Genomic DNA, 56,476 nt, shown 5'->3' with positions numbered 1-56,476 from the left:
CGCCGCCAAGGCATCAGGGAGGGACGTTTTCCAGCCGGCCCAGCATCTGCGGCCGTCTAATTCAATCGCCTGCACCAAGGCATCGAGGTCCCCAGGTGGCTCCAATCCGGCGGCGAGGTCGCGATTGTCTACGCCGATACGGAATGCACGCTCCCCAATGCGCTCCTTCATCAAGGCGACTTCGCGACTGCGAATTTCGCCGGCAAGTACATGGCCCCAGAAAACCGCTCCAGCGAGATAACTGTGCTGTCCCACAGCTGACGGCGCCAGTGCCAGGAGCTTGAGGTCGTCTTCTTCCGGGGAGGGACAGGAGCCGACATCCGGAAGGTCGAATTTCTCCATTAGCAGCCGGCAAAGCGTCCTTTGCACCCGATCAGACTGCTGCAGCCGGACAGCTGCCTCGAAAGTGATCGCCTCACCAAAGGCGGTGACGATATGGCGCGGATGGATGAGGCGAGCCGGGGCGCCACGGAAGACCTCCCATATGTTCTTCGCTTCGGCGCCCGTTGCGCCGTTTACCGCTGAGCGCTCCGTCACTTTGCCGGCCCATATGGCTGCAGAGGATAGACTTTCCGCCGCCTGCTTTGCTTTTGCCACGCCAGATAACCGACGCTTACCATCGCGGCGAGCAGAGCACCTGCCAGGCAGCCAAAGATGAGTTTGGCCTTGGCGACGCTCGCGGGCAGCATCCACATGCCAAGGAAGGAGGTGAGTTCCGCGCCCATGGCGGGCTCGCTCGTCCGCTGGCTCGCTACCGGCACTACCGAGACCTTCTCGTAGCTCAGTCCCGATATGCTGTTGGCAACGAGAGTCTTGATCCGCGGGATAAGCGGATTCACGTCAAGATCGGCTTCGTGGCGGATGAAAACAGAGGCTGAGGCGGGAATCGCGTTGCGCTGCAATGGATCATTGTCCGGTAGTACAACGTGAACGCGCGCCGCTAGCACGCCATCGATCTCCGAGACGGTCCGGGAGAGCTCCTCGCTCAGCGCATAGATCATCTGCGCCCGCTCCTGCACGGGCGAGGCTACAAGCCCCTCCTGCTTGAAGACGGTGCCGAGCGTTGCGAATCTCTCCTTCGGCAAGCCTGCCGTATTGAGCAAGGCGACAGCCTGAGAGAATTGATCCTCGTCTACAGTGACCGTCAGCTTACCGTCCTTCTGGAGGACGCGGTTGGCGGCTATGCCTTTCGATAGAAGCGTGGCGACCATCTCGTTCGCCTCCCGCTCATCCAGATTGGTGTAAAGATCGACGCTGCAGGCCTGCAGCGTCAGAACCATGAGCGCGAGAGTCAGCGCGCGCGTGATCGTTGAGGGCCGCCAGAAAATTTTCATTGACCTTTGACGAGTGTCATCGTCGCGCTGGTGAATTGCGTCGGGCCGCGAACGACCATCTGCGTTTCGATTGCGTGATCGAATATTTTGCCCAGTGCTTCCACCAGCCGCCCCGCCTCGCTGTCCGATGTGCGCGCGAGATTGGCCTCGGCGGCTGTCAGCTTGGGTGCGAACGACTGTGAGGCCGCCTGTTGACCCGGATTTGCAAAAAGCTCCGTACTGCTGGCGAATTTCCCGGCACGCTCCACGAAACCCTTCAGGTTGTCGGCGATCGTTCGGCCGAGATCCACCGGGCTCGCCCCATGGGGCAAGGTCATGACGTTCATCGCCGCATGCTCGAACAGGTCCTGGGAAGTGACGGAGTTGGAGTCCTGAACGGCAGGCGCTGTTGCGAGCGTCGTATTCTCAACTGGTGGGACAACCGTCATGGTTGCGTCTCCTGTTGCTAGAGCGACTATTCCTCGTCAGACAAGGCTTCGTTGAGGATTTCCTGAGCGATCTTCATCATCTCCTGTCCGATCAGTTGACTACCGCCTGCTGCGACCGCCTGCTGCAGCGCCTCTTCAAATTGCGCCTGTGAGGGGTTCGCATTCTGTGTCTGAACGGATGCCTGAGCTGTCGCGGATATCGATCCGGTCATCTTTTGCCCTCCTGCTGAGTGTCGCTGGTCTGGGAATTGGTCGCTTGACGACCGTCCTCGACGAGGTCGGCCTCTACCTCCTTGTGCTGACCGCCGCGAAATATACGAACGCGTGGGTCGTCTACCTGGGCTCTCGGAGGCGGCTGTACCGATGAAACGACCTGCTTCACCATCGCAATGAATGCAGGTGGTCCGGAGACGCGAAGCGCTGGCGCATTGGCTGTCGCCCGAATTGAGAACCGGTCGTCCATGAGCTCCAGCCGCTCGATCTCGTGTATGACCGAAGGGCCATCTGCCCTGCCAATATCGATGATCTGTGTGGAGAACTCGTCACTGGCATTGATGTGCAATATCGACCCATCGAAATACCAGGTCAGTCCGTTCGCCTGCGTCAGCCTGTCGAGGAAGTCCTTGGCCGTTTCCGCACGAATCTCACCGCGAACCTGACCGCGGATCCTCTCGGACACAACGACTGGAATCGAAAGATTGCGACCGAACTCCTTGAGTGCGTCGCGAACGTCCTGGTTGATCAGGACATAGCTGTAGCCACTGTTGTACCACGGCGGAGCGCCCGCAAACGTCGGGGTCGAGATCGCTAATATAGAGACAGCAAACATACAGAAGCTCCTCGCAAGCATGACGTTCTTCATGTCAAACGTTCCGACTGTCCGCCTCAAGTCAGCGAAAGCTATAACAGTATGTTCGGTCGCGCAACTCGCAGTTGGGATAAAAACAAGCAGCTACGGCCGTTAAACAAGAAGAGGGTAAAAAACCGTGAATTTATACTGGTAGTTTGATTCCATGACAATTGCATGACATTTGCTGTGAGCGTCTAATCACTGAATTCACGAAGAATTACACACTGAAACATTATGTGATGCGCTTGCAAATTGTCATTTTCCGGCTTCAACTTTAACCATTGCGGGCCCCGATGCAGGGGTAGTCGACTCGATAAGACCTCTCAGCCGACTTCCGGGCATTGCTCCGGAGCCGGCCGATTTATCAAGGAGAAGACAATGGCAGTTTCCGGTGTAGGCGGTACGCAAACTTCGGACAATTCAATCAAGACAATGACGGAAGCCTTTGACAAGGCTATCGAAAAGTCTGCTGAGATCACCAAGATCACGACCGAAAAGAAGGTGGCCCTCGACGCAGCGAAGCAGCGTCCGAACGGCTAAGCGCTAAGCTTAAGGGGCGGCTCGCCGCCGCCCCTTTTCATCTCCGTTGCATAGACTTGGAATTGTCGGGACCACCCCCCGAGGGCGAGGTCGTTGTCTAGATTGGCGAGGTGAGCGTTCGATGACATCCAGTTTGGTCTTGAGGAATGCTGCTACCGATTTGACGCTGGATATTCTCAAAGGTGTCCACAGCGGCGTTTCTTTGCCCTTGGCACAGGGCTCTTATTTGATCGGCTCAGCCGCGGATTGTGATCTCATGTTGAGCGACCACGACGTCAGTGATCGCCATATGCGACTGCAGTTTGCCGGTTCCAAGGTGATGATCGAGGCAATCGGAGCCGATGTCGTCGTCGATGAAACGACTGTTCCCGTCGGCCATGGTCTCCAGGTCAAAACGCCTGTGATGGTTTCGCTTGGCAGCGCGCGCCTGAGCCTTTCGGAACCGGGGCGGACTCAATCGGGCAGTAGGACGCAGCGGCCCATGCGCGTAAAGTGGATTGCGGGTGGTACAGCGGCGGCCTTCTCGCTCCTCACCATCGCCGCCGTCCAGGCCGGAGTGGCTGACGTCGACAGATCCCCTTCCATCACGAGCTTCAGCGCAGAAACTGTGACGACCGGCGGCGTACCTCCCCACCCGCTCTCCCCGGAGGATGTATCGTCAGCCCTTTCGGTAAAGCTCCTGGAGGCTGGCCTGCGTGATCTTCGGGTGCAGACGGACGGAGCCCGGTTCTCCGTTTCCGGCGCGGTCGACGACGAAGGCCGCGAGTCGTGGAACGGCGTCCAGAGCTGGTTCGATCGAACCTATGGCGACCGCTACGTTCTCACGAGCGAGGTCGGCGAGGCCGTTCCGAAAACCTCCCCGAAATTCAATCTGCAAGCCGTTTGGTTCGGCGAAACACCCTATGCGATCAGCGCCGATGGTACACGCCTCTACAAGGGCGCCGCACTCGAGGATGGCTGGTACATCAAGGATATCCGCGACGGCAGCCTGACGGCAGGGCGGCAGGGGGAAGAATTCACGCTTCGCTTCTGACAACATGAGGACGAGGACGACGCAATGAGCTTGGAGGTTCGCCGACACGACAATCGCAACCGCGCTCAGCCGGGCGCGGTTTCAGTGCGGCCTGATGCGGCTGTCGAGGCGCAGTCGCAAGCGTTCGACGCCAGGCTCCTGCAATCAGTCCGCCAGGCGAGGCAGAAGACGGCGCAGGCAAGTGGCTCCCGTGCGAGCGCGGCAGGGGGACGGGCAAGGCTCTCGAGTGCCAGCCTTTTCGATCTATTACGCTCTCAGGAGATACTGAACTATGTCGTCGAGGAAGTCTTGCCGGGTCTGAACCTCGATGAGGATATCGCGAAGCTCACGGCCTCGATGCTGAACGAAGAAATCGAAAGCAGGCGCGATCTTCAGCGCCGGCTCATGCAGGCGCAAAGCAGTTGACGCAGCAACGCGCCGACAGTGTCGAATTTCTCCATGCGCTGGGTTCGCTCTATTGTCGCGGCGGACACCATGAGCGCGGCCTTGTCTTCCTGTTGCTTGCCGCAAGAATGGCTCCGGAAGATGCCTCGATACTGCATTCCCTGGCCGAAGCTTTCATCGCTACGGATGCGGCGACGCGCGCAATCGCCGCTATCAATCGCATCGATGAAATTTCCGGCAAGGCCGATCCGGATCTTTCACGCTTGAGAAGCAGGGCACATTGGCTGCGTGGGCGGGAAGACGAGGCGCGCGCTGCGTTCAAAGACTATCTTCAGGCCAGGGTGACGACATGAGCGCGATCGCCACCTTCAACCAATTCGCCAGAGCCGCCGCTCGACGGTCGGACATCGTTGTTGCGGCACTGGTGATGCTCGCGATCACGATGATGATCATCCCGATGCCGACCTATTTGGTAGATGCGCTGATCGGATTCAACTTCTTCTACAGCCTGCTGATCCTCATCGGCGCGTTCTATGTGTCTCGCCCCGTGCAGTTCTCGTCTCTGCCATCGATCATTCTGCTCGGGACGCTCTTTCGCCTCTCTCTTTCGATCACCACGACGCGTCTTATCCTGACCGAGGCCGATGCAGGGCAGATCGTCTCGGCCTTTGGAGACTTCGTTGTCGGCGGCGACGTGCTCGTCGGGCTCATCGTCTTCCTGATCATCACCGTCGCCCAGTTCGTGGTGATCACCAAGGGCGCCGAGCGCGTCGCCGAGGTCGGAGCGCGCTTTGCCCTCGACGCTATGCCGGGCAAGCAGATGAGCATCGACAATGAAGCGCGCAGCGGCGAGATCGACCAGCAGGAAGCCCGCCAGAAGCGCGATGAGCTCGAGCGGGAGAGCCAATTCTACGGCGCCATGGACGGGGCCATGAAATTCGTCAAGGGAGATGCGGTCGCAGGCCTCATCATCATCGCGATCAATCTCATCGGAGGCCTCACCATCGGATCTTTACAACGAGGCCTGACGGTCGGCGAAGCGGCACATACCTATTCACTGCTGACCGTCGGGGATGGCCTGATAGCACAGATCCCGGCGTTGATGATGGCGGTGGCCGCCGGCGCGGTGGTCACGCGCGTACCGTCCGGCCGCCGCCCACAGGACTTGAGCTCGGAAATCCTCGGCCAACTCGGCGCGAGCGATCGCGCACTGGCGCTCGCGGCGGCCATCCTCTTCGGATTTGGCCTTGTTCCGGGTTTCCCGTTGCTCGTCTTTTGGTTTCTCGCCGCCGCGGCCGGACTCCTCGCCTATGCCGCACATCGCCGAAGCGCTGATGAGGATGCATTAGGGCCAGCACCGATGCCGCGTGAGGCGCCCCGGCCGATGTCCTCCGGCGGGACCGTCGTCGACCATATTGCAGGGACCTTACCCACCAATTCCGGCGAGCTCGGTGGAGTCGCGCACAGGATTACCGTGTCGCTGGGGGAGGAACTTGCCCAGGCGATTCCGCCCGACTTGTTTGCCGAACGAACCGAAGCGTCCGCTGCAGCGATCCTCGAGGATCTCGGCATTCGTGTTCCGGCGATCGGCCTCGTTATGGATCCTCGGCAGGAACGGAGCGGGCTTCGTGTCGCTTTCGAAGGCGTCCCAGTCCTCGAGACCGGGCTGCCGCTCGATCATGTCATGATTTGGGACGAAACGGTCGACCTCGACATCATGTCGGTGCCCTATGTTACCCAACCGGACCTCCTGGGACTGAGGCTCGTCTGGGTCGAGAAAACGCGTGCGGCGGTTTTGGACGCTGCGGGGGTCGGCTACTGCGAGGCGGACGACGTCGTCATCACGCTTCTGGAACGCGTGCTGCGCCGCTATGCGCCGGAGTTCATCGACGCACAGGAGGTGCGTGCCATGCTCAGCCGCTTAAAGGAGGTCTATGGCGATCTGATCCGAGAGGTTCTGGAGGCTGTTTCAGCGCAGAAGCTTGCTGATGTGCTGCGCAGATTACTCGAGGAAGACGTTCCGATCACCAACATGCGTATCATTCTCCAGGCCGTTGCCGAGCGCGGCGCGCAGATACAGGGGGTACAGGCGCTGACCGACAGCGTGCGGGTGAGCCTCAGCCGACAAATCTCCTTCCGTCTCGCCGACAGCAACAGGATCATTTGCGCCTATCTTTTGACGCGGCCTCTCGAGGACGAGATAAGAACTGCGGTCGAGAAGAATAACGGGCCGAACGGTGGCATTCCGGAGCGGTTGGCGGCGCCGATCCTGGAAGAACTGAAAATGCGACAGGAAAAATCTGATTCTCATCTCCGCACCGCGATCCTTACATCGATCGATATCCGGCGCCACGTCAGAAATCTTCTGGCGCGCCACGATTTGAACGTGGCGGTTCTTTGCTACCAGGAGATCTCCGCGGAATTCAGCGTCCAATGCCTTGGATATATCGCGCTCCCGGTGACCGGGGTGGCGGAGCTCCCAGGCACGCGCCAATGAACTCGGTGGGGACAGTCACGAGACTTAGTTGAGTTTTGCCGGCGCGGGGCCGCCGGTGAGGGGAACAATAGGAAATGGAATGCTGAGCTTGCGATGTTTTCGCGCGATTGCCGCAGGTAAAATAATCTCGTTCATCCTGATGTTGATGCTTTCGTCCAGCCTTCTCGTAGGGCCGGCCAATGCGCAGGTAAAGGTCGACGCCATTAACGGTCAGGTGCTTGAGCTCACTGTTGGGGCAGGTCAGATCCTGCGTTTCGACGAACCGGTTGAGTCGGTTTTTCTCGCGGACACGGCAATCGCCGACGTGCGCGTCGTCTCGCCGGGCGTAGTCTATATCTATGCAACGAAAATCGGTGACACGAACCTGATTGCCCTGAGCGCCGACCAGAGCACACGCGGCACCGTGCAGGTGCGCGTCAGCGGCAATCCGCGCGCTGCGGAGCAATCGGCCCTGGCGCTGCAGCCGACAACAAAGGTCGACATAAGTCTGTTCGGCGGTCAGTATGTCGGCACCGGGCAGACCCGCAACGTCGGCGAAGCGATGGACATGGAAAACGTCCTGCAGAGCTACTCCACTCCGGACAAGCCGGCGCTCAACAACACGACGATGACCGGGACCAATCAGGTCAATATTCGCGTACGCTTTGCGGAAGTCGCCCGAAACGAACTGACGCGCTTCGGCATCGATTGGAGTGCCTTCGTCAACAGCGGGTCCTTTTCATTCGGCATCATCCGGACCGGCGGCGCCAGCAACGAGGACGACACCGGCATCGCGATCGGCGCCAGGGGCGATCATGTGAACGTCAACGTGCTGCTGGACGCGCTGCAGGCGAACGGCATATTGACGATCCTGGCGGAGCCGAACATCACCGCCGTCACGGGTCAGACCGCCAGCTTCCTCGCCGGCGGTGAAATTCCGGTACCTGTGCCAGTCGGCGATGACCAAATCGGTATAGAATACAAGCAGTTCGGCGTCTCGCTCCAGTTCACGCCGACGCTCCTGCCGAACAACCGAATCGCCCTGCAGGTGCGCCCGGAGGTCAGCAGCGTTTCCCAGGACAGTGTGGTTTCAATCGGCGGGCTTGTGGTGCCGTCCCTTAGGATCCGCCGGGCCGACACGACGGTCGAGGTCGGAACCGGCCAGACCTTTGCAATTGCGGGTCTATTCCAGCGGCAGGAATCGCAGACGCTGAACAAAACCCCTGTCGTCGGCGACGTCCCGATCCTCGGAGAGCTGTTCAAGTCCAAGCGGTTCCAGCGCAATGAGACCGAACTGGTCATCCTGATCACGCCGTATCTGGTCTCGCCCACCTCCGAGCGAACGATGAAAACGCCGCTGGACAGCCCCTCCGGGGCCATCACGTCCCCTCGCAGCAAGACCAAGCCCGTCGTCAACAAAGGATACGGCTTCTATGTGGAATGATCGTCCGGCAGAGGATGGTGTGGCGAAGGTCCGACTGGTGCTGGTGGTGGCCCTATCGCTGAGCACCGGCGCCTGCAGTGGTTCACACCCGCAGCCGTATTCTCCCAACTACAGCTATATTCCGATGCAGGGGGCAGCGGCAAAGGCGGGCATCGTGCACAAGGGCTATGACGTGGCGGAGCGCCAGGTTCTGGTACCCGACGCCTGCATCACCCCCGATACCGCCGATCAGCCGCTCTATCTGCCACCCGGCTGCGCCAACAATCTCAATCTGCAGTTCATGGCGCACAACCAGGGAGATCTCATCCACGGCCGCGAGATGGGTCCGGCGATGGCCGCTCCGGTAGCACGCGCCGCCAAGAACTATCTTGACGGACACGGCGAGGAGGGCCGCAGGCGGCGCGGCGAGACGAACATTACAGGTGAAGAATGACTGTAGATTCCTTCCTGCAATTCGGTCGGCATGGTGCCGGCAATAAGAGGAGCGTTGCCGCTCTCCTTGCGCTGCTCGCACTTTCGTCATGCACGACGACGTCTGCCGAGAACGAGAAGGACGAACCGTCGAGTGGGCAGAAGAAGCTGCTCAGCATTGCGGAGAGCATCGAGGCCAAAGGGGAAAGTGCGACAGCCTTGGCGCTTTACGAGCGCGCCGCTGAAAACGCGCCGGGTGACGTGTCGCTGCGCGTCCGCCTCGGCAATGCACGCCTGAAGGCTGGCGATGCGGAGGGCGCAGAAGAGGCTTTCCGCGCGGCCCTGCAGGTCAATCCCCAGGACGCGGAGGCGCTGCTCGGTCTCGGTACCGCACAGTTGCGCAAAGGTGAAGCCGAGTCGGCCGCGCGCACCCTAGTCCCGGCTGCGCAGGCTCTTAACTCCGTCGTCGCCTATAATCGGCTGGGTACCGCCCTCGTCTTCAGCGGTAATGGCGCGGCGGCGGAAGAGGCCTTTTCCAAGGCCCTGTCGCTGCAACCCGCCAATCTGGACACCACAACCAATCTCGCACTCGCCCAAGCACTCTCGAACGACCTGCCACGGGCCGTCATACATATGGGCAACGTGGTCGGATCGCCGCTCGCGCAAAGAAGGCACTTCGTCAATTATCTGATCGTGCTGGCGATGGCGGGAGAGACCGAGAAGGCGCGCGCCTTCGACGTGCCCGACATGTCAGCCAGGCAGAAGAATCAGATCCTGGCGAAGGCTGCGAAACTGCGGTCCATTTCGGATCCTGCGAGGCGCGCTCAGGAGGTGGGCCTCCTGACATCGGCCAAGGACGATGTCACATGAGCGAGACAAGCGAAGAAAAAGCCCTTCCGGCATCCGAAAAGAAGATCCGGGATGCTCGCAAGAAGGGCCAAGTGCTTCATAGCCCTGACATGGTCTCCGCCATCGTCATTCTTTTCTGCACCCTCTACCTCTTCTATGTCGCTCCGCGTCTGCAGGTGAAGATCGACGTTCTTCTGGATGAGGCGGCACATATCTACGGGCGTCCGTTCGCGGATGTCTGGTACCGACTGAGCACCATCGCCGTCTACGCCCTCTGGACAACAGTGCTGCCCATCCTTGGCATAACGATCGTCGCGATTCTGGTCACCAATGTCGCGATCACCAGGGGATTCGTGTTCTCGGTGAAACCGGTCGAACCGGATTTCAGTCGCCTCAATCCGGCAACCGGTTTGAAGCGCCTGACGTCGCTGAAAAGCATCGTCGAGTTCGGCAAGGCGCTGTTCAAAATCCTGGCGCTTTCGGTTGCATTTTCCGTCGTCTTCCATGCGGGCCTGAAGGCATTGTTCCAAGCGCCGACATGCGGTTTCATGTGCCTGCACGCGCTGTGCCTCTCCATGCTCAAGACCACGGCCTTCATCGCAATTGCCGCATTCGTCGTCATGGGCACTTTCGACGTTTTTCTCCAACGCTGGTTATTTATGCGCGAAATGCGCATGACGAAGTCCGAGAGCAAACGTGAGCACAAGGATACCGAAGGCGATCCGCTCATCAGGCAGGAGCGCCGCAAACTCGCCGGCCTGGTCGGCGCGACCAAAACCGGTCTGTCCAATGCCGTACTGTTGATCGGGGATGGCGGGTCGGGAGCGGTCGGAATCAGGTATGTACGCGGCGAAACGCCCGTTCCGCTCATCGTCTGCCGTGCCACGGACGCGGCCGGGTCCGCGATGCGGGATCAGGCGAGGAAGAAAGGAATTCCGTTGACGATCGATGCGGCACTCGCCGCCGATCTCGAAAGGACCCCTATCGGGGCGCCGGTTCCAGATCGGCTCTTTCAGCAGGTTGCGAATGCCCTGGTCGCCAACGGTTTGATTTGAGCGTCTCAACGTTCGATGGAGAGCATCACATGTCCAATTTGAGAACACTGGTGAAACGCGTCGTTGTGCCGCTGTTCTTGACGGCACTTTCATTGGCGGCAGCCAGCCAAGCATATGCGGAACAGCCTTCGCCTCCATTGATGGACAAGAAAAACAATCGGGTCTGGATAGAAGACGGTTACATCCAGTTCCTGATGTCGCCGTCCGCTTACCCGCCGCGGCAGTACCGCCACAATGGTCGCCACGAAGAGACAGGCGCCTTCGTGCCGAGGCATCGGGTGGCTTACAGCACCGGGGAAGCTCCCGGCACGGTGATCATCGACACGAGCGAATATGCTCTTTACTACGTCGAGCCTGGTGGAACAGCAACTCGCTACAGCGTGGGCGTCGGTCGAGAAGGCTATGGCTGGCGCGGAACCGAGATGGTGACCGCCAAACGCCCCTGGCCGGATTGGCGCCCGCCGGCGGACATGCGTGCCAGAAGACCGGACTTGCCGACGCACATGGTCGGCGGGCCTGACAATCCGCTCGGCGCGCGGGCCCTCTATCTCGGTAATTCTCTCTACCGCATTCATGGTTCGAACGAGCCGGAAAGTGTCGGGCGCTCCTCATCGTCAGGCTGCTTCCGCATGACGAACGAGGACGTCATCGACCTGTACGAAAGGGTGAAGATCGGGGCGAAAGTGGTCGTCCTCTAGCTACTTAGCGTAGCGATTCCAGATGGAGGCGGCCGTCAGACATACCACCCCGTTGTGCATTGAAGAGCCAACCACTCCTGAAGACGCTTGTTCAAGACCTCAGGCAAGGCGCGACATGGCGGCTTGAATGGCAGGGGCCCCCGGAACCTTAAATCTCAAGGCATTGGACTCGGATAAGCAGAAGGACAAATCAGTTATCAATCACTGTCTCGCGAAACCCTGAGGAGGACACATGGAGAAACATCGCATCTATTCGGTCAGCGTCGCGAGCGTCTATCCGCACTATGTCGCCAAGGCGGAGAAGAAAGGACGCACGAAGGCGGAGGTCGATGAAATCATCTGTTGGCTGACGGGATATGGCCCACAGGCCCTGGACGACCAGCTGGCGAAGAGCACCAGCCTCGAGAACTTCTTTGCGCAAGCACCTCGGATGAATCCCTCCCGAGCGTTGATTACAGGGGTGATCTGCGGCGTCCGCGTGGAAGAGATCCAGGATACGACTATGCGGGAGATCCGCTACCTGGACAAGCTGATCGATGAACTCGCGAAGGGGAAAGCGATGGAGAAAATCCTGCGAAAGTAATCAGCCGCGTTTCAGATTATGGATCACGCGTTCGACAGTCAGGAGCGACGTCCGGTCGAGCCACCGCTCCTGCTACAGCAGAGCGCACGTCACCCGATTGGCTTTGGCAGCAATCTCCCTCGGGCCGACCACCCGAGGGCACGCCGTCGTCGATCTCACCCTCAATCCATTACGTGTGGGTGATCTTCGTGCCGAGCACGTTCAGGCACTCGCGCATGAATGCGGCAAGGCCCGTCCACCCCTTCGCCGAGACCATGTTGCCGTCGACATAGGCCCCGGTGGGCTCCACGTCGATGTAGGTCCCACCAACAGCTGTCACCTCTGGCTCGCAGGCGCCAAGGCCGGCGACCTTGCGGCCCTTCAGCACGCCAGGCACAGCCATGAGGATCTGCACGCCATGGCAGATCGTAAAGATCGGCTTGCCCGTGTCGTGGAAATGCCGGACCATGTCCTGAACGCGCTTGTCGGTGCGGATATATTCCGGGCCGCGTCCGCCCGCCGCATAGACGGCGTCATACTCCTCAGGCCGCACCTCGGAAAAGGTCTTGTTGATGTCGGCATAATGGCCGAGCTTCTCCGTGTAGGTCTGGTCGCCCTCGAAGTCGTGCAAAGAGGTCTTGATACGGTCGCCCGCCTTTTTGTCTGGGCAGACGACGTGCACCGTGTGGCCGACGGCCTCCATGCCCTTCTGGAAAACGTAGATTTCGTACTCTTCGGTGAATTCGCCGGTCAGCATGAGGATCTTCTTGCCGGTCATGTCATATCTCCTGTTGCCTTAGATAAGTTGAGACGCGGAATGCGGGTGGAAACCTCACATATTTTTCCTCACCCCGCTCTCGTGTTTGATCGATGCTCGGCCATTGGGCCGGGTGAGACTCAGAATGGGGAATCGGGGAAGTAGAACTGGTCGGCGTTCTCCGGAGTGATAAGCGGTGCACCGAGCAGGAACGAACCGCGCATAGGCGCCTGACCAGCGAATTGTGCCGCTGTCATATAGATGGCCGACTTGATCATCGACGGCGGATAGGGTGTCGAGACCGGTGTGCGCTCGTTGCCTTCCTTCACCATTTCGATGACTTGCTTCATGCCGTTGCCCCCGAGCGCATATTTGATGTCCTTGCGGCCCGCACGGTCGACGGCCTCGATAACGCCGAGCAACATGTCGTCATCGTTGGCCCAGACGGCGTCGATCTTCGGGTACTTTGCAAGATAGTCCTGCATGAGCTTGAAGGCTTCGTCCTGGTTCCAGTTGGCGTATTGGATATCGAGGATCTTGATGTTCGTCTTGTCGATGACGTCCGAGAAGCCTTTGATGCGTTCGTCGTCGATCACGGTCGGGATGCCGCGCAAGACGACGATCTCGCCTTCCCCGCCAAGTTTGTCGGAAAGCCAGCGCGCGGTATTGGCACCCACGGCGATGTTGTCGCCAGCGACATAGAGGTCCTGGATGGTCGGGTCGGTGAGGCCACGGTCGACCACGGAAATGAAGGTGCCGTTTTTCTTGATCTGCTCGACCGGTCCTGTCAGTTCCTCCGACGTAAACGGCAGAATGACCAGCGCGTCGAGCTTCCGGGTCGCCGACAGGTCTTCAAGCGCGGAGACCTGAGCGGTCGCCGATGACGCGGTCGACAGCACGACGTCTACATTCGGAAACGCGGCCTCGACCTCTTTCTCAGCCTGTTCCGCATGGTAGACGACTCCTCCCGTCCATCCATGCGTTGCGGCCGGAATCGACACGGCGACAATCCTCTTCTCCTGGGCCTGAGCGGTGCCCAGTGGCTGAGCCAGGACCAGGGTAGCCGTCGATAACAAGAGTCCAGCCTTGCGGATAATAGACTTCATTTTCTCCTCCTTCGAAGTCGGTGCTGTTTTCAGCGGTTGGCAGTAAAGCGGTGCGCCAGCATGGCGATGATGATGATCGCTCCCTGAACGGCGGCGACGAGATATTCCGAGACCAAGTCCGACAGAACCATGACGTTGGCGATCACCTCGAGGATGAGGGCGCCGGCCACCGTGCCGCCAATGCGTCCGCGCCCGCCGCGGAGCAGCGTGCCCCCGATCACGACCGCGGTGATGACCTGCAGCTCCCAGAGCTGGCCGGTCGTTGGCGTCGCCGCGCCGAGGCGGGGCACATAGCAAATCGCAGCGACGGCGACGCAGAAGCCCTGGATCACGTAGGCGCCGGTGCGCACGCCGGCGACGTTGACGCCCGAAAAGCGCGCGACCTCCACATTGGATCCTGCCGACTTCAAGCGGCGGCCATACTTGGTCTTGTAGAGCAGGAAGGCGCCAGCCATGACCACCACGAACGTGATGAGCACCGGATATGGAATACCGAAGACGCTGCCGAAATAGACCGGTCTATAGGCTTCCCGGAGGCTGCGATCGATGGGCAGCGAGCCGCCGTCGGTCATGAAGGTGATGAAGGCGCGGAAAATGCCCATCGTGCCCAGCGTGACGATGAAGGGCTCTATTCGCCCGACGGTCACGATAAGCCCGTTGAAGAGGCCGCATAGCGCTCCGACCAGCAGCGCCACGCCCGCTCCCATCGGAATCGCCCAGGCTCCAAAGGCCGGGGCGAGATGGTTCATCGCCATGATCATGATACCGGTGACGAAGGCCATCATCGAACCCACCGACAGGTCGAGCCCGCCGGACGAGATCACGAAGGTCGCCCCGACGGCGATAATCGCAACGAAGGCGCTCCGCGTGATGACGTTGATCAGATTGGCCGACGACACGAAATTGGGGTTCACCAGCGCCCCGAACAGTACGATCACCGCAAGGGCGATGAAAGGCGCCAGATCGGCCCAACGGATGCGCGCGCCTTCGTTAGTTGGTGCGAGTGTTGCTGTCGCTACGGTCATGTTTCTCCTCCCCGACGTCCGCGCACCCACCGGTCGTGGCGGCGTAGACGACATTTTCCTCATTGATTTCATCGCCGCGTAGCTCAGCGACGATCCTCCCGGCACGCATCACCAGCACACGGTCGGCAAGACCTACGAGTTCCGGCATTTCCGACGAGATGACGATGCAGGCCTTGCCGGCGCGCACCATCCCGTCGATGAAGTCATAGATCTGGCTCTTGTTGCCGATATCGATCCCGCGCGTCGGCTCGTCGATGATGATCACCGACGGATCGGCCATCATGACCTTGGCAAGAAGTAGCTTCTGCTGGTTCCCGCCCGAAAGCTGGCTGGCTTCAAGGCGCATCGAGCGCACGCGAATGTCGTAATCAGCCACCGCCTTTCGAAGGCGGGAAAGCTCACCTTGCTTGTCCAGAAAAACACCCGGATTGATCGTATCCAGCGCCTGCAGGGTGAGGTTAGGACCGAGCTTCTCCTCCAGGAGCAGGCCTTTGCCCTTGCGGTCCTCGGTCAGGTAAACCAGTCCGGCGTCCATTAGGGTACGGACGGAGCGGCTCCCGATCTCCCGGCCGTTCAGGACGATGCTTTCAGCCTCTGACGGACGAAGGCCCATCAGGCCCTCGATCAGTTCGGTACGACCCGCCCCGACCATGCCGCCGATACCCAGCACTTCGCCGGGGCTGACGCTAAAGGAGACGGTCTGCGAGCCGTGGTCGACGGCAAGGTTGGTGACTGACAGGATCGGAGCAGCGGTCGTGGCTGACCGCTTATGCGGATAGAGCATGTCCAGCTCTCGCCCGACCATCAGTTCCGCCATTTCCCGCTGGCCGAGGCCTGCCGCGGGCCAGGTTCCGATCATGCGGCCGTCACGAAGCACGGTGATCCGGTCGGCAAGAGCCTGAACCTCATCGAGACGATGGGAGATGTAGAGCACCGCAACCCCGTGATCGCGCAAGCTGCGAACGATGTCGAGCAGCGCCGCCACTTCGTCGTTTGCGAGAACCGCAGTAGGCTCGTCGAAGATGATGACCTTTCGCTCATCGAGAAGGGCACGCGCGATCTGCACGAGCTGGCGCTGGGCGAGCGGCAGCTCACCCACACGGTCGCGCGGCCGCGCCGCTGAACCGACCCGTGCGAGGAGTTCGGCGGCACGACTGTTCATCGCCTTGTCATTGACCAGCAGACCGCGGCCGACCTCGCGACCCAAATACAGGTTTTCCGCAACGGTGAGGTCCGAAGCGAGCAGGATTTCCTGGTGCACGAGTACGATGCCGGCGTTCTCCGCCTCCACCGCATTTCGGAACTCGACCGACTTGCCCTCCAGGAGCAAGTGGCCGGCCGTTGGGACGACATGGCCGGAAAGGAGCTTCATCAGCGTCGATTTTCCGGCGCCGTTCTCACCGATAATGGCGTGAACCTCTCCAGCATGAACCTCAAGCGTGACGTCCGAAAGGACGGTAATCGGGCCGTAGGCTTTGCCAAGGCCCTCTGCCGCGAGTGCGGCAACAGCACGGTTTGGCGGCGGCGCGACCGCATTGGAAGGCAGAGCCGCGTTCATTCGAAAGCCGAAAGCAAGCGGTCGCGCGAGCGCTCGATGTGGACGCGCATGGCATCGTGTGCGGCCTGCGGATCGCGCGCCCGGAAGGCAGCCAGCAGGCTCTCATGCTCTTCGAGCGCCTCCTGAGTCACCCGGATATGGAACATCAGCCGGAAGATGTGCAGATGGACATGCTGGTTCGACAGAGTGCTGCGGATCACGTCGTTTCCGGCGATTTTCAGGATCTCGTCATGGAACTGCGCATCGGCGCGGGCAAAGCGGGAGTAGCGTGTGTTACGATCGACCGGCGCCTCGCCGTGGCCCATGTCGGCGGCGGAATTCTCGAGCTGCTGGAGCGCCTCCGGAGTCATATTGGCGGCGGCAAGCCGGGCAGCTTCGGGTTCGATCAGCAGGCGAAAGGCATAGAGGTCTTCGAACTGCTTGCGCGTCCATTGCGGGGCTGCACTATAGCCGATCAGGTGCTCTTTGCGAACGAGGCCCTCGCGTTCCAGCCGGCTCAGGGCCTCGCGGATCGGCGTCTGCGAAACGCCGAGTTCGCGAGCGAGGACATCGATCGGAATGCGTGCACCAGGCGCAATATCGAGCGACATCAGCCGGTGATAGATGCTGTCGTAGACGCCTTCGACCACACTCGTCGGGCGAATACCAGCCCCCCTGCTTGCCCGCTCCGCTGCAATTGCCACTACCATTCTCCGACTGCTTATTGACATACGACGTTTTGTTGCAAATAACATATCGCATGTCAAATACAATATCGTATATGATCTGATATAGGATTAGGAAATGAGGCTGCCGCCCGCCCGCCTGAGGAATTTGAGCGTCGCTCTGCTCGAAAAGCGGGGTGTTCCTGCCGACTCCGCTCGTCTTCAGGCAAATCTCCTCTTGGAGGCCGAGCTGCGCGGATTGCCCTCCCACGGCCTGCAACGCCTGCCGTTGCTTCTTTCCCGGCTGGATAAGGGGCTCGCGAACCCCACGACCCGTGGAAACGGAACCTGGCGAAGAGCCTCATTTCTGAGCGTCGACGGCGAACGCGGTCTTGGCCCAGTCGTCATGATGGACGCCATGCGCGTCACGCGAAGGATCCTTAAGGAGACAGGGCTCGCCATTGCCGCGATCCGCAACGCCAATCACATGGGAATGCTTGCCTATTATGCGGAAGCCGCCGCAAGAGACGGCCTGATCGGCATTGTCATGTCGACCAGCGAAGCGCTCGTGCACCCATTCGGCGGAACGCAGGCCCTGATCGGCACCAATCCGGTCGCGATCGGCATCCCTGCGGCTGGCCACCCTTTCGTGCTGGATCTCGCAACCAGCATCGTTTCCATGGGCAAGATCAACAACCATGCGATGCGTGGTCTGGCGATCCCGCCCGGCTGGGCAGTGGACCGAGACGGTCGCGCGACAACCGATCCGCACGCGGCACAGGCAGGGGCGATCGCGCCCTTCGGCGACGCCAAGGGATATGGTCTGGGCCTTGCGATCGAGCTTCTTGTCGCGGCGCTTGCCGGATCCAACCTTGCGCCTGATGTAAATGGAACGCTCGACGACATTCATCCCGCCAATAAAGGCGACCTTCTCATTCTGATCGATCCGTCGGCAGGCGCGGGTAGCATACCGGCACTTGCCGCCTATCTCGATCGCCTGCGCCTATCCCGTCCGCTCGACCCTACGCAACCAGTCGCCATTCCGGGAGATGGGGCACGAGCACGACGCGCTGCAGCAGCGAAGACGGGCATCGAGCTGCCGCAGCCGCTTTTCGACCACCTTACGGCTCTCGAGGCCGCCTGAACTCATCGGAGGACATACGGAATGAACCTATTCGGCACACTGAGGGCGCCGCGCGAACTGCTTTTCGGCGCCGGGCAGCGCCATGCCCTTGGGGGCATCGCCGCCAAGCTCGGCCATCGCGCGCTGATCGTCACGGATACGCGCCTTGCCGTGGATGCCGACTTGCTTGCACTGGTGCGGCGACTCGAAGAGGCAGGGCTTGAGGTGATGGTGGACAGCTCCACCCTGCCGGACGTCCCGGTGGAATCGGCTATCGTGAGCGCTGCAGCGGCCAGAGGCTTTGCGCCGGACCTCGTCATCGGCATCGGTGGCGGGTCCTGTCTCGACATGGCGAAATGCGTCACCCTCCTCCTTACCCACGGCGGGCGGCCACAGGACTATTACGGCGAATATGCCGTGCCGGGACCCGTGATGCCATTGATCGCCATTCCCACCACCGCCGGCACCGGCTCGGAGGTGACGCCCGTCGCCGTGCTTTCGGATGCCGAGCGTAGCCTGAAAGTTGGCATTTCAAGTCCGCACCTGATTCCGGCGGTATCGATCTGCGACCCCGAACTCACGCTCTCCTGCCCATCCGGCCTGACTGCGATCGCCGGCGCGGACGCCCTGACGCATGCGATCGAAGCCTTCACGGCGATCCGGCGCGAGCCCGTCCCCGGTATCGCGCAGCAGCGCGTCTTCGTCGGTAAGAACGAGCTTTCCGATCACTTTGCCCTTAGCGCCATTACCCTCCTGTGGCAGGGGCTGGAGAGGGCCTGCAAGGACGGCGCCGACGCCGGCGCGCGCGAAAAGGTGATGCTCGGCGCAACGCTCGCCGGTCTTGCTTTCGGGGTGGCGGGTACTGCCGCGGCCCACGCCATCCAGTACCCTGTCGGCGCGCTCACCCATACGGCGCATGGCCTCGGGGTCGCCTGTCTAATGCCCTATGTCATGACTTGGAATGCGCCGCTCATCCGCGACGAACTCGCGCAGATCGCGCATGCGGCCGGGCTCGGCGGACCGGATGAAGTGATCCCTGCCCTCGTTTTGCTCTTCGAACGCATCGGCATTCCCGCCACCCTGCGGGACCTCGGCCTCGAGGAAGACCGGATCGATTGGGTGGCGGAACAAAGCTCGGGTATCGCACGCCTAATCCAGAACAATCCCCGCCCCTTGAACCCGCACGAGATGCGCAACCTCGTCGCCGCCGCCCATTGCGGCGATCGCTCCCGCCTGAACTGAGTCGAAAGGACCCTCCATGACGTTTCATGCCAAGTTTTCCGGCTACGCCGATCCTGCCCTGCATGCCGCGGGCCTCTACATTGGCGGCAAATGGCAAAGCGGCAGCGGAATAACCGTTCTCGACCCTTCGACCGGTAATCTGCTGGCCGAGGTCGCCGACGCCTCCATCGAGGACGCACAGCGCGCAGTCGATGCCGCGGATGCCGCTGCGGCCGGGTGGCGCGCCACTCCAGCTCGCCAGCGCTCGGAAATCCTGCGACGCTGGTATCAGCTGATGACACAGCACGCCGAGGAGCTTGCAACGCTAATCGCACTGGAAAACGGCAAGGCCCTGGCCGACGCACGCGGCGAAGTCGCTTATGCCGCCGAATTCTTCCGCTGGTACGCTGAAGAGGCGACCCGCATTCCGGGCGAATTCCGGCACACTCCCTCCGGGTCGCACAATATCCTCGTTGACCATGAGCCGATCGGCATTGCCGTCCTGATCACGCCCTGGAATTTCCCGGCCGCTATGGCGACGCGCAAGATCGGGCCCGCCCTTGCCGCCGGCTGCACGGTGATCCTGAAACCTGCCTCGGAGACGCCGTTGACAGCCTATGCCATGGCCCGTCTCGGGGAAGAGGCGGGCGTCCCGCCTGGCGTCGTCAACGTGCTGACCACAAGCAATCCAGGCGGAATAACGAATGCGATGCTCGCCGATCCGCGCGTTCGAAAGCTTTCATTCACCGGCTCGACCGGCGTTGGCCGCGTTCTACTTGCCGAAGCCGCCAAGTCGGTCGTCAGCTGCTCGATGGAGCTCGGCGGCAACGCGCCCTTCATCGTGTTCGACGACGCGGACCTCGAGGCGGCACTCGACGGTGCGATGATCGCCAAGATGCGAAACGCTGGAGAAGCCTGCACTGCCGCCAATCGTTTCTATGTCCAGGCCGGCATCCATGATGCGTTTGTCGCCGGCCTCACGGCGCGGATGAAGTCACTGAAGATCGGCCCCGGCTACGATCCCGAGACGCAATGTGGACCCATGATCACGCAAAACGCCGTCCGCAAGATCGACCGGCTCGTCTCAGAGGCACTCGCCGCGGGTGCGCGGGCAACGACCGGCGGCAAACCGCTCACGGAAAACGGGTACTTCTATCCGCCGACGGTACTCGAAAACGTCCCCGTGAACGCGTCGATCGCACGTGAGGAAATCTTCGGACCGGTCGCGCCTGTCTACAAGTTCGAAAGCGACGACGAGGCGATCCGCCTCGCAAACAATACGGAGTATGGCCTCGCCGCGTACATCTACAGCCGCGATCTCAAACGTGCGATGAAGGTCGGCAAGCGCATCGAAACCGGCATGCTCGGCATCAACAGGGGCCTGATGTCAGACCCCGCCGCTCCCTTCGGCGGCGTCAAACAGAGCGGCCTTGGCCGCGAAGGCGGCGTGACGGGCATCCTGGAATTCATGGAGCCGAAATATTACGCAGTTGATTATTGATCGGCGGAGCAGACGATGACAGCACAGGACCTCTACCGCATTCGCGACTTCGTGCCCGATTTCGACACGATCGCCGCAGAGTTCGCCGAACGCAGCTGGGCCCTTTCGGCGCGCGCCGACGTTCGGGCAGACATACGGTACGGCTCGGGCGTGCGGGAGGTCATCGATCTCATCTTACCGGAGCGCGTGCAGGCCGGCGCGCCCCTGCATGTGTTCGTTCACGGCGGATATTGGCGCTCCGGCGAAAAGATCAACTATCGTTTCGTCGCTGCACCGGTTCTTGCGGCGGGCGGCATTGCGGCCTTGGTCGAATACGACCTGATGCCTGGCAAACGCCTGGACGTGCTGGTGGATCAGGTTCGGCGATCGGTGCTCTGGCTTCAAGCCCACGCGGGGGATTTCGGCGCGGATCCTGCGCGACTGACCGTCAGCGGTCATTCGGCAGGCGCGCATCTTGCTTCCTTTCTTGCCGCGACCGGGCCCGAGGAAGCCTACCCGCCCTCCCTGCCGACGCTTCAAGGCTTGCTGCTCCTGAGCGGAATCTACGACCTGTCGGGGATACCGGACAGCTTCCTTCGGCACGAAGCGGAGATGACACCGATGGAAGCGGCCGCATGGTCGCCTCTCACCAGCTCGCAGCTCCCCTGCCCGTTACGCATCATCGCTTATGGGGCGGACGAGACGGCGCCATTCCAGGATCAGGCGGCGGGGCTATGTGAGCTGCTGCGTGCCCAGGACGAAGGTGCCGAACTGCTCCCGGTTCCCGATCTCAACCACATGAGCGTCGTCCTGGACCTTGCCGACACCGACGGCGTACTCGGCCGGCAGCTTCACGATCTGGTGGCCCGACCAATCCGGTGAACCCTGAAGGCGCTTCAGGGCCAAGGCGCTCGCGGCGGCAAAGGCGGGCGCCGAAGAAGTTCGCCACTGGCTGTTGGGCCACGTCGGTCGCATTGAAGGGATGCGAACCGCGGACCGGATCAAAAACTTCGCCGCAGCATAATATTATACACTCGTATAACAAATCTCTTGCCTGACGGAAGGTTCCCGATATTTTGGCGGCCGCCCCAACCGCCGCGCTCCGGCGCGCGGACCACAGCTCCCTTCAGGATGGCAGGAAATGTCCCGAGACTCCCGCTTCGATATTCTTTTCGAACCCGTCAAGATCGGCCCGGTCACGGCGCGCAACCGTTTCTATCAGGTGCCCCACTGTTCCGGCATGGGCTACCGCTATCCCAATGCGGAAGCCCATCTGCGCGGCATGAAGGCTGAAGGCGGTTGGGCCGTCGTCTCCACCCAGGAGGCGGAAATCCACCCGACATCGGACCTGACGCCAGCCAACGAAGCCCGTCTTTGGGACGACGGCGATCTGCCGGCCCTTTCCGCCGTTACGGAACGTATCCACGCCCATGGCAGCCTCGCGGCCATCCAGCTCGTGCACAACGGCCTGCACGTCGCCAACCGTTTCAGCCGGATGATCCCGCTCGCTCCCTCGCACGCCGTCAGCGACAGCCTCGATCCTGTCCAGGCGCGCGCAATGGACAAGGCCGACATCACCGACATGCGCCGCTGGTATCGCAATGCCGCGCTGCGCGCCAAAAAGGCCGGCTTCGACATCGTCTATCTTTATGCCGGCCACGACATGAGCGTGCTGCAGCACTTCCTGTCCCGCCGCCATAACGACCGCAGCGACGAATATGGCGGCTCCTTCGAAAACCGGCTCCGCCTGTTCCGAGAGATTCTCGATGATGTGCGCGAGGCGATCGGTGACACTTGTGCGCTGGCGGTGCGCCTTGCCGTCGACGAACTGATGGGCCCCTCCGGGATCACTTGCGAGGGAGAAGGGAAAGACATCATTTCGGCGCTCGGCGAACTTCCGGACCTTTGGGACGTCAATCTCTCCGACTGGTCGAACGATAGCCAGACGGCTCGTTTCTCCGAGGAAGGCTACCAGGAGCCCTATATCCGCTTCGTCAAATCCGTCACGACCAAGCCGGTGGTCGGCGTCGGCCGCTACACGTCGCCGGACAGCATGGTGCGGGTTATAAAGCAGGGCATTTTGGACTTCATCGGCGCCGCGCGCCCGTCGATCGCCGATCCCTTCCTGCCGAAGAAGATCGAGGAAGGGCGCATCGATGACATCCGCGAGTGCATCGGCTGCAACATCTGCACCTCCGGCGACAATACAAACGTACCGATGCGCTGCACGCAGAACCCGACGATTGGCGAGGAATGGCGCAAGGGCTGGCATCCGGAGACCATCGCAAGGTCCGAAACTCCCGAACCCGCCCTCATCATCGGCGGCGGACCGGCGGGCCTGGAAGCGGCACGGGCGCTTGCCCAGCGCGGCGTCGATGTCATGCTGGCGGAAGGCGGCGGCGAATGGGGCGGTCGCGTTGCGCGCGAATGTCGCTTACCCGGTCTTGCGACCTGGGGCCGCGTGCGCGACTGGCGCATCGGCCAACTCAGCACCCGCGTCAATGCCGAGCTTTACCTGCACAGTCCGCTTTCGGCCGCCGACATATTGCAATACGGCATCCCCCATGTGGCGATCGCGACCGGAGCGAGCTGGCGGACCGACGGCGTTGGCCGCACCCACCGGATGCCGCTCGATTTTCTGTCGGAAGGCATCCTCGTCTCTCCCGACGCCATTCTTTCCGAGGGCGCCGAGGCAGTGCCGGCGGACGGTCCCGTCGTCGTCTTCGACGACGATTGCTTCTACATGGGCAGCGTGCTCGCCGAACTGCTCGCCAGGAGGGGGCGCACGGTCATCTTCGTAACGCCCGAATCCCAGGTCTCGCCCTGGAGCAGGAACACGCTGGAGCAGGCACGTATCCAGAAGCGCCTCATCGATCTCGGCGTCGAGATCGTCACGGCCGTGGCGCTCGCCGGTCGAACGAAAGACCAGCTGGAACTATCCTGCGTCTACAGCGGCAGGTCCCGCCCGGTCGATTGCGCCACTCTCGTCCCGGTCACCGCCCGCCTGCCGGACGAAACGCTGTGGCTGGAACTCAAGGCTCGCGAAGACGAGTGGGCCGACGCCGGCATCAAGACCGTGACCCGCCTCGGCGACTGCCTCGCGCCAGGCCTGATCGCCGCCGCCGTCTATTCCGGCCATCAATATGCCCGGACCTATCAGGAACAGGTAGACAAAGATCGGGCCCCATTCATGCGGGAAGATATCGCAAGGCTTTATGGTCTTCGCTCGGCGTAGAGCGGGATGAGGAAAAGTGGGTGCGGTTTCCCGTCCGGAGTTGCGGCAAAACAAAGGGGTAGAGCGTTTCCGCAATTCGGAGAAAAGCGGAAATGCTCTAGGATCGTTTTGCGCCGGGATCCTCCGCCCCACCGAATGGATTGGGCACGCTGGACCGCGATGGTGAACTATCTTCGCGCTCTGTATCTGTCGAAAGCTGTCAGCCGCTGCGTCGCAGGATCTGCCTCGTCCCAGCGATAGATCTCCTTCCGAAGGAAGCCGAGTTCAGCCTCGAGCTCCTCCTCGGCGACCTCTATCCACCAGGATTTTGGGCGGCCGTCGCTGCCATCGGACCAGCGGTACCCGCGAACCTTCAGCACGTCCTTCAGGTCGAACGGCGCATTCTCCGCGAAAATCCTCACCCGTGAACGCTGGCTCGTTTTGTAAAGTTCGGCAAACGGCGGCAGTGCGGCGCCATCACTCGACTGTTCCAGGACCTCGAGGAGAGCAAAACAGTCATCTACAGCCCGATGCCCGTCGTGGAAATATCCGCTCTGACCGATCAGATAGCCGAGCTTCGTGCCTTCAAAGCCTCGGCCACTCCAATCGATTTCGGAGACCGAGCATGCCCAGGCCTTGCGGACAAACACATCCGAAAACGCTTCGCAAAACGGCCGATCGAAGCCGGCATTGTGGGCGATGATGAGATCCGCAGGCCCAACGATTGCTTGGACTGCAGCATTATCGATCGACTGGCCGGCAACCATGGCATCGGTGATACCCGTCAGCCGGGTGATGTCGGGTGGAATGGCGATGGCCGGCTGCTGCAAACCGCCATAAACAGCGACCACATCGCCGATCTCACCCTCCTCGTTGTAGGTGAACGAGACAAGCCCGATCTCGATGATCTCGCATTTGCGGGCATCGAGCCCGGTCGTCTCAGTGTCCAGGATGACGCCCCTCAGGGGAAAACCGGGCCTCACCTCGGATGCGACGGTGCGAGCTTCAAGCTTTCGCAAGATCCTGTAGCGACCCGTCGCCTTCAACGCGGCAAGCATCTCGGTTTCGGAGAAGGATGTCGATGCCCGCCGCCGGGCACGGCTTGCCTCGGCTCTCGCGGCTGCTGGTCGCACATCTCGGGCAAACATGTCGAGCTGAGAGGTCATCCGATCCCCATCGTTAAGGTGCGCCAACTCTAAAGCGCCGGTTGCCCTATGAACACCTCCCCCGTGCTCATACCCACCGATAATGCGATAGAGTACCCCACATGCGCTATTTTCAGCGCGTCGGCAAAAATCAGGCCGGGACGGCCGTTTTTGCCTGCATATTCAGCTGCGGCCACCGCTGCAGTGCTTCCCGTCCAGCCTCCGTCAAGCCGTAGACGCCTCTGTCGAGCCGTTCAAACCAGCCATAGACATTCGCAAGCAGTATCTTCCCGGCATCCGGTATGCTGGATCTGATTTCACGCACGCGCAGCGGGCCTGATGTCAGCGCCAGCGCACAGCCGAGCGCCTGCTGGCGGTACGCGGTCATGACAGGCGCGCGTGTGCTCCCGCCTATTGCGGGATCGCCGCGTCGCCTCTGGTGTTCGCGCATGAGCTTCGAACGCCGTTTCGGATTGGTTCGCGGCATCGGCGATACGGAGCCGACGATCACGCTGACGTCGCCGGCATCGGAAATGCCGAGCATGCCGAACCCGAGCCTGCGACAGAGATCGCGGTAGCGTTTGTCGGTCTCGCGACCTTTTCCCTTGGCCGAGACTCGCGCCGCGATCCAGACCTCGTCCGCGACAGCGGCGCGATCGACGGCCTGCAGTATGAGCTCCAGATTGAAGCGCAGCTTCAGCTCGCAGATCACGACCACGGGCGGATCGTCGTCGCTCAGGCCGACGAGATCGCAGCCGTCAACCTCGCCCTTGACGACGTAACCTGCCTTTTCGAGAAAGCCTTTGACGGGGAGATAAAGCGACGTTTCCATATGCCTGCAGGTTTAAGCGAAGAATCGCTGTGTAAACTATCTCGATCCGCCCGTAGGAGACAATCGTCCTACGGAATCGATAAAAGCCCACGGCTGGTCCACCGTGGGCTTCCTGGAAGGCATAGAGCATGGCCACGTTCCGTGACGTAGCCTGTTCTTTTGTTTACTTGCGGATCTCTTCCAGCTTGGCGAGAATGGCGTCTACCACGTCGGCACCGATCTCAGCCTTGTGCTTTTCATAGACGACCATGGACTTCTCGCGGATGCGAGCCTGTTCTTCAGCAGACAGGGTGTTCACTTCGAGACCAGCTTCCTTGATCTTCTCCAGCGACTTCTTGTTGAGGTCCTGGATGACCTTGCGCTCCTCGTCGCGACCGACGACTGCGCATTCACGCAGTGCTGCCTGCTCTTCCGGCGTATAGCTGTCGAAGATCGGCTTCGAGAACAGGAAGAGGAAGGGCGTGTAAGCGTGGTTCGTCTCGGTCACGTACTTCTGCACTTCGAAGAACTTCGACGTGTCGATCGTCACATAGGGGTTTTCCTGAGCGTCGATCGCCTTGGTTTCGAGCGCCGAGAAGACTTCGCCGAAAGCCATCGGAGTGGCGTTGGCGCCGAGGTTCTGGAAGGTGTCGAGGAAGATGTTGTTCTGCATCACGCGAACCTTCATTCCTTCGAAGTCTTCCCACTTGGTGACCGGACGAACCGAGTTCGACAGGTTACGGAAGCCGTTTTCCCAATAGGCGAGATTGATCAGGCCGGCAGCTTCCAGCTTCTCGTTCATCATGTCGCCGAAATCGCCATCGAGCACCGTGTAGGCTTCCTGAGCGTTGGCGAAGAGGAACGGCAGGTCGAATACGCCGAGTGCCGGGATGATGCCTACGAGCGGCGAGGACGACGTGACGACGGCCTCCTGTACGCCGGAGCGCAGGGCCTGCGTCGCCTGAAGGTCGCCGCCGAGCGCGCCGCCCCAGAAAGCGGTGAGCTTCAGCTTGCCACCGGATTTCTGATCGAGACAGGCCTGCATCGCCTTGATGCCGTTACCGACCGGATGGTCTTCGTTGATGCCGTTCGACACGCGGATGTTGCGGTCGTTGAACTCGGCGAAAGCCGGCGCCGCGGCCGAAAGACCGAAAGCGATGGCAGTCGTGGCAAGAAGCAGTTTTCTCACGGGGGTATCCTCCCTTGGATTTGTTGGTGAGGGGTTGCGGGTTAAAGCCCTTCTAATGCAGCCAGCGTGCGGGCACGATGACGATGTCCGGGAACAGGACCAGAAGGAAAAGCACGAGTATCTGGGCGACCAGGAATGGCGTCACGCCGACAATTACCTTGCCGAGCGGAACCCGGCCGACGCCGCTGACGACGTTCAATACGACGCCGACGGGTGGGGTCAGCAGCCCTATGCAGGTATTCATGATGAACAGGACACCGAAATAGACAGGATCGATTCCGGCCTGCTTGATAATGGGCATGAGCACCGGCGTCAGGATCAGGATCGTGGGCGTAAGGTCGAGTGCTGTGCCCACCACCAATACGACCAGCATGATGACGAACATCAGAAGCGTCGGGCGGTCGATCAGCGGAGAGATGAAGCCGGTGATTTCCGCTGGTATATTCGCTGCAGTTATCAGCCACGAGGAAACAAGCGCAGCGCAAACGAGGAACATGATCACAGCGGTGGTCTTCGCCGCCTGGAGGATGACACCCGGCAGGTCACGCGGCTTGAGTTCTCGATAGATGACCATGCCGACGAAGAGTGCGTAGACTGCGGCGACCACAGCGGCTTCGGTCGGCGTCACGACGCCGGCCTTGATGCCGCCGAGGATGATGACCGGCATGCCAAGAGCCCAAAGCGCGCGCCCGGTGGCGCGGAGCCGCTCTTTCATCGGCGTGCGTGGAAGCGGCTGGATATCATCCTTGCGCACGACCAGCAGCCACGTGGCGACGAGGGCGATACCCATGATGAGACCGGGCACGATGCCTGCCATGAAGAGCTGCGTAATCGAGACGTTCGCCGCCACCCCGAATACGATGAAGGCCATGGATGGCGGGATGACCGGGGCAATGACACCACCTGCAGCGATCAGGCCCGCGGACCGGGGAACGTTGTAACCGGCCTTCGCCATCATCGGGATCAGGATCGCCGCAAGTGCCGCAGTGTCGGCTGCCGCCGAACCCGAGATACTTGCCATGATCACGGCCGCCATGATGGCAACGATGCCGAGACCGCCGCGTATATGACCGACACAGGCGATTGCGAAATCTATGATGCGCCGCGACAATCCGCCGGCGTTCATCAATTCACCGGCGAGAATAAAGAACGGGATGGCGAGGAGCGTGAAGGTATCGGCGCCCGCGATCATGTTTTGAGCGATGATCTGGGTATTGAACATGCCCATGTACCACATGAGCATGACGCCGCAGAACATCAGCGAGAAGGCGACCGGCACGCCGATTGCCATGGCGCCGAGCAGCGAAACGATGAAGACGACAAGGGTCATTAAGTGCGCTCCGCCAGCTGCTCGAGAGTCATGTTTTCACCGGCAAAGGCGGCGATTTCTTCTTCCGTGACGCGCCCCGTCAGCAGGCGGACAAGGCGCTCGAGCGCGATCAGGACGACGCCCGCTCCGGTGAAGTATCCGATCCCGTAGACCCACAGCATCGAGATGCCGGTGACGGGTGCGGCCATCGAGGCGTTGATCGGCGACTGCTTCCAGGTGCCCCAGAAGAAGATCGCCGACACGGCGATGACAACGATATTGGAAAGGATCATGCAGATGATGCGGCCCTTGCGGCCGAACAGCGAGACCAGGGTCTCGACCCCGACATGCGAATTTTCGCGGAAGGTGACCACCGCACCGATGAAGGTGAGCCACACGAAGAAATACCGCGACATCTCGTCTGACACGTTGATGCCGGAGTTGAAGCCGTAGCGCAGCACGACGTTCAGGAACACCATCACGGCCATGCCTGCGAGCAGCACGATCAAGAGCAGCTCGAGCAATTTGTAGAAAGTATCGATCGCCTTTTGCATCTATCCCTCCCGTTTCGCCTGCAAGAGCCCGCGTTCGGCAAGATTCTTCATCAGAGCGCCGAGGCCGAAGCTCCACTTCGGGCAGCGGTCGCTATGATCGACCCAGTTTACGAGGCGTCCGAGGCGCGGCGTCGAGATTTCGACCCGGTCTCCAATTTCATGCGTGAAGCCGAGCCCGGTGCCCCGACGGTCCTTGACCGGCGCAAACATCGTTCCGAGGAAGAAGACCACACCATCCGGATACTGGTGGTTGTCGTTGAGAAGCTGCGAAACGAGGTCTTCCGGACTGCGGCTGATCGCGGACATCGGGCTGATGCCGGTCATCTTGAAACCTTCTTTGCCGTCGACGACAAGCGAGACTTCCGCCTGCTTCACGTCCTCGATCGTGAAAGCACCGTCGAAGAGCCGGATGAACGGGCCGATCGAGCATGACGCATTATTGTCCTTCGCCTTGCTGAGAAGCAGTGCGGAGCGGCCTTCGAAGTCCCGAAGATTGACGTCGTTGCCGAGCGTCGCACCGACGATCTTGCCCTTCGACGTGACGGCCAGCACCACTTCCGGCTCCGGATTGTTCCAGTCAGATTTGGGATGGATGCCGATATAGGCACCACAACCGACCGAAGACATGGGCTGCGCCTTGGTGAAGATTTCAGCATCCGGACCGATGCCCACTTCGAGGTACTGCGACCAAAGACCGAGCTCCTGGAGCAGCTTCTTGACCTCGGCCGCCTTGTCGGAGCCGGCGACGAGGCCTTTGAGATTGTCGCCGAGGACGGGGGCCAGCCGGCCGCGAATTTCCTGCGCGCGCAGCGGATCGCCCTTGGCCTGCTCCTCGATCACGCGCTCCAGCATGCTGTCCGCAAAGGTGACGCCGGCCGCCTTGACGGCCTGCAGATCGGCAGGCGCCAGAAGATCGCCCGCCTCGCCACGGAGGAATGCATCGAGAGAGCCGAGACTTGCAAAGCGCGACGGGTCGCGCAAAGCGTCGACAAGGCCGTCGATCTCAAGAAGCGCGGAAATCGTTGCCGCGAGCGGGGTCAGGTCGAAGACCTCTCCTTCCGAGATCAGGACCGGGCAAGGTCCGCCGGCGGTTTTGGACCAGACGCGCCCGACGAGCATCGCGCTTGATGCATCCGCGGGTTGGATTGATTCGGCGCTCAGTGCCTGTTCGAAACTCACGAGAAATCCTCCGCTCATCTCGTACCTCGAAGGTACGGGTCCTCTATTGTCAGGATGTCTGACAACGAGATGACCTGCTTCTAGTATGACTTTTTGGCCATGTCTAGGCCATCGGTAAGTAAAGTCTGATACGCCACCAAGACCTCACAGGCTGCGCCGTCCGACCCGAAAATTCAGGACGAGAAGCTTTCGATCGTCAGGTCCAGGCGGGCCGCCGCCCCGTTCAGATGATGGCGCATCGCCTCCTCGGCCTTGACCGGATCTCGCGCCGCCACGCCATTTCGGATGGAGACATGTTCCGCAATCGTGACTTCGACGATCTCCTCCAGTATTGCAGCGGCGCGCGCCGCGTTGATCGCCAGGCTGATCCGCTCCGCGATGAATCCGATGAAAAGCAGGAAATATTCGTTATGGGTGGCCGCCGCAATCGCGCGATGAAAAGCGAGGTCGGCGACGATCCCCTGCTCCGTCCATTTTTCCGCGCCGGTCATCTGCTGCAACGCCTCGTCGATCTTGCCCAAATCCTGCGGTGTATGATGGATCGCCGCAAGTCGAGCCGCCTCCACCTCAAGCGGAATACGGAGTTGAAACAAATCACGGAAACTTCCGCGATTAGCGAGATCTCCCTGCTCTATCCGGAGCGATTGCCGGCGATCGATTTCCGTGGCGAAGGCGCCGACGCCCTGGCGGGTTTCCACCAGGCCTTCATTTCGCAATTGAGCTATAGCCTCCCGCACCACCGAGCGGCTGACCCCGAAGGTCGTGGCGAGCAGATGCTCCGTCGGCAGTTTCTCTCCGGGGGCGATACGTCCTTCGGTGATCTCCCTGCCGATCTTCGCCGCGATGCGCGCGGGCAAATGCTCGCTCCTGCTGATCTGGCCGAAATCCATTGCCGCCAAGATTGCTCTCCCTTTTAGAATCTCAGTTGACAACCGGGATTCATGATCATCTCCGGGTCAACGGCATGCTTGAGCGCCGTCAACAGTTTTCGGCGGCTCGCGGGCAGCCTGGCGTCGAAATCCGGTCGCTTCAAGCGCCCAATGCCGTGCTCGGCGCTGATGCTTCCGGTATAGCGATCGAGCACCTCGTTCACGACCGTCTTGGCCCTGTAGATCAATTGGATCCGCTCCTCGGGCGTACTGCCGGCCGGCGGCAGGACGTTAAGATGCACATTGCCGTCGCCGACATGGCCATAGGAAACGCTGACGGCGCCCGGAAGCGCCTCGGACACTGCCTTTTCCGCCTCCTCTACGAAGGAGGCCAGCTGTGAGAGCGGTACGGAGATATCGGTGCGCATATGAGTGCCGCGTTTCGCCTGACCTTCGTTCATGCCCTCGCGGATCAACCAAAGATTGCGTGCCTGCGTCTGCGAGGCGGCGATCGTTCCGTCGAGGACCAGCCCTTCCTCCATCACACCTTCCAGGAAGCGCTGCATTAGATCGTCGATATCGATGAGGCCGGAGCCGGAAATCTCCATCAGCACATAGGCCGGATACTCCGCCGAGATGGGGATCGGCAGATCGGGCATCGCCTCCTGCGCCAGGGTGAAGGCGAGCGGCGGCATGAATTCGAAAGCCGACATCAGGTCGCAGCAGTCCCGACGCGCCCGGCGATAGAGCTTGATGGCATCTTCCAGGGAGGCAAGACCGAGCAGCGCCGTGGCTACGTGGTCGGGATAGGGCGTCAGCTTGACGGAGACGGCGGTGATGATGCCGAGCGTGCCTTCTGCACCGATGAACAGCTGCTTCAGGTCGATGCCGCGATTGTCCTTTCTCAACGTCGACAGGCCTTCGAGGATGCTGCCGTCCGGGAGGACCACTTCAAGGCCCAGCACCAGTTCGCGGGTCATGCCGTAGCGGAGCACGTTGACGCCGCCGGCATTCGTCGAAACATTTCCCCCGATCTGGCAGCTTCCCTGCGCGCCGAGCGCAAGCGGAAAGAACATGCCCATCTTCGCAATCGCGTCCTTGAGCTCGGACAGGATGCAGCCGGACTCGACAACCGCCGAAAAATCGGCCGGATCGATCTTGCGGATGCGGTTCATGCGGGAGAGAGAAAGCACGACCTGCCTCTCCGGAGCATCGGGGATCGCGCCGAGCACGAGGCCGGTATTGCCGCCCTGCGGCACGATCGAAAGCCCAAGTTCCCGGCAGGCTTTCACGGCCGCCGCCACCTGCTGCGTCGAGCGCGGGCGAATCACCGCCACGGTGCCGCTGGTTACGTCGCCATGCCAGTCGCGGCAGAAACGGAGCATTTCCTCCGTTTCGCTCAGCACGATATCTTCACCAAGCATCTGACGTAGCGCCAGGCGCAGTTCCGCAGGGCCTTTCGCATCCTCTATCGTGCCTGCGCTCGTCATGCTGCTTGCCCCTCCTCGCGCGCCTCTCAGAAAGCGCCCGTCATGCCTGCACGCGACCGAGAATCTTTCGCTCGAACCGCCACTATCCTGTTTTCAATCCGACCATATAAGGTTATCAGACAACCGTACAAGACAAAATTTTGATCCGCATGAAGACCTGATCGCATGCGGCCTCACTCAAGGAGGAGACATTCATGCATATCCTGATCATCGGCGCTGCCGGCATGGTCGGCCGCAAGCTCACGCAGCGGCTCGTCAAGGACGGCACTCTCGGCGGAAACCGGGTGGAGAAGCTGACGCTCGTGGACGTAGTGGCGCCGGAAAGGCCGCAGGGTTTTGCCGGAACGGTCGTTGCACGCGAAGGCGACCTTTCCGCTTCCGGCGAAGCCGAGAGGCTCGTCGAGGGGCGCCCGGATGTCATCTTCCATCTGGCGGCAATCGTCTCCGGTGAAGCCGAGCTGGATTTCGACAAGGGCTACCGGATCAATCTCGACGGCACGCGCTATCTCTTCGATGCGATCCGCCTTGCTCACGATCAGGACGGCTACAAGCCTCGCCTTGTCTTCACCTCATCGATCGCCGTGGTCGGAGCGCCGCTCCCCTTCCCCATCCCGGACGATTATCATCTTACTCCGCTTACGAGCTACGGCACCCAGAAAGCGGTCTGCGAGCTGCTGCTCTCCGACTACAGCCGCCGCGGCTTCTTCGATGGCATCGGCATCCGCCTGCCGACGATCTGCATCCGCCCCGGCAAGCCCAACAAGGCGGCTTCCGGCTTCTTCTCCAATATCCTGCGCGAGCCGCTGGTCGGCCAGGAAGCCGTGCTGCCTGTTTCGGAGGATGTCCGCCACTGGCACACCTCGCCGCGCTCGGCGGTCGGCTTCCTCATCCATGGCGCGACCATCGACCTTGAAAAAGTTGGCCCGCGTCGCAACCTTTCCATGCCGGGTCTCAGTGCCACCGTGGGCGAGCAGATCGAAGCGCTGCGCCGCGTTGCCGGCGAAAAGGCCGTGCAGCTGATCCGCCGCGAACCCGACGAGATGATCATGAAGATGGTCGCCGGCTGGGCGCCGGGCTTCGAGGCCAAACGCGCCACCGAACTTGGCTTCACTGCCGAAAAGAGCTTCGACGAGATCATCCGCGTTCACATCGAGGATGAACTGGGAGGGAAGCTGTGAGCGGGAAGACGAAGATTGCCTTTCTCGGCACGGGCTTGATGGGGGCACCGATGGCGCGGCGCCTGCTCGGTGCCGGTTTTTCGGTTACGGTGTGGAACCGTGACGCCGCCAAAGCCGAGCCGCTGGCCGCCGACGGTGCTGACATCGCTGCCTCGCCGGCCGATGCTGTTGCCGGCGCAGCTATCGTCTTCACCATGCTGACCAACGGCCAGGCCGTATCCGAGGTCCTGTTCGAGCGCGGCGTCGCCGATAGCCTGGCGGAAGGTACGATCGTGGTGGATTGCAGCTCCATAGCCCCGCAGATCGCCCGCGAACATGCGCGCAGATTGGCGGAAAAAGGCATCCGCCACCTCGACGCACCGGTTTCAGGCGGCGTGGTGGGCGCGGCCGCCGGTACGCTCGCCATCATGGCCGGCGGCGATGGCACCGCGGTCGAAAGCCTGAAGGAAGTTTTTGCGGTGCTCGGTCGCGTGACCCATGTGGGCCCGAGCGGTGCCGGCCAGGTCTGCAAGCTCGCCAACCAGCAGATCGTGGCCGTCACCATCGGCGCGGTGGCCGAAGCCATGGTTCTGGTGGAAGCCGGCGGTGCCTCGCGCGCGGCCTTTCGGGACGCAATCCGCGGCGGCTTTGCCGAAAGCCGGATTCTCGAACTGCACGGCGCCCGTATGGTGGAGCGCAACTTCGCCCCCGGCGGCGCATCGAACAACCAGCTGAAGGATCTGAACGCCGTCATGGCCATGGCGGATGATCTCTCCCTCGAGCTTCCCCTGACCAGGCAAGTGCGGCAGGAATTTGCCGATTTCGTCGAGTCCGGCGGCGGCGAACAGGACCACAGCGGACTGCTTCTGCAACTCGAAAAGCTCAACCCAAGGAATTAGGTCCCGCCATGACTGACAAACCCCAGCGCCGCCTGCGCTCACAGGACTGGTTCGACAATCCGGACCATATCGATCTGACGGCGCTCTATCTGGAGCGCTTCATGAACTACGGCGTGACGCCGGAGGAATTGCGTTGCGGCAAGCCCATCATCGGCATTGCCCAAAGCGGCAGCGATCTCACCCCATGCAATCGGGTGCATATGGATCTGGCGAAGCGCGTGCGCGACGGCATCCGCGATGCCGGGGGCATTCCGATCGAGTTCCCGACGCATCCGATTTTCGAGAACTGCAAGCGCCCGACGGCCGCCCTCGATCGCAACCTCGCCTATCTCGGCCTCGTTGAAATTCTCTACGGCTATCCGCTGGATGGCGTGGTGCTGACCACCGGCTGCGACAAGACCACTCCCTCCGCCCTGATGGCGGCCTCCACGGTCGACATCCCGGCGATCGTGCTCTCCGGCGGCCCCATGCTCGACGGCTGGCACGAAGGCGATCTCGTCGGCTCCGGCACGGTGATCTGGCGCATGCGCCGCAAGCTCGCGGCAGGCGAGATCGACCGCGAGGAGTTCATGCAGGCAGCACTCGATTCGGCTCCCTCCGTCGGCCATTGCAACACGATGGGCACGGCTTCGACAATGAACGCGATGGCCGAAGCGCTCGGCATGTCGCTCACCGGTTGCGGCGCCATCCCCGCTGCCTATCGCGAGCGTGGGCAGATGGCCTATCGTACCGGACGCCGCGCCGTGGAACTCGTCTTCGAGGACCTGAAACCCTCCGACATCCTGACCCGGGAAGCCTTTCTCAATGCCATCCGCGTCAACTCGGCGATCGGCGGATCGACCAACGCCCAGCCGCATCTTGCGGCCATGGCGAAGCATGCCGGCGTCGAGCTTTACCCGGACGACTGGCAGGTCCATGGTTTCGATATCCCGCTGCTCGCCAACATCCAGCCGGCGGGCGCCTATCTCGGTGAACGCTATCACCGCGCGGGCGGCACCCCCGCCATCATGTGGGAGCTCCTGAAGGCCGGAAAGCTCGACGGCGGCTGTCGCACCGTCACGGGAAGGACGGTGGCCGAGAACCTCGAAGGGCGCGAACCCACGGATCGCGAAGTTATTCGCCCCTTCGACGAGCCCCTCAAGGAAAAGGCAGGCTTCCTGGTGCTGAAGGGCAATCTCTTCGACTTCGCCATCATGAAGATGAGTGTCGTCTCCGACGATTTCAGGAAGCGCTACCTTCAGGAGCCGGGCCGCGAGGGCGTTTTCGAGGGCAAGGCCGTGGTCTTCGACGGCTCGGAGGACTACCACAAGCGCATCAACGACCCTGAACTCGACATCGACGAGAACACCATTCTGGTGATCCGCGGCGCCGGCCCGCTCGGCTGGCCGGGGTCGGCGGAAGTCGTGAACATGCAGCCGCCGGATCATCTCTTGAAACGCGGCATCAGGAGCCTGCCCACCATCGGCGACGGACGTCAATCCGGCACGGCCGACAGTCCCTCCATCCTGAACGCCTCGCCGGAGAGTGCGGCTGGCGGCGGTCTCGCCTGGCTGCGCAGCGGTGATGTGATTCGCATCGATTTCAACCTGGGTCGCTGCGACATGCTGGTTTCCGACGAGGATATCGAAAGACGCAAGGCGGACGGCATTCCCGCCGTGCCGGCCGATGCCACGCCCTGGCAGCGCATCTACCGCAAATCCGTCACCCAGCTTTCCGACGGCGCGGTGCTCGAAGGCGCAGCAGACTTCCGGCAGATCGCCAAGAATATGCCCCGCCACAATCACTAGAGCACTTCCAGGAAAACTGTGTAACGGATTTCCGTCTGGAAGTGCGTTGGATCAAATGCTCAAGCGCAATTCCAGGAGGCGTTCGTAGCTTCCAAATCCCTGATGATGGAAGGGCGGCTCCGGCCGCCCTTTTGTATTCAGCGGGCAGCTGCCACCCGGGGCATGAAAGTGCGGCGGCGCGGAAATCATCACGCACCGCCGACAAACCCGCCATTTATCCAGTTCGTCCACGCCCGCCGAATCACAAGCGCTTGAAACGGCTTCGACACCGGAGCGGCCGTCGCGGCTCCACGCGCGAGTTGCACCCTCTCGACGATTTTCGCGTCGGTGGGATCGTCTGCGTCGGAAACGCGTTCCCCCTCCTGAACGTTTGAGCGCCAAGTGTATATTTTCTTGAATGAAAGGAATTCGGCATGAGCCGTCTCGTCATTGTTTCCAATCGTGTGCCCGTCCCTGACAAGGGAGGCATTGCGCCTGCCGGTGGGCTGGCGGTCGCGCTGAAAGTCGCCCTTGAAGAGCATGGCGGCATCTGGATGGGCTGGTCGGGACGATCGAGCGGAGAGAACGAGCCGGAGCCGCTTGCTCAGTTGCACCAGGGCAATATCACCTATGCGCTCACGGACCTGACTGATACCGACGTCGGAGAATATTACCACGGCTTCGCCAACCGGGTTCTTTGGCCGATCTGCCACTACCGGCTTGATCTTGCCGAATACGGTCGCAAGGAGATGGCCGGGTATTTCCGCGTCAACCGCTTCTTCGCCCATCGGCTGGCGCCGCTCGTCAGGCCCGATGACGTGATCTGGGTGCACGACTACCATTTGATCCCTCTCGCCGCAGAACTCCGTCAAATGGGCTTGAAGAACCGGATCGGCTTCTTTCTCCACATTCCCTGGCCGCCTGCCGACGTACTCTTCACGATGCCCGTTCACGAGGAGATCATGCGCGGCCTGTCGCACTACGATGTCGTCGGTTTCCAGACCGATCATGATCTTGAGAACTTCGCCGGCTGTCTCAGGCGGGAAGGCATTGGCGATGAACTCGGTGGAGGCCGCTTCAGTGCCTATGGCCGCGTATTCAAGGGCGGCATCTATGCAATCGGCATCGAGACTGCGGCCTTTGCCGAATTTGCCAAAAAGGCATTGACCAACAAGACCGTCAGGAAAGCGCGTGAAAGTATCGAGCACCGGAGCCTGATCATCGGTGTCGATCGCCTCGATTACTCAAAAGGGATCACGCAGCGCATCGACGCGTTCGAGCGCTTCATCCTGGCCAATCCGGCCCAGCAGGGGCGCGTCACCTATCTGCAGATCACGCCGAAGTCGCGGTCCGAAGTGCCGGAATACGAAGCCATGCAGCGAACTGTGGCCGAACAGGCCGGCAGGGTGAACGGCGCGCTCGGCGCTGTTGATTGGGTGCCCATACGCTATATTAACCGTTCGGTAGGCCGGCATATTCTTGCAGGGCTTTACCGGCTTGGCAAAGTCGGCCTGGTGACGCCGCTTCGAGACGGGATGAATCTGGTTGCGAAGGAATATGTGGCCGCGCAGGACCCGGACGATCCGGGCGTGCTCGTGCTTTCGCGGTTCGCCGGGGCCGCCCGCGATCTAAGAGGCGCCCTGCTCGTCAATCCCTACGATATTGAGGGTACCGCAAACGCTATGGCGCGCGCGCTTAGCATGCCGCTCGAAGAGCGGAAGGATCGCTGGAAGACTATGATGGATCACTTGCTGGAACACGACGTCTCGCGCTGGTGCCGGGACTTTCTCAATGATCTGGCGACATCACCGGATCCGTCGGGTTAGATTGCTGGCTGCCTGGCAGCATCATGCGGCACTGGGACCTGGATCATCATCATGTGGAATGGCCGCTTTCCTGGGCCGCGGCCGGAAATTGACCACTTGCCGAGCGTGGTCGATCAGTTGCACGGGTTCGGTGCTCGTCTGTTTCAGGCGAGCCTCTGACTCGGGTTGAAAGACGATGCGCTCGACCGCCAGGGTTTCAGGCCAGCCGTCCTCTCCGAGGATCTCGGTCCTCTCGCCGACGGCCAGCCCAAGCAGCGCCAAACCGCGCATCGTCCGCACGGAGATGGCGGAGTTGGCAGGTCTACCCGCGGCGTTGCGGACCAGAAGATGTGGTCCGGTGCGCACGCCGTTGACGGTGTAGCCCACCTGCGTGTCCAGAGTGACTACATTCTCAGGTATGTCTTCGCGGAAAAACACGCTGGCATAGTTCAACTTCTCGCGCAGTAGGATCGTGAAGGATTCCGTGTGGCCGGTTTCGTCCAGCATGGACATCAGGATGTTCAGGTCTCCTGCAGTCAGTTGGCAGAAAGCTTCTCTCGACATGGCGCATCTCTCCAGCTTCCGTCGGGTCATGGACCTGCCCTCTCGAGCAAGTATGGGGCACGAACGGCCGCGACCATCACAGTCGGCCTTTGCTCGTGCTGACGAAGAACTCCCTGCGCCGACCGCGAGCGGTTCGGCACAGGGCTACGAGCCTGCGGTGAGGCGACCTCCTCTGGCTTTCCGCTTTCTGCTATCGAGCAAATGCATGGGGTCCTCGGCGGAGACTGTCTGGGTTCGGCGAAGCATCAAAGGGCGAGTTCGTCCTTCACGTCGTCCTCGACCCGAACGACCATCAGATGGTTTCTCTGCCCATCTCGAGAGAACCACTCGACCGCCTGTCCGGGCCGAAGACCCAGGAGCGCCACTCCGACCGGCGTGAGGACGGAAATCCTTCCCTTCTCGGCATCGACGTCATCGGGGTAGACGAGAGAGAAGGTCCGGCAGGGGCCGTCCTCGACCTCGCAAGTGACGATAGACCCTATCTTGACGGCATCGGGCGGCACCTGGTCGTCTGGCACAACACAGGGGCGCTCCAGCTTTTCGATCAATTCAGCGGCGATGTCGAAGTCCCTCGACAAGGCCTGGTAGGCAAGGCGGCTGAGCAGACGGTAGTCCGTCGCTCCAATGAAAGGCAGGGGCAGATTCGAGGAGACCATGATGCTGGACATCGTTCGCAATACCTCCGGAACAGGCACGGGATTTCCGCGTGCATGCAGTTGAAATATTCGGGAAGATTGTCGCGCATGTCAGCGAGAATTTGTGCTGAACGCGTTCACCCAGGATCCGGCGGGCGACGAGGCCGGATCCGGGTTACGATCCTGCGATCAGGCGAATCCCAAGAGCGTTAAGCGGATATATGTCGCGGTTGGACAACATGGCCGCATGATCGCCCGCGGTATCGGGGAAGTCAAGTCACCCGGGTCAGTGCCGCTAGTGCGGAAGCACCGCGGCACGCACCCCGAACGGCTTGATCGCCCCCGGCGCGCTCAGATCACGCCGAGGGCATCCATTGCCTCGGCCACTCTGACGAAGCCCGCTATGTTGGCTCCGAGAACATAGTCTCCAGGGGTGCCATACTCCTCTGCGGTCTCGGCGCAACGGTCGTGAACCCCCTGCATGATGGTTGCAAGGCGCGCCTCGGTCTGTTCGAACGTCCAGCTGTCACGTGAGGCGTTCTGCTGCATCTCGAGAGCGGAGGTGGCAACGCCCCCTGCATTCGCGGCCTTGCCCGGGGCAAACAGTACACCCGCCTCCTGGAAGATGCGGACCGCCTCCGGCGTGCACGGCATGTTGGCGCCCTCACCCACCGCAAGAACACCGTTCTTCACCAATGTTCGTGCATCCTTGCCGGTAAGCTCGTTCTGAGTCGCTGAAGGCATGGCGACATCGCATGGAACGTCCCAGACCGAGCCCGCTTCTATATAGTGAGTCCCGGCGCCTTTCAGTCGCGCGTACTCCGAAATCCGCTCGCGACGCACTTCCTTGATCTCCTTGACCAGTTCAAGGTCGATGCCGTCCTCGTCGACCACGTACCCGTTCGAATCGGAGCACGCCACGATTTTTCCTCCGAACTCGATCACCTTCTCCATCGTATAGATCGCTACGTTGCCGGATCCGGAGACGGTCACCCGTTTGCCCTCGAAGTCCAGGCCCTTGGTTGCGATCATGCGCTGGACGAAATAGGTCGCCCCGTAGCCCGTCGCTTCCTTTCGGGCCCGCGAACCGCCGTAGAACAATGCCTTGCCCGTGAGCACACCGGCTTCGTAGCGGTTGGTAAGCCGCTTATACTGACCGAACATGTAGCCGATCTCCCGGCCTCCCACACCGATATCACCCGCGGGAACGTCCGTGTATTCGCCGAGATGCCTGTGAAGCTCGGTCATCAACGACTGGCAGAAGCGCATGATCTCGCCGTCCGAACGGCCCCTGGGATTGAAGTCGGAGCCACCCTTCCCCCCGCCGATCGGCATCCCGGTCAGTGCGTTCTTGAAGGTCTGCTCGAAGCCGAGAAACTTGATGATTCCGATGTTCACCGAAGGATGAAAACGGATTCCGCCCTTGTACGGCCCAAGTGCGGAGTTGAACTGAACCCGGAACCCCCGGTTGATCTGGACCTGGCCCTTGTCGTCCACCCAGGGCACGCGGAAGATGATCTGACGCTCTGGTTCGCAGATCCTCTCGATGAGCGCGTTTTCGGCGTAACGGGGATGTTTGGCTATCACGCGCCCGAGGCTCTCGAGAACCTCGCGCACTGCCTGGTGAAACTCGTGTTCACCTCCGTTACGCCTCAGGACTTCCGCTAGAATGGGTTCCAGTTTCTCGTCGACATTCACAATGATTCTCCTAGTGCCATCTCACCTCAATCGGCACCGGCGCCATATCTGAAAGGTGTGCTTCAGGGAACAGCAATTTTCGGTTGTTCAACCAACAGCAGGCGGAAAGGCACTTCGAAGCCACCGGACCTCGAATAGGGCCGCAAATTCCTGTCCGCGGGAGACGTCACCGCCTGAAGATGTGAATTGCGCCACCGGCGTCGTCGGATACGAGGATGGCCCCGTCGGGCGCCTCCTTGACGTCCACCGGACGACCGACGTTTCTGAGGAAAGTGGCCGCCGAGACCGGACGGCCGCCACGGAAGCGGACCCGCACGACCTGATAGCCGACCGGTACCGACCTGTTCCAACTGCCGTGCTGCGCCACCAGAGCATCGCCGCCCAGGCTGCGGAAGAAATGAATCCCAAGCGCTGCGACATGGGCCTGAAAATTGAAGACAGGGGGAACTTGGCGCGCGGGCGGCATCGCGTCTTCGAACCCTGTGAGCGGCACCTGGCCGCCGAAATAAGGAAAGCCGTAAAAGCCGCCCGGCCGGAGCGCGTTCAACTCGTCGGGCGGGACATCGTCTCCCATCCTGTCGGCGCCGTTGTCGGTGAAGAACATTCTGCCGCCGCGCCAATCGAAGCCGACCGAGTTGCGCACGCCCCAGGCCACTCTGCGAAGGTCAGACCCGTCCTGGTTCATGCTGACGATCGTGCCTTGCAGCCCGTGGGGAACGCAAATGTTGCAGGGTGATCCCAATGAGACATAAAGCCGGGCATCCGGGCCGAGGGCGATATAACGAAAACTGTGGGCCCCCGAATTCGGCAGGTCGCGCCGGATGTCGCGTCTGCCGCTCAACGTACCGCCGCGGCCGATCTCGAACGCCGTTATGCTGCTTCTTGAAGCCACGAACAGTCGACCACGTGAGCAGGCGACGCCGTTCGCATTGGAAAATCCGGAGGCGACCCGCCGGGCGCGGCCGCCGGGTAAGGACACGGCGTAGACCGAGGAGCCCTTGGTTCCGACGAACAATGTGTCGCCGCAAACCGCCATCTCGCGCGCGGCCGGCACGCGGGCGAGCAGTTCCCCCCGCGCCGCATCGAAGGGCACGCCGAAGGCGAGCGCCACGACCATGACTAGCGCGAGGAAACCGGCCCTCGGGAATGAGACGCTCATCGCCACTCCTCCGAATGCACCCTGAATTGCGCTGGAGCGGATTTGGAGCGGCGTTAGTCCCGTTTCAAGCCGGCGCCCGAGCCTCACGGCGAAGTGATCTCCTTCAGCCCCTCGTTTAAATGAAAATGCGCAGATCAGCGTCGGTGGCACGAGGCATCTGGAGCGCTGGCGGGACCTTCATCCTGCGCGTTGGGAGTAATTACTCCGGCAATTTGCTCGGCAGCCAGAGCCACGCCACCATCCCGACTGCGAGTGTCAGGAGACCGCCCGTGCCGATCGCGACATGCATGCCGGTGAGGAACGCTTCTTGAGCCTGAATCAGGCTTTGATGTGCAAGTCCGGGCTGATCGAGCGTTTCGTCGAGCGTCCCTGCCACGCCGGGGCCGAATAGCCGGAAGCTCAGTGTCGCTAACGATCCGAGCAGGGAAATACCTAGCGCGTTGCCCAGTTCGTTGCTGGTCTCTGCTATCGAACCCGCCGCACCCGCCCGGTTCGCAGGGACCGCCGAAACCGCGATATCGGCTACGAGGCTGAAGGACAGTCCATATCCGATGCCGGCGATCATGGTCGAGGCGATGAAGACAGCAATCCCTGTCTCGGTCGTCGTGAACAGCAGCAGGAAGACGCCTGCGCCGATCAGCAGATGTGTTGCCACAAGTGCGGTCTTCCGGCCGATCCGTTCTACGATGCGAGCAGTGGCCACGCAGGTGGCCGTCAGCACGATCGCGCCCGGCAGGGTTAACAGCGCGGCGGCGAAGACATCGATGCCCAGCACCGATTGCAGGTAGACGCCCGACAGATAGCCGGCAGCAGACCATACGACCAGCGACAGAAGGCCGGTCAGAATAGCGATAGAGAAGATACGGTCGCGGAAGAGACCGAGGTCGAGCAGCGGATATTCAAGTTTCGTCTGTCGGCGAGCGAATAGCGCCAGTGCAAATATGCCGGCGGCTCCGGCGACGATTTGTGTTGGAGTGAAGCCATAAGCGGCCGCATTCTTGAGCGAATAGGTGAACAGCAGGATGCCGGCAAAGGACAGCACGAGGCTTGCCAGGTCGATGCTGCCGCCGACGGTAGATCGCACCTCCCGCAACAGGATCGGCGCGCCGATCATGAAGCCGATGACGACGGGGACATTGATGAGAAACACGGCGCCCCACGCGAACTGCCGCAGCAGCATGCCGCCAATCAGCGGGCCGATCGCAAAGCCGGCTGCGAAGGTCGCCGCAAAGATGCCGATAGCTTGGGCGCGCAGTCGCGGATCGGGGAACAAGGCGCTGACGATTGCCAAGCCGGAAGGCAGTAATGTTGCGCCGCCCAGTCCCATCAGGGCACGCGACGCGATCAGCTGCTCAGGCGTTTGCGAATAGGCCGCGCCGAGCGACCCTGCGCCAAAGACCGCCGCGCCGGTTATGATGAGTTTCAGCCGGCCGTAGCGGTCGCCGATATTTCCGAAAGCGATCAGCAGCGATCCGACCACGAAGCCGTAGATATCCAGGATCCAGAGCGCCTGATCAGCGGTCGGCATGAGGGCCGAAGTGACATGCGGCATAGCGAGATAAAGGATCGACCCGTCCATGGCCACAAGTAGGACCAGGGGTAAAATGGCGATCAGGCCCAGCCATGCGGTGCGATCGACGGTGCGGGGGAGTGAAGTATCGGTCATGGGCACAAATCCTCTGCGAACGGCATGCGAAGGCATGCCGCTTCGGCCGCCGGCGCGAGGCCGGTGGATGGTTGCGATTGAAGGCTAGCTCCTATATACTTCAAGTAAGTTACTTTTGGTATATAGTGATGTCAAGCAGGCCGAACAAAATGCAGCCTCCGGCCAAGCGCGTCCGTCTCAGCCGCGAGCAGCGGCGGCGCCAGCTTCTCGACTTAGCGTGGCACCTTGTGCGCGAAGAAGGTTCGGATGCCCTGACGCTCCCGAGGCTCTCGCAAGAAGCTGCTGTCGCCAAGCCGGTGGTCTATGACCATTTCGGCACGCGCAATGGCCTGCTGATAGCCCTTTATCGGGATTTTGATGCGCGGCAGACGGAGATGATCGACGCCGCACTCGCGGGGAGCGGCCCGACCCTCGAAGATCGAGCCAGGGTCATCGCAACCTCCTACGTCGACTGTGTACTCGCGCAGGGCCGGGAAATGCCCGGCGTGCTCGCGGCCCTTGCGGGCTCTCCCGAGTTGGAGGCGGTAAAGAGAGACTATCAACTGGCTTTCATCGAGAAGTGTCGAAGGGCACTGGCGGCTTTCGTGGGGCGGCGAGGCATCGAACCGGCGGGCTTCTGGGCTATGCTCGGCGCTGCTAACGCCCTGTCGGATGCGGCCTCGACGGGAGAGATCACGGCTGAGCAGGCGCAAGACGAGCTTTTCGAGACCATTGTCGCGATGATCGAAAGAAGCCATCCTTGATCATGGGTGGGATATCAAGTCCGAACGGGAACGTGGGTCGAGCACGGCTCCACACTTAGCCGCCAGAAAACGGTCATTCGAACAGGTCTGGATTGTCCGCCTCGATCTGCGGCAGGTCGGCCAGAATGCCGTTGAGGTGGCTGCGCATGGCGGCCGCAGCCGCGTCGGCATCCCGCGCGTCGATGGCGGTGATGATCGCCTCATGTTCGGCAATCAGTTTCTTCATCGAGTCCGGATGGCGCAGCTGAAGGTTGCAGACCCGATCCATGTGTGCCTTGATATCGGAGACGGCGTTCCAGGCGAGGCCGCAGCCTGCACCCTCGGCGATCGCAATATGGAACTGCTCGTCCTCCCGGCGAAAAGCATTGTGGTCATGTGCTTCATTCGCCGCTTTTTGCCGAGCTAGGATCGTGTCGATCTTGCGCCGTGTCCAGCTATCGAATGTCTCGCTGGCCCGGCGCGCCACCGCGACTTCGATCGCCTCGCGCACGAAGCGCGCCTCCATCATTTGTCTGGCTGAAATCCGCACGACGACTGTGCCCCTGTTGGGCCGGATATCCACCAGTTTCGATTTGCCGAGGGCGATGAGCGCTTCGCGCACGGGTTGACGCGACACGCCCATGCGCGTGGCGATTTCCTGTTCGGAGAGCCGCATTCCGGGGGCGAGCTCCAGCCGGATGATGGATTCGCGCAAGTCCCGCTCGACTTGGGCCGCGGCGGTTTCGCCGGTGTCGATCTTTAGGGATTCGAGGTTCATGTCTTTCGCTGCCGTCATCCGTTGACATCCAATTTGAACCACCATACAGTACCATACAATTCAGGCGCAACAGAAATCCGGCAAACCGGATGAACAGGGAGGGGCTGGCACCGCGCGGGCCGGCCTGAGAACGCTATTGCTGTCCAATTTCATCGCACCCGATTCCAATGATCCCCGCCTCCGCATTAAATCCCGCTACCAGATGCTTGTCGATGGCAAGTCGGTCGATGCCGCTTCAGGCAGCACGATCGATCGGGTGAGCCCCGGCTACGCCGGCGTGGTGGTCGGCACCTGGCCGGAAGCGTCGGCCGACGACGTGCGCAAGGCCGTCGCGGCCGCGCGGAAGGCTTTCGATGCCGGCCCGTGGCCGCGCATGTCCGGCGCAGAGCGGTCGCGCCTGATGTTCAAGGTAGCCGACCTCATCCTCGCGCGGCAGGAGGAACTGGCGCTGATCGAGAGTCTCGAGGTTGGCAAGCCAATCGCTCAGGCGCGCGGCGAAATCGGTTTCTGCGCGGATCTCTGGTCCTACGCCGCCGGCCAGGCCCGCGCGCTGGAAGGACAAACCCACAACAATATCGGCGACGATCGCTTGGGCCTTGTCCTGCGCGAGCCGGTCGGGGTCGTCGGCATCATTACGCCTTGGAACTTCCCCTTCATCATCGCCTCGGAACGCGTGCCCTGGGCTATCGGTAGCGGCTGCACCGTCGTGCTGAAGCCCTCCGAGTTCACGTCGGGCACGTCGATCCGTCTGGCGGAGTTGGCGCGCGAAGCTGGCATTCCCGATGGCGTGTTTAACGTCGTCACCGGGTATGGCGATCCCGCCGGCCAGGTGCTGGCCGAAGACCCGAACGTCGACATGGTCGCCTTTACCGGCTCTGTCCGCGTCGGCACGAAGCTTGGCGAGATCGCGGCGCGCACCGTCAAGCGCGTCGGGCTGGAGCTTGGCGGCAAGGGGCCGCAGATCGTCTTCGCCGATGCGGATCTTGACGCGGCGGCAGACGGCATCGCCTATGGCGTCTACCACAATGCCGGCCAGTGCTGCATTTCCGGCAGCCGGCTTCTGGTGCAGGAGGGCATCCGCGATGCGCTGATGGAGCGCCTGCTCGACATATCGCGCAAGGTCGCCTTCGGCGATCCGCTGAACGAACGCACCAAGATCGGCGCGATGATCTCGGAGGCCCATGCCGAAAAGGTGCATTCCTATGTGACGGCCGGCATCACATCCGGCGCGGAACTGCTGCTCGGTGGCGAAAGGATCGGCAGGGAGGCCGGCCTTTACTATGCACCGACGGTGTTTGCCGGCGTCACGCCCGACATGTCGATCGCACGCGAAGAGATCTTTGGTCCCGTGCTTTCAACGCTGACCTTCAAGACCGCGGACGAAGCCGTAGCGCTGGCGAACGCCACCGAGTTCGGTCTTTCGGCCAGTGTCTGGTCGACCAATCTCGAAACGGCCCTGCAGAGCATCCGCCGCATCCGCGCCGGCCGATGCTGGATCAACAGCGTGATCGACGGCACGCCGGAGCTGCCGATCGGCGGCTATAAGAAGAGCGGCCTTGGCCGCGAGCTCGGCCGCTACGGCTTTGACGAATATTCCCAGTTCAAGGGCGTTCATGTGACGCTCGGGCGTCCCGCGCCCTGGTTCACATAACCGGCCGCAGACTGGGGTCAGGAGGAGGAATATCTCGGCTGGCGTGATCTTTGGTCGGAGCCCGCCAGCCGAGACTTGGGTCTTGCGACCCGCAATGCACATCCAAAGGGAGGATACGCAATGAAACTGACCAGGCTCAGAACCGCAGCGCTGGCTGCGGGCCTTGCCACCTTGTTGACGTCGACTGCGCTCGCCGCAGACGTCAAGGCAACGATGATCATCTATCTCGATCCGAGCGTGCAGTTCTTTAATCCGGTGGTGAAGGGAGCGCAAGACGCCGCCGCTCAATTCGGTGTCGACCTCGACGTTCAGTATGCCAACAACGATCCGGTGCGCCAGAACGACCTGATCGAGAGCGCGACGGCCAGCGGTGTCGACGGCATCGCCGTAGCGATCTCCAGTTCGGATGCTTTCGACGAGAGCATCTGCGCGGCAGTCAAGGCCGGCATCATCGTCATCGGCTTCAACAACGATGACCTCGACGGCGCCAAGGGCAACTGTCGCCAGGCCTATGTCGGCATGGACGAGCTTGCCTCCGGCTATGAGCTCGGCAACCGCATGATCAAGGAATTCGGCCTCAAGTCCGGCGACGTCGTCTTCAATCCGCGCGAAATTCCGGAAGCGAGCTTTGCGGTCGCCCGTGGCGGCGGCATCGAGAAGGCGATGACCGAAAACGGTATCAAGGTGGAGACGGTTCGTGCTGGTCTCGACCCTGCCGAAGCGCAGAACATCATCGCGCAATTCCTCATCGCCAACCCGAACGTGAAGGCGCTGTTCGGCACCGGCTCGGTCACCTCGACCGTCGGCGCCGGCGCCATCAAGGACGCCGGCGTAGACATTCCATTCGGTGGTTTCGACCTTGCGGTCGAGATCGTAAACGCGGTGGAATCCGGCGCGATGTACGCGACCATGGACCAGCAGCCCTATCTGCAGGGCTATTACCCGATCGCCCAGATCGCGCTTGCCAAGAAATACGGGCTGACACCGACCGACATCGACACGGGTCAGGGCGCCTTCCTCGACAAGTCGCGCATCGGCTCGGTCAAACCGCTGATCGGCAGCTACCGCTAACCGTGTTCCGTGGGAGCCCGCCGGCGCGCCCGGCCGGTTCCCCGTTCCCCAACGATCGAGTGCCAGACCGTGACACCTGTCCTAGCCGAAAGTGCCGCGCCACGCTCGCGGACCCAGAGACAATCCATCCTCAAGCAGATCATGGGCATGCCCGCGGGAGCGATCTTTCTCGTCTTCATGACCCTGCAGATTGTCTGCATCGCCGGCGCGCTCCTCTATCCGGACGAGTTCCGCTACCTCTCGCCGCAGAACCTGACGATCCTGATGAAGGCGATCCCCGTGCTCGGGTGCCTCGCGCTCGGAGCCGGCGTATTGATGATCGCCGGTGAATTCGACCTTTCCATCGGCTCCGTGTACACGTTCACGGCCGTGCTGATGGCCTCGCTCGTCAATGCAGGGCTGAGCGCCTTCATCGCAGCACCTATCGGTATTCTGACCGGCCTGCTGATCGGCTCGCTCAACGGCCATATCACCCTGCGCTTCGGCCTGCCGTCCTTCATCGTCACGCTCGGTGGGCTCCTCTTCTGGCGCGGCGCGGTGCTGCTCTACAACGGTGCCGTCCAGGTGCGTTTCGACCCGGAGCCGGTCTTCACCAGCCTCTTTTCCGGCACTCTGTTCGGCGTGAACGCCGCCTTCATCTGGATCGTCCTCTTCGTCATAGGCTTTCACCTGCTGCTACACCGCCACCGCTTCGGCAACCACGTCTTCGCGACGGGTGGAAATCGCGGTGCGGCCGAGGCGATCGGCATCAATACCAGCCGCGTCAAACTGATTGCCTTTGCGATTGCGGGCGGCATGGCTGCGGTCGCGGGCATTCTTGCCACGGCCCGCGTGGGCAGCGTGCAGCCCGGGCAGGGTGCGGGTCTGGAACTCCAGGCGATCGCCGCCTGCGTCATCGGCGGCCTTTCGCTACGCGGAGGACGCGGATCGATCATCGGCATCTTTCTCGGCGTGCTGCTCATCCACACGATAACCGACGTCCTGCTTCTCCTGCGGGCACCCGGCTTCTATCTCGACATGTTCATCGCCACGCTGATCGTGCTGGCCGCCATTTTCAACCATCTAATCGAGCGGCGAGGTCTTGCGTGATGTCGACCCCCAATCTTCTCGAACTGCATAACATCTCGAAGAGCTTCGGTGCGCTGACCGCGCTTCGCAATCTGAGCTTCCATATCGGCGAGGGTGAAGTTGTCGGCCTTTTGGGCGACAACGGCGCCGGCAAATCGACGACCGTCAATCTCATCTCCGGCATCCACAAGCCGACGGACGGCTATCTCAGCGTCGACGGCAAGAAGACGACCTTTTCCTGCCGCTCGGATTCCGCCGATGCCGGCATCGAAACGATCTACCAGCATACCGCGCTGGTCGATTCGCTCTCGATTACCCGCAATATCTTCATGGGCCGTGAACTGACCGATCGCTTCGGCTTCCTTAGGCAGCGCGAGATGCGCGACATCGCCATGGAAGTCTTGCAGAACGCCGTGCACATCTCCGGCATCGATTCCCCGGATACGCTCGTCGGCAATCTCTCCGGCGGGCAGAAACAGGCGGTCGCAATCGCCCGCGCCGTCTATTTCAAGAAGCGCGTGCTGCTCCTCGATGAACCGACCTCGGCGCTCTCCGTACGCGAGACGGAAGCGTTGTTGAACCAAGTGCTGAAGCTCAAGGCGGAGAATGTCTCGAGCGTGCTGGTGACGCACAATCTCTACCACGCCTACCAGGTCTGCGACAGGTTCGTGATCATGAGCCATGGCACGAAGGTCTTCGACGTGCAGAAGGCCGATACGACGATCAGCCAACTGACCGAATATGTCGTGCTCACCTGATGCCCATCCTCGAAAGCAAGAGGCAGATGCCGTGACTATTTCCGTATCAGTTCGCCAAGTGGTCGGGCCAGAGGATGCCGCAAGGCGCAACACGCAGGGCCTGCGCGACGGCTTCGTCATCGAAGCGCTTTTCCAGCCGGGCCGAGCCAACCTCACCTATAGCCACCTTGACCGCATGATCGTCGGCGGCGTGGTGCCGGCGGCGGACAGGCTCGTGATCGACCGGGTTGCCGAGACAGGCACGCAGCGCTTTCTGGACCGCCGCGAAGCGGCGATCATCAATATCGGCGGCTCCGGCACGGTCAGCGTCGGGGACAAGGATCATGTGCTCGGCTTTCAGGAAGCGCTCTATGTCGGGATGGGCGGTGGTGCGCTCGGCTTTGCCAGCGACGATGCGAACGCGCCGGCCTTGTTCTACGTCCTGAGCGCGCCCGCGCACCGCTCCTGTCCGACCGTGCACATCACCCGCGACATGGCAAAAAAGGTGATGCTGGGTTCGGCAGAAGAGTCCAACGCTCGCACCATCAACCAATATGTTCATCCGGATGTCTGCCAGAGCTGCCAATTGCTCGTCGGCCTCACGATGTTCGAGCCGGGTTCGGTCTGGAACACCATGCCGGCGCATGTGCATGACCGGCGAATGGAAGTCTACCTCTATTTCGGCATGCAGGAGGCGACGCGAATCTTTCACTTCATGGGCGAGCCGGGCGAAACCCGCCATGTCGTCCTGAAGAACCATGAAGCCGTGCTCTCGCCGGGTTGGTCGATCCACTCCGGCGCGGGTACCGGGCGCTACGCCTTCATCTGGGCGATGGCTGGCGACAACATGAGCTTCACCGACATGGACAAGGTGCCGATGGAAGCGCTGCGGTAAGTAAGCCCCCAAGTCCAACCAAAAAAATGCGATCCCCGACCCATCCTGGGAACAGCCGGTATGGGCGTAGGACCTTTGGCGCTTTGGTGTCGGACCAATGTCCCATCGTCGTAAACAGAGGGCATGCTAGATTCCGCACTCGGTTTGGTGCCTTGCAAGACTGAGGTCCTGTGATTTCCACGGCAGACCTTAACTCGCGAGGCTATGCAACCACCCGTTGCTTGGGGATTGGGACATGGACGACCGCGATACGAATCACAACTGCGAGAAAAATTCTGCTTCTGACCTCTTGGAAATAGCGGCACAGCTCGCCGCGCTGGCCGAGGACATCAAAACCCTGGCTGCAATGCCGATCGAGCAGATTTCAACATTGATCGAACCCGGCGATAGACCTGAAGCAAGCTCGCAATGACCGTGCTTCCCGCACGAGTGGGTACGGCCCTCGTTGTTTTGCCGGCCGTGATCGAAAAGCCGCCGCCTCGGTGCACTCATGGAACCATTTTTCAGCAACAGCCATTGCGCATTCACCTCGTCGATGGATACAGGGCGTAACAGTGGACGTGCAGAAGGCTGGAATGGCTCGGCTGCTGTTGGCGGCACCTGATGTTCGCGACAGTGCCTGGATGATCCATGACCTCACTTTCTTGAAGCTATGCGAGGTCTACGAGCATGCGTGCCTGCGGCGCGACGTTCTGCGATGTGCGGCATCAAAGGACGACGCCGCCCTGCTCAAATCCGAGGAGGAGTGCAAAAGCCTCGAAGCGGCCGCCATCGCTTACATTCGCGAACGCCAAAAGTTCTCAGGCCTCGGAAGCCATTGAGGCAGCAGCATAACAATCATCAAGAAAGCCGCGCTGCGATGGTCCCTGATGATGGCTGGCCAAATCACTACTCCCCCTTTCCCCACTCCATGCAATTAAAACGGTAGGGAGACGTCTTCATCGATCTCGACGGCTCCTGTCCTCAGACAGGCCTTAAGGTGCTTCCTGCCTTCGTCCGGCAGCATGCGGCTCCTGCTCGGATGCCTGCCCTCCATGCGTCGCCGCGTTGCCATGCTTCATTGTATACTAGCGCAAGGTCGGAGCTTCGGCGGGTCTGCAGAATAGCTTCGAACAGTATCCCAGCCTGCCGGATGTCCTTGTCCCTCTTGACCGCACTTTGGCCGTCGTTGTGGCGGCGCGAGGCCACGATCAGCTTGTGAACGGCATACCGAGACGGATCAGGGACCGTTACTGGGATTCCGCTCTTGTGCAGCACGACCGTTCTGACCGGATCGCGGATCAAGAATTCGAGAAATCGAAGTGGATCCGCACTGGCGCCGCCCAGCGCCGGCATTCTTGCCGGCTGGTCCATGTAGTCATCGGAGGACCGGTTCGTCAGGAATTCGACCTTATAGCTATTCTTGTTTTGAAAGCTCGAGAAGGCGGCTTGTCCGGATCGATGTGGGACGGGCCGAAAGGTCGGGTCGACCGACTGCAGCAATTGTAGGATCGGCGGCATGCTGTCGCCGACTTCGCGGCTGACAGCGAAATCCTGCGCGACGTCCGCGTCGCCCGTCCTTGATCGAATGACCCGGGAGGCGCACTGACAGGACTCCGGCGTAAGTCTGAAATGCGATTGTGCCGATCAGGATACCCCGGAGCCGGAACAGGCCCCCGGATGCAAGCGCCTCAATGACATCCCCCGACATTCTATCCGGCGCAACCATTCCGCCTTCGCGGGTGAGGGTGGACACCATTCGACGCCGTGCCCGAAGGTCGTCCTTTTGCGCTTTGAACTCCTCGACACGTTTTGCGATTTCGGGATCGCTCGCAGGACCTACATAGTCGCGTGTCCTACCACCTTTACCGTCAGGCCGATCGAAATACCAATATCGTCGCTGCTTCACCGTAAGGGGAGTGAAGCGACCATCCGAGGGAAAGTCCGCAGACCATGCCGCGTCGAGCGACCGCTGCCCCAGTTCCGCGAGCATCGCCTGATACATGAGATCGATCGACTTCAGCATGGAGGCATCCTGCCGTTATACCTTTTTTGTGAAAAGGCATAACACAGCAGGAAATAGAGCAAGGGAATACGGTTCTCCAGAGCGGTTCACCAAGGCCAGACTGAAGCTTTCGCAACGCCTGGAGACTATTTTCCGTCCAACCACTCCTGCAGTTCCGCTTCCGCCCGCTCCAGCGCGCTGTAGTTCAGGAGTTTGCGCAGGAAGGCGATCGTGATGGCGCGGGCACGCAGATTGAAGCGGCCGTCGTCATTGTCATCGCTAGCGGCCTGGTAGACGTCGAGCTTGTCGTAAAGCTGCTGCAGGCGATTCTGTACGCTGCGCAGCGACAGGCCGCGGCGCCTGGCAATAGCCCTGTCGGTAAGACCAAGTGCGATGTCGACGAGGATCTCGTATTCGGAATCGTTAAACCCGTTCGTCTGGCCGAGGCTCTTCTGCTGAAGACCCCGCACCTCCCGATCGATGACGCATTGGCTCTCGATGAAGATCGAGCGCAGTGCAAGCTTCAGCCGCTCGTCGGACGCGGATTTCAGGACGTAGCCATAGGCAGCTCCATCCGGAACGATGCGCGAGACGCCGCGCACATACGCCTCGTCCGAGTAATTCGACCAGAACAGGATGCGGGTCTCCGGCCGTTCCTTCCAGATCGTGCGCGCCGCCTCGATGCCATTGCGGCTCGCCATCTGCAGATCCATGACGATATGCGCTGATTTATGCTCACGGGCGAGCTTCTCGCCGACCGTTCCATTTTCCGCCTCGATCACAGTGTCGCATTCCGGCAGGGCGGCATTGACGGCCTCATGCAGGTAGGAGCGATGCAACGGGTCGTCCTCGACGATCAGAACCTTCATTCCGCCCTCTCCTCAATTGAGCCCGAGTCGTGCGGCGCGAGCGGCAGCACCACGCGGACCACGGTGCCGCGATTATTGTGGCCCGGACCGATCGTGAAACGCGCGGAAATCAGTCGCGCCCGGGTCTTCATGTTGTCGATGCCCTCGCCGATTCGTCCCCGCGTTTTGGCAAGTCCGGTTCCATCATCCGAAATCTCGATCGACAACCGGTCGTCGTCGGCGTCGAGCCGCACCTTGACGGCAAGCGGAGCAGCGTGGCGCACGGCATTGTTGATCGCCTCCTGAGCGATGCGGAACAGCGCGACGATCACGGTCGGCTCCAGCCGTTCCAGCGCGCCATTCGTCTCGTCGGCAAGGCCCCATTCGATGATGGAGCCCGTGTCCCGGGTCGAGCGGTCCAGGTGGTGCTCGATCGCCTGGGTAAGTCCGAAGAGCTGGAGAACGGAAGGCTTTGCCTGCTCGATGATCTGCCGCAGGTCCTGCATGCAATGCTGCAGGGAGCGGGAGACGGGCTCCAGTGCCTCCGGCGCCACCTCGCCGTTGCGCGACAGCCGATCGATCCTGCGGGCGAGACGCGTCAGGTCGGCGAGGGTCTGGTCGTGCAGGTCCATGCCGATGCGCTGGCGCTCCTGCTCCAATGCTTCGGTGAGTTTCAACGCACCCAGCCGCAGGCCCTCCTCGCGGGCCCTGGCCTCTGCCTCCACGATCGCCGACCGTTGCGCTTGCTCGGCCGCCCGCAGCGCGAAGAAATAGGGCGTAAGCAGGTCTGCGATGATGCGGGCCCGCTCGACGTCCTCCATCGTATAGGCACCCGCTTCCTGCGAGGAACATGAAAGCGCCGCGATGATCGCGCCCTGCACCTTCATCGGTACATGCAGACGGCTCCTCAGCGACTGTTCGACGATCGGCCGCTTGAACGCGCCGTCGAAATGGAAACGCGGGTCGGTCATTGCGTCGTCGGCCAGCAGGAAGTCCACTTCACCCCATAGAAGGGAGCGGATCGGACTGTTGACGACAGGTGCGCCGGCGAGGTCGCCCCAGGCGGTCTCAATGCCCGTCTCATAGGCGGTGTGATAGTTGCCGTCCTCGAGGAGCACACAGACATCGAGATGGTCGTGCGGGATGATGTGCGCGACCTCCGCTGCGACGGAGCGAATGGCCGAGCGAAAGTCGAGCTGGCCCGCGAGCAGCCGGGAGATGCCGAGATAATGATCAAACATGGCTGCGGGTGCGGAATGCAGCATGGTGGGTTCCTCCAGAAACGGCAGGCTCCTCAACCCGCCGCAATCGCTTTGCCAGTAAGCGCCCGCGGGAGCGCCGCCGTCTTGCGTAAACCCGCAGCTTGTACCGCAAAACCCGCAAACATCTTGCCGCCTTGCGCCTGTACAGGTCCGCCGATCTCCCGCATCCTGCCCTTACTGAGAGGAGGAAGCTCAGTGCAAGAACAATCTCACTCGAACCGATTGGCCGGGACGGGTGAAGCGATCGCCTGCCAGGCGATCATGAGGGAGAGAGACATGACCATCCGTAAGATGCTTCTGGCATCGGCCGCGATCACTTGCGCCGCGATGCCCGCCTCCGCATTTGCCGACACCTCGGCCAAGAAGATCGCCCTTTCGAACAACTATGCCGGCAATTCGTGGCGCCAGGCCATGCTGACGAGTTGGGAAAAGGTGACGGGCGAAGCCGTGAAGGCCGGCATCGTCGCCTCGGCCGACGCCTTCACCACCGCCGAGAACCAGGCAACGGAACAGGCCGCGCAGATCCAGAATATGATCCTGCAGGGCTATGACGCGATCGTGCTGAACGCCGCCTCCCCGACAGCGCTGAACGGCGCGGTCAAGGAGGCCTGCGATGCCGGCATTACCGTCGTCTCCTTCGACGGCATCGTGACCGAACCCTGCGCCTGGCGCATTGCCGTCGATTTCAAGGAAATGGGCCGCAGTCAGGTCGAGTATCTTTCGAACAAGCTTCCGGACGGCGGCAATCTGCTCGAGATCCGCGGCCTTGCCGGCGTATTCGTCGACGACGAGATCTCGGCCGGCATCCATGAGGGCGTCAAGCAGTTCCCCCAGTTCAAGATCGCCGGCTCCGTGCACGGAGACTGGGCGCAAGACGTGGCGCAGAAGGCCGTTGCCGGCATCCTGCCGAGCTTGCCTGACATTGTCGGCGTGGTGACGCAGGGCGGAGACGGTTATGGTGCCGCGCAGGCCATCGCCGCGACCGACCGGAAGATGCCGATCATCGTGATGGGCAATCGCGAGGATGAACTGAAATGGTGGAAGGAGCAGAAGGACGCGAGCGGCTATGAAACCATGTCGGTCTCGATAGCGCCTGGTGTCTCCACTCTCGCCTTCTGGGTCGCCCAGCAGATCCTCGACGGCAAGGAGGTAAAGAAGGACCTCGTCGTTCCCTTTCTGCGCATAGATCAGGACAATCTCGAAGCGAACCTCGCAAATACGCAGGCCGGTGGCGTCGCCAATGTGGAGTACACGCAGGAAGACGCGATCAAGGTCATCGAGTCGGCAAAGTGAAATCTCCCGGTGGCTGCCGCGTGGCCGTAGATGACCGCGCGGCAGTCTTGTTGAGCAGATGATGGCGAGCAGTATGGACG

56 protein-coding genes and 1 pseudogene (2 of these 57 only partly in view) are annotated in these 56,476 nt (G+C 61.5%); 30 read left to right on the top strand and 27 right to left on the bottom strand.

Translation table 11 applies throughout. From position 1 onward, the window contains the following. The 5 genes in view from M1D43_RS26045 to M1D43_RS26025 are tightly spaced (at most 26 nt apart) and all read right to left on the bottom strand, a layout consistent with a single transcriptional unit that may run on beyond the window. Positions 1-537, bottom strand: partial view of a hypothetical protein gene (locus M1D43_RS26045; protein WP_017275977.1) — the 5' portion only. The gene continues 144 nt to the left of window position 1, outside the view; the window shows 537 of its 681 coding nt (coding positions 1-537); the start codon lies at positions 535-537; the stop codon falls past the left edge of the window. Continuing rightward, positions 534-1,334, bottom strand: coding sequence for a type III secretion system inner membrane ring lipoprotein SctJ (gene sctJ, locus M1D43_RS26040; RefSeq protein ID WP_017275978.1), 801 nt, complete (start codon positions 1,332-1,334; stop codon positions 534-536). Before sctJ ends, M1D43_RS26045 begins: the two co-directional genes overlap by 4 nt. Then, positions 1,331-1,762 carry a hypothetical protein gene (locus M1D43_RS26035; protein WP_017275979.1) on the bottom strand — a complete coding sequence of 144 codons (432 nt, stop codon included), beginning with the start codon at positions 1,760-1,762 and terminating at the stop codon, positions 1,331-1,333. The genes sctJ and M1D43_RS26035 overlap by 4 nt, the downstream gene beginning before the upstream one ends. A 26-nt stretch (positions 1,763-1,788) precedes the next feature. After that, positions 1,789-1,974: a hypothetical protein gene (locus tag M1D43_RS26030; protein WP_017275980.1), complete on the bottom strand. Its 186-nt coding sequence runs from the start codon at positions 1,972-1,974 to the stop codon at positions 1,789-1,791. After that, positions 1,971-2,624 (bottom strand): hypothetical protein, encoded by a 654-nt coding sequence (locus tag M1D43_RS26025; RefSeq protein ID WP_017275981.1) that lies wholly within the window; start codon positions 2,622-2,624, stop codon positions 1,971-1,973. The genes M1D43_RS26030 and M1D43_RS26025 overlap by 4 nt, the downstream gene beginning before the upstream one ends. Positions 2,625-2,990: 366 nt before the next feature. Between M1D43_RS26025 and M1D43_RS26020 the strand changes: the two genes are divergently transcribed. The 11 genes from M1D43_RS26020 to M1D43_RS25970 all read left to right on the top strand — a co-directional run bounded on the left by M1D43_RS26020 (position 2,991) and on the right by M1D43_RS25970 (position 12,085). Then, positions 2,991-3,152: a hypothetical protein gene (locus M1D43_RS26020; protein ID WP_015242601.1), complete on the top strand. Its 162-nt coding sequence runs from the start codon at positions 2,991-2,993 to the stop codon at positions 3,150-3,152. A gap of 121 nt (positions 3,153-3,273) precedes the next feature. After that, positions 3,274-4,185 (top strand): SctD/MshK family protein, encoded by a 912-nt coding sequence (locus tag M1D43_RS26015; protein ID WP_015242602.1) that lies wholly within the window; start codon positions 3,274-3,276, stop codon positions 4,183-4,185. 24 nt (positions 4,186-4,209) lie between these two features. Continuing rightward, a complete protein-coding gene (locus M1D43_RS26010) occupies positions 4,210-4,590 on the top strand; it encodes a hypothetical protein (protein ID WP_015242603.1) in 381 nt (126 codons plus the stop codon). After that, positions 4,587-4,922, top strand: coding sequence for a hypothetical protein (locus M1D43_RS26005; RefSeq protein ID WP_015242604.1), 336 nt, complete (start codon positions 4,587-4,589; stop codon positions 4,920-4,922). Before M1D43_RS26010 ends, M1D43_RS26005 begins: the two co-directional genes overlap by 4 nt. Next, on the top strand, positions 4,919-7,066 hold the full coding sequence (sctV, locus tag M1D43_RS26000; protein WP_015242605.1) for a type III secretion system export apparatus subunit SctV: 2,148 nt from the start codon (positions 4,919-4,921) through the stop codon (positions 7,064-7,066). Before M1D43_RS26005 ends, sctV begins: the two co-directional genes overlap by 4 nt. A gap of 79 nt (positions 7,067-7,145) precedes the next feature. Continuing rightward, positions 7,146-8,489: a type II and III secretion system protein family protein gene (locus tag M1D43_RS25995; RefSeq protein ID WP_015242606.1), complete on the top strand. Its 1,344-nt coding sequence runs from the start codon at positions 7,146-7,148 to the stop codon at positions 8,487-8,489. Continuing rightward, positions 8,479-8,922 carry a hypothetical protein gene (locus tag M1D43_RS25990; RefSeq protein WP_015242607.1) on the top strand — a complete coding sequence of 148 codons (444 nt, stop codon included), beginning with the start codon at positions 8,479-8,481 and terminating at the stop codon, positions 8,920-8,922. Before M1D43_RS25995 ends, M1D43_RS25990 begins: the two co-directional genes overlap by 11 nt. Further along, positions 8,919-9,770 (top strand): tetratricopeptide repeat protein, encoded by an 852-nt coding sequence (locus M1D43_RS25985; protein ID WP_015242608.1) that lies wholly within the window; start codon positions 8,919-8,921, stop codon positions 9,768-9,770. The genes M1D43_RS25990 and M1D43_RS25985 overlap by 4 nt, the downstream gene beginning before the upstream one ends. Next, complete coding sequence (locus tag M1D43_RS25980; protein ID WP_498814676.1) at positions 9,767-10,804, top strand: EscU/YscU/HrcU family type III secretion system export apparatus switch protein; 1,038 nt, start codon at positions 9,767-9,769, stop codon at positions 10,802-10,804. The genes M1D43_RS25985 and M1D43_RS25980 overlap by 4 nt, the downstream gene beginning before the upstream one ends. Before the next feature lie 29 nt (positions 10,805-10,833). Continuing rightward, positions 10,834-11,502 carry a L,D-transpeptidase gene (locus tag M1D43_RS25975; protein ID WP_015242610.1) on the top strand — a complete coding sequence of 223 codons (669 nt, stop codon included), beginning with the start codon at positions 10,834-10,836 and terminating at the stop codon, positions 11,500-11,502. A gap of 232 nt (positions 11,503-11,734) precedes the next feature. Continuing rightward, positions 11,735-12,085 (top strand): DUF2200 domain-containing protein, encoded by a 351-nt coding sequence (locus tag M1D43_RS25970; protein ID WP_015242611.1) that lies wholly within the window; start codon positions 11,735-11,737, stop codon positions 12,083-12,085. Between the two features lie 169 nt (positions 12,086-12,254). Here the strand turns inward: M1D43_RS25970 and M1D43_RS25965 are convergent, their stop codons facing one another. The 5 genes from M1D43_RS25965 to M1D43_RS25945 all read right to left on the bottom strand — a co-directional run bounded on the left by M1D43_RS25965 (position 12,255) and on the right by M1D43_RS25945 (position 17,199). Next, a complete protein-coding gene (locus tag M1D43_RS25965) occupies positions 12,255-12,842 on the bottom strand; it encodes a DJ-1/PfpI family protein (protein WP_014990328.1) in 588 nt (195 codons plus the stop codon). A gap of 119 nt (positions 12,843-12,961) precedes the next feature. Continuing rightward, positions 12,962-13,927, bottom strand: a complete 966-nt coding sequence (locus M1D43_RS25960; protein ID WP_013845074.1) for a substrate-binding domain-containing protein — start codon at positions 13,925-13,927, stop codon at positions 12,962-12,964. Positions 13,928-13,956: 29 nt separating this feature from the next. Next, positions 13,957-14,952 (bottom strand): ABC transporter permease, encoded by a 996-nt coding sequence (locus M1D43_RS25955; protein WP_015242614.1) that lies wholly within the window; start codon positions 14,950-14,952, stop codon positions 13,957-13,959. Next, positions 14,918-16,510: a sugar ABC transporter ATP-binding protein gene (locus M1D43_RS25950; protein WP_014528236.1), complete on the bottom strand. Its 1,593-nt coding sequence runs from the start codon at positions 16,508-16,510 to the stop codon at positions 14,918-14,920. Before M1D43_RS25950 ends, M1D43_RS25955 begins: the two co-directional genes overlap by 35 nt. Then, entirely contained in the window at positions 16,507-17,199 is a 693-nt protein-coding gene (locus M1D43_RS25945) for a GntR family transcriptional regulator (protein ID WP_015242615.1), read from the bottom strand. Before M1D43_RS25945 ends, M1D43_RS25950 begins: the two co-directional genes overlap by 4 nt. 94 nt (positions 17,200-17,293) lie before the next feature. Here M1D43_RS25945 and M1D43_RS25940 point away from each other — a divergent pair, with 94 nt between their 5' ends. The 5 genes from M1D43_RS25940 to M1D43_RS25920 all read left to right on the top strand — a co-directional run bounded on the left by M1D43_RS25940 (position 17,294) and on the right by M1D43_RS25920 (position 24,213). Further along, positions 17,294-18,298 (top strand): Ldh family oxidoreductase, encoded by a 1,005-nt coding sequence (locus M1D43_RS25940; RefSeq protein ID WP_010967142.1) that lies wholly within the window; start codon positions 17,294-17,296, stop codon positions 18,296-18,298. Between the two features lie 21 nt (positions 18,299-18,319). Further along, positions 18,320-19,519 carry an iron-containing alcohol dehydrogenase gene (locus M1D43_RS25935; RefSeq protein WP_015242616.1) on the top strand — a complete coding sequence of 400 codons (1,200 nt, stop codon included), beginning with the start codon at positions 18,320-18,322 and terminating at the stop codon, positions 19,517-19,519. A gap of 16 nt (positions 19,520-19,535) precedes the next feature. Next, on the top strand, positions 19,536-20,999 hold the full coding sequence (locus tag M1D43_RS25930) for an NAD-dependent succinate-semialdehyde dehydrogenase (RefSeq protein WP_015242617.1): 1,464 nt from the start codon (positions 19,536-19,538) through the stop codon (positions 20,997-20,999). A 15-nt stretch (positions 21,000-21,014) separates the two neighbouring features. Further along, complete coding sequence (locus M1D43_RS25925; protein WP_015242618.1) at positions 21,015-21,860, top strand: alpha/beta hydrolase; 846 nt, start codon at positions 21,015-21,017, stop codon at positions 21,858-21,860. A 259-nt stretch (positions 21,861-22,119) separates the two neighbouring features. Continuing rightward, a complete protein-coding gene (locus M1D43_RS25920; RefSeq protein WP_015242619.1) occupies positions 22,120-24,213 on the top strand; it encodes an oxidoreductase in 2,094 nt (697 codons plus the stop codon). Positions 24,214-24,380: 167 nt separating this feature from the next. Here the strand turns inward: M1D43_RS25920 and M1D43_RS25915 are convergent, their stop codons facing one another. From M1D43_RS25915 to M1D43_RS25880, 8 genes are all read right to left on the bottom strand, one after another. Next, positions 24,381-25,358, bottom strand: a complete 978-nt coding sequence (locus M1D43_RS25915; protein ID WP_017275987.1) for a 3'-5' exonuclease — start codon at positions 25,356-25,358, stop codon at positions 24,381-24,383. A 130-nt stretch (positions 25,359-25,488) separates the two neighbouring features. Further along, positions 25,489-26,169, bottom strand: coding sequence for a DUF2161 domain-containing phosphodiesterase (locus M1D43_RS25910; protein WP_015242621.1), 681 nt, complete (start codon positions 26,167-26,169; stop codon positions 25,489-25,491). A gap of 163 nt (positions 26,170-26,332) precedes the next feature. Continuing rightward, entirely contained in the window at positions 26,333-27,337 is a 1,005-nt protein-coding gene (locus tag M1D43_RS25905; RefSeq protein WP_015242622.1) for a TRAP transporter substrate-binding protein, read from the bottom strand. A gap of 52 nt (positions 27,338-27,389) precedes the next feature. Continuing rightward, positions 27,390-28,667, bottom strand: a complete 1,278-nt coding sequence (locus M1D43_RS25900) for a TRAP transporter large permease (protein WP_015242623.1) — start codon at positions 28,665-28,667, stop codon at positions 27,390-27,392. Further along, a complete protein-coding gene (locus M1D43_RS25895) occupies positions 28,667-29,200 on the bottom strand; it encodes a TRAP transporter small permease (RefSeq protein WP_010967133.1) in 534 nt (177 codons plus the stop codon). The genes M1D43_RS25900 and M1D43_RS25895 overlap by 1 nt, the downstream gene beginning before the upstream one ends. Next, positions 29,201-30,397, bottom strand: coding sequence for a fumarylacetoacetate hydrolase family protein (locus M1D43_RS25890; RefSeq protein ID WP_010967132.1), 1,197 nt, complete (start codon positions 30,395-30,397; stop codon positions 29,201-29,203). Between the two features lie 155 nt (positions 30,398-30,552). Continuing rightward, positions 30,553-31,278 (bottom strand): FadR/GntR family transcriptional regulator, encoded by a 726-nt coding sequence (locus M1D43_RS25885; RefSeq protein WP_015242624.1) that lies wholly within the window; start codon positions 31,276-31,278, stop codon positions 30,553-30,555. 14 nt (positions 31,279-31,292) lie between these two features. Then, the gene (locus tag M1D43_RS25880) at positions 31,293-32,738 is read right to left on the bottom strand and encodes an FAD-binding oxidoreductase (protein WP_015242625.1); all 1,446 of its coding nucleotides are present in this window, start codon (positions 32,736-32,738) and stop codon (positions 31,293-31,295) included. Between the two features lie 194 nt (positions 32,739-32,932). Here M1D43_RS25880 and denD point away from each other — a divergent pair, with 194 nt between their 5' ends. The 4 genes from denD (at position 32,933) to otsA (ending at position 38,386) form a co-directional block, all read left to right on the top strand. Next, the gene (gene denD / locus M1D43_RS25875) at positions 32,933-33,916 is read left to right on the top strand and encodes a D-erythronate dehydrogenase (RefSeq protein ID WP_015242626.1); all 984 of its coding nucleotides are present in this window, start codon (positions 32,933-32,935) and stop codon (positions 33,914-33,916) included. Beyond that, a complete protein-coding gene (locus tag M1D43_RS25870; RefSeq protein ID WP_015242627.1) occupies positions 33,913-34,794 on the top strand; it encodes an NAD(P)-dependent oxidoreductase in 882 nt (293 codons plus the stop codon). The genes denD and M1D43_RS25870 overlap by 4 nt, the downstream gene beginning before the upstream one ends. A gap of 8 nt (positions 34,795-34,802) precedes the next feature. Continuing rightward, positions 34,803-36,581, top strand: a complete 1,779-nt coding sequence (locus tag M1D43_RS25865) for an IlvD/Edd family dehydratase (RefSeq protein WP_010967127.1) — start codon at positions 34,803-34,805, stop codon at positions 36,579-36,581. Between the two features lie 413 nt (positions 36,582-36,994). Then, entirely contained in the window at positions 36,995-38,386 is a 1,392-nt protein-coding gene (gene otsA / locus M1D43_RS25860) for an alpha,alpha-trehalose-phosphate synthase (UDP-forming) (RefSeq protein WP_013845090.1), read from the top strand. Between the two features lie 21 nt (positions 38,387-38,407). Here otsA and M1D43_RS25855 read toward each other — a convergent pair whose 3' ends face one another. From M1D43_RS25855 to M1D43_RS25835, 5 genes are all read right to left on the bottom strand, one after another. Beyond that, positions 38,408-38,929, bottom strand: a complete 522-nt coding sequence (locus tag M1D43_RS25855; RefSeq protein WP_017264473.1) for a GreA/GreB family elongation factor — start codon at positions 38,927-38,929, stop codon at positions 38,408-38,410. Positions 38,930-39,174: 245 nt separating this feature from the next. After that, positions 39,175-39,597: a nucleoside diphosphate kinase regulator gene (gene rnk / locus M1D43_RS25850; protein WP_015242629.1), complete on the bottom strand. Its 423-nt coding sequence runs from the start codon at positions 39,595-39,597 to the stop codon at positions 39,175-39,177. Positions 39,598-39,915: 318 nt separating this feature from the next. Beyond that, complete coding sequence (gene gdhA, locus M1D43_RS25845) at positions 39,916-41,262, bottom strand: NADP-specific glutamate dehydrogenase (protein ID WP_015242630.1); 1,347 nt, start codon at positions 41,260-41,262, stop codon at positions 39,916-39,918. 166 nt (positions 41,263-41,428) lie between these two features. Beyond that, on the bottom strand, positions 41,429-42,421 hold the full coding sequence (locus tag M1D43_RS25840; RefSeq protein ID WP_015242631.1) for a PQQ-dependent sugar dehydrogenase: 993 nt from the start codon (positions 42,419-42,421) through the stop codon (positions 41,429-41,431). A gap of 199 nt (positions 42,422-42,620) precedes the next feature. Further along, positions 42,621-44,087, bottom strand: coding sequence for an MFS transporter (locus tag M1D43_RS25835; RefSeq protein WP_013845095.1), 1,467 nt, complete (start codon positions 44,085-44,087; stop codon positions 42,621-42,623). A gap of 128 nt (positions 44,088-44,215) precedes the next feature. Here M1D43_RS25835 and M1D43_RS25830 point away from each other — a divergent pair, with 128 nt between their 5' ends. Continuing rightward, complete coding sequence (locus tag M1D43_RS25830) at positions 44,216-44,830, top strand: TetR/AcrR family transcriptional regulator (RefSeq protein WP_017264471.1); 615 nt, start codon at positions 44,216-44,218, stop codon at positions 44,828-44,830. Positions 44,831-44,903: 73 nt separating this feature from the next. Here M1D43_RS25830 and M1D43_RS25825 read toward each other — a convergent pair whose 3' ends face one another. Continuing rightward, entirely contained in the window at positions 44,904-45,605 is a 702-nt protein-coding gene (locus M1D43_RS25825; RefSeq protein ID WP_013845097.1) for a GntR family transcriptional regulator, read from the bottom strand. Between the two features lie 118 nt (positions 45,606-45,723). Here M1D43_RS25825 and M1D43_RS25820 point away from each other — a divergent pair, with 118 nt between their 5' ends. The 7 genes from M1D43_RS25820 (at position 45,724) to M1D43_RS25790 (ending at position 51,830) form a co-directional block, all read left to right on the top strand. Next, positions 45,724-47,238 (top strand): aldehyde dehydrogenase family protein, encoded by a 1,515-nt coding sequence (locus tag M1D43_RS25820; protein WP_015242633.1) that lies wholly within the window; start codon positions 45,724-45,726, stop codon positions 47,236-47,238. Positions 47,239-47,358: 120 nt separating this feature from the next. Beyond that, the gene (locus tag M1D43_RS25815; protein WP_013845099.1) at positions 47,359-48,309 is read left to right on the top strand and encodes a sugar ABC transporter substrate-binding protein; all 951 of its coding nucleotides are present in this window, start codon (positions 47,359-47,361) and stop codon (positions 48,307-48,309) included. 69 nt (positions 48,310-48,378) lie between these two features. Continuing rightward, positions 48,379-49,398 carry an ABC transporter permease gene (locus M1D43_RS25810; RefSeq protein WP_013845100.1) on the top strand — a complete coding sequence of 340 codons (1,020 nt, stop codon included), beginning with the start codon at positions 48,379-48,381 and terminating at the stop codon, positions 49,396-49,398. Further along, positions 49,398-50,135, top strand: coding sequence for an ATP-binding cassette domain-containing protein (locus M1D43_RS25805; protein ID WP_003525223.1), 738 nt, complete (start codon positions 49,398-49,400; stop codon positions 50,133-50,135). The genes M1D43_RS25810 and M1D43_RS25805 overlap by 1 nt, the downstream gene beginning before the upstream one ends. Before the next feature lie 31 nt (positions 50,136-50,166). Next, positions 50,167-51,009 carry a 5-dehydro-4-deoxy-D-glucuronate isomerase gene (gene kduI / locus M1D43_RS25800; protein WP_015242634.1) on the top strand — a complete coding sequence of 281 codons (843 nt, stop codon included), beginning with the start codon at positions 50,167-50,169 and terminating at the stop codon, positions 51,007-51,009. A gap of 235 nt (positions 51,010-51,244) precedes the next feature. Further along, a complete protein-coding gene (locus M1D43_RS25795) occupies positions 51,245-51,421 on the top strand; it encodes a hypothetical protein (RefSeq protein ID WP_015242635.1) in 177 nt (58 codons plus the stop codon). Positions 51,422-51,563: 142 nt separating this feature from the next. Beyond that, positions 51,564-51,830, top strand: coding sequence for a hypothetical protein (locus M1D43_RS25790; RefSeq protein ID WP_015242636.1), 267 nt, complete (start codon positions 51,564-51,566; stop codon positions 51,828-51,830). Between the two features lie 95 nt (positions 51,831-51,925). On the opposite strand, the pseudogene M1D43_RS25785 reads toward M1D43_RS25790, so the two are convergent. The 3 genes and pseudogenes from M1D43_RS25785 to M1D43_RS25775 form a co-directional block, all read right to left on the bottom strand. Beyond that, positions 51,926-53,011, bottom strand: a pseudogene (locus tag M1D43_RS25785) (nucleotidyltransferase family protein). 128 nt (positions 53,012-53,139) lie between these two features. Next, positions 53,140-53,862, bottom strand: coding sequence for a response regulator transcription factor (locus M1D43_RS25780; protein ID WP_010967110.1), 723 nt, complete (start codon positions 53,860-53,862; stop codon positions 53,140-53,142). Continuing rightward, positions 53,859-55,106 carry a GAF domain-containing sensor histidine kinase gene (locus tag M1D43_RS25775; protein ID WP_010967109.1) on the bottom strand — a complete coding sequence of 416 codons (1,248 nt, stop codon included), beginning with the start codon at positions 55,104-55,106 and terminating at the stop codon, positions 53,859-53,861. The genes M1D43_RS25780 and M1D43_RS25775 overlap by 4 nt, the downstream gene beginning before the upstream one ends. Positions 55,107-55,379: 273 nt before the next feature. Here M1D43_RS25775 and M1D43_RS25770 point away from each other — a divergent pair, with 273 nt between their 5' ends. Next, entirely contained in the window at positions 55,380-56,396 is a 1,017-nt protein-coding gene (locus M1D43_RS25770; protein WP_026030004.1) for an ABC transporter substrate-binding protein, read from the top strand. A gap of 73 nt (positions 56,397-56,469) precedes the next feature. Beyond that, positions 56,470-56,476: the 5' portion of a sugar ABC transporter ATP-binding protein gene (locus tag M1D43_RS25765; RefSeq protein ID WP_020479830.1), read on the top strand. 1,442 nt of this gene lie beyond the right edge of the window; 7 of the gene's 1,449 nt are visible here — the first part of the coding sequence; the start codon lies at positions 56,470-56,472; the stop codon falls past the right edge of the window.

This window comes from Ensifer sp. R1-3, assembly GCF_056739175.1.
This window is presented reverse-complemented; position numbering and strand designations above follow the sequence as displayed.

What these genes read in the sequence shown, in the direction of transcription:
- M1D43_RS25985 (WP_015242608.1), top strand. Translation starts at nt 8,919, where the DNA reads ATGACTGTAGATTCCTTCCTGCAATTCGGTCGGCATGGTGCCGGCAAT.
- M1D43_RS25780 (WP_010967110.1), bottom strand. Translation starts at nt 53,862, where the DNA reads ATGAAGGTTCTGATCGTCGAGGACGACCCGTTGCATCGCTCCTACCTG.
- M1D43_RS25910 (WP_015242621.1), bottom strand. Translation starts at nt 26,169, where the DNA reads ATGGAAACGTCGCTTTATCTCCCCGTCAAAGGCTTTCTCGAAAAGGCA.
- M1D43_RS25930 (WP_015242617.1), top strand. Translation starts at nt 19,536, where the DNA reads ATGACGTTTCATGCCAAGTTTTCCGGCTACGCCGATCCTGCCCTGCAT.
- M1D43_RS25935 (WP_015242616.1), top strand. Translation starts at nt 18,320, where the DNA reads ATGAACCTATTCGGCACACTGAGGGCGCCGCGCGAACTGCTTTTCGGC.
- M1D43_RS25815 (WP_013845099.1), top strand. Translation starts at nt 47,359, where the DNA reads ATGAAACTGACCAGGCTCAGAACCGCAGCGCTGGCTGCGGGCCTTGCC.
- M1D43_RS26030 (WP_017275980.1), bottom strand. Translation starts at nt 1,974, where the DNA reads ATGACCGGATCGATATCCGCGACAGCTCAGGCATCCGTTCAGACACAG.
- M1D43_RS25955 (WP_015242614.1), bottom strand. Translation starts at nt 14,952, where the DNA reads ATGACCGTAGCGACAGCAACACTCGCACCAACTAACGAAGGCGCGCGC.
- M1D43_RS26010 (WP_015242603.1), top strand. Translation starts at nt 4,210, where the DNA reads ATGAGCTTGGAGGTTCGCCGACACGACAATCGCAACCGCGCTCAGCCG.
- M1D43_RS25980 (WP_498814676.1), top strand. Translation starts at nt 9,767, where the DNA reads ATGAGCGAGACAAGCGAAGAAAAAGCCCTTCCGGCATCCGAAAAGAAG.
- denD (WP_015242626.1), top strand. Translation starts at nt 32,933, where the DNA reads ATGCATATCCTGATCATCGGCGCTGCCGGCATGGTCGGCCGCAAGCTC.
- M1D43_RS25795 (WP_015242635.1), top strand. Translation starts at nt 51,245, where the DNA reads ATGGACGACCGCGATACGAATCACAACTGCGAGAAAAATTCTGCTTCT.
- M1D43_RS25950 (WP_014528236.1), bottom strand. Translation starts at nt 16,510, where the DNA reads ATGAACGCGGCTCTGCCTTCCAATGCGGTCGCGCCGCCGCCAAACCGT.
- M1D43_RS25995 (WP_015242606.1), top strand. Translation starts at nt 7,146, where the DNA reads ATGCTGAGCTTGCGATGTTTTCGCGCGATTGCCGCAGGTAAAATAATC.
- M1D43_RS25915 (WP_017275987.1), bottom strand. Translation starts at nt 25,358, where the DNA reads ATGACCTCTCAGCTCGACATGTTTGCCCGAGATGTGCGACCAGCAGCC.
- M1D43_RS25835 (WP_013845095.1), bottom strand. Translation starts at nt 44,087, where the DNA reads ATGACCGATACTTCACTCCCCCGCACCGTCGATCGCACCGCATGGCTG.
- M1D43_RS25830 (WP_017264471.1), top strand. Translation starts at nt 44,216, where the DNA reads ATGTCAAGCAGGCCGAACAAAATGCAGCCTCCGGCCAAGCGCGTCCGT.
- M1D43_RS25925 (WP_015242618.1), top strand. Translation starts at nt 21,015, where the DNA reads ATGACAGCACAGGACCTCTACCGCATTCGCGACTTCGTGCCCGATTTC.
- M1D43_RS25970 (WP_015242611.1), top strand. Translation starts at nt 11,735, where the DNA reads ATGGAGAAACATCGCATCTATTCGGTCAGCGTCGCGAGCGTCTATCCG.
- M1D43_RS25805 (WP_003525223.1), top strand. Translation starts at nt 49,398, where the DNA reads ATGTCGACCCCCAATCTTCTCGAACTGCATAACATCTCGAAGAGCTTC.
- M1D43_RS25975 (WP_015242610.1), top strand. Translation starts at nt 10,834, where the DNA reads ATGTCCAATTTGAGAACACTGGTGAAACGCGTCGTTGTGCCGCTGTTC.
- M1D43_RS25770 (WP_026030004.1), top strand. Translation starts at nt 55,380, where the DNA reads ATGACCATCCGTAAGATGCTTCTGGCATCGGCCGCGATCACTTGCGCC.
- M1D43_RS25825 (WP_013845097.1), bottom strand. Translation starts at nt 45,605, where the DNA reads ATGACGGCAGCGAAAGACATGAACCTCGAATCCCTAAAGATCGACACC.
- M1D43_RS25920 (WP_015242619.1), top strand. Translation starts at nt 22,120, where the DNA reads ATGTCCCGAGACTCCCGCTTCGATATTCTTTTCGAACCCGTCAAGATC.
- sctV (WP_015242605.1), top strand. Translation starts at nt 4,919, where the DNA reads ATGAGCGCGATCGCCACCTTCAACCAATTCGCCAGAGCCGCCGCTCGA.
- M1D43_RS25940 (WP_010967142.1), top strand. Translation starts at nt 17,294, where the DNA reads ATGAGGCTGCCGCCCGCCCGCCTGAGGAATTTGAGCGTCGCTCTGCTC.
- M1D43_RS25895 (WP_010967133.1), bottom strand. Translation starts at nt 29,200, where the DNA reads ATGCAAAAGGCGATCGATACTTTCTACAAATTGCTCGAGCTGCTCTTG.
- M1D43_RS25840 (WP_015242631.1), bottom strand. Translation starts at nt 42,421, where the DNA reads ATGAGCGTCTCATTCCCGAGGGCCGGTTTCCTCGCGCTAGTCATGGTC.
- M1D43_RS26025 (WP_017275981.1), bottom strand. Translation starts at nt 2,624, where the DNA reads ATGAAGAACGTCATGCTTGCGAGGAGCTTCTGTATGTTTGCTGTCTCT.
- M1D43_RS25960 (WP_013845074.1), bottom strand. Translation starts at nt 13,927, where the DNA reads ATGAAGTCTATTATCCGCAAGGCTGGACTCTTGTTATCGACGGCTACC.
- M1D43_RS25880 (WP_015242625.1), bottom strand. Translation starts at nt 32,738, where the DNA reads ATGACGAGCGCAGGCACGATAGAGGATGCGAAAGGCCCTGCGGAACTG.
- M1D43_RS25865 (WP_010967127.1), top strand. Translation starts at nt 34,803, where the DNA reads ATGACTGACAAACCCCAGCGCCGCCTGCGCTCACAGGACTGGTTCGAC.
- otsA (WP_013845090.1), top strand. Translation starts at nt 36,995, where the DNA reads ATGAGCCGTCTCGTCATTGTTTCCAATCGTGTGCCCGTCCCTGACAAG.
- rnk (WP_015242629.1), bottom strand. Translation starts at nt 39,597, where the DNA reads ATGTCCAGCATCATGGTCTCCTCGAATCTGCCCCTGCCTTTCATTGGA.
- M1D43_RS26020 (WP_015242601.1), top strand. Translation starts at nt 2,991, where the DNA reads ATGGCAGTTTCCGGTGTAGGCGGTACGCAAACTTCGGACAATTCAATC.
- M1D43_RS25990 (WP_015242607.1), top strand. Translation starts at nt 8,479, where the DNA reads ATGTGGAATGATCGTCCGGCAGAGGATGGTGTGGCGAAGGTCCGACTG.
- M1D43_RS25945 (WP_015242615.1), bottom strand. Translation starts at nt 17,199, where the DNA reads ATGGTAGTGGCAATTGCAGCGGAGCGGGCAAGCAGGGGGGCTGGTATT.
- M1D43_RS25900 (WP_015242623.1), bottom strand. Translation starts at nt 28,667, where the DNA reads ATGACCCTTGTCGTCTTCATCGTTTCGCTGCTCGGCGCCATGGCAATC.
- sctJ (WP_017275978.1), bottom strand. Translation starts at nt 1,334, where the DNA reads ATGAAAATTTTCTGGCGGCCCTCAACGATCACGCGCGCGCTGACTCTC.
- M1D43_RS25890 (WP_010967132.1), bottom strand. Translation starts at nt 30,397, where the DNA reads ATGAGCGGAGGATTTCTCGTGAGTTTCGAACAGGCACTGAGCGCCGAA.
- M1D43_RS26015 (WP_015242602.1), top strand. Translation starts at nt 3,274, where the DNA reads ATGACATCCAGTTTGGTCTTGAGGAATGCTGCTACCGATTTGACGCTG.
- M1D43_RS25855 (WP_017264473.1), bottom strand. Translation starts at nt 38,929, where the DNA reads ATGTCGAGAGAAGCTTTCTGCCAACTGACTGCAGGAGACCTGAACATC.
- M1D43_RS25775 (WP_010967109.1), bottom strand. Translation starts at nt 55,106, where the DNA reads ATGCTGCATTCCGCACCCGCAGCCATGTTTGATCATTATCTCGGCATC.
- M1D43_RS26035 (WP_017275979.1), bottom strand. Translation starts at nt 1,762, where the DNA reads ATGACGGTTGTCCCACCAGTTGAGAATACGACGCTCGCAACAGCGCCT.
- M1D43_RS25965 (WP_014990328.1), bottom strand. Translation starts at nt 12,842, where the DNA reads ATGACCGGCAAGAAGATCCTCATGCTGACCGGCGAATTCACCGAAGAG.